Origin of the sequence: Kitasatospora sp. NBC_01560 (genome assembly GCF_045208415.1) — a bacterium.
Taxonomy (GTDB): Bacteria; Actinomycetota; Actinomycetes; order Streptomycetales; family Streptomycetaceae; genus Kitasatospora.
This window is the reverse complement of the sequence record NZ_CP109364.1, coordinates 1-57671: the sequence shown is the minus strand read 5'-3', so window position 1 is coordinate 57671 and position 57671 is coordinate 1. Positions and strand designations below refer to the sequence as shown.

General features: G+C 71.7%; 44 protein-coding genes and 6 pseudogenes. 37 read left to right on the top strand and 13 right to left on the bottom strand.

Annotation, left to right across the window (positions count from 1 at the left end; all coding sequences use genetic code 11):
- The first annotated feature begins 511 nt into the window (after positions 1–511).
- Complete coding sequence (locus tag OH807_RS00250) at positions 512–1030, top strand: hypothetical protein (RefSeq protein WP_406192082.1); 519 nt, start codon at positions 512–514, stop codon at positions 1028–1030.
- A 475-nt stretch (positions 1031–1505) separates the two neighbouring features.
- Here the strand turns inward: OH807_RS00250 and OH807_RS00245 are convergent, their stop codons facing one another.
- Positions 1506–2402 carry a hypothetical protein gene (locus OH807_RS00245; protein WP_406192078.1) on the bottom strand — a complete coding sequence of 299 codons (897 nt, stop codon included), beginning with the start codon at positions 2400–2402 and terminating at the stop codon, positions 1506–1508.
- Between the two features lie 1540 nt (positions 2403–3942).
- On the opposite strand from OH807_RS00245, the gene OH807_RS00240 reads away from it, so the two are divergent.
- The gene (locus tag OH807_RS00240) at positions 3943–4392 is read left to right on the top strand and encodes a hypothetical protein (protein WP_406192075.1); all 450 of its coding nucleotides are present in this window, start codon (positions 3943–3945) and stop codon (positions 4390–4392) included.
- Positions 4393–4889: 497 nt separating this feature from the next.
- On the opposite strand, the gene OH807_RS00235 is transcribed toward OH807_RS00240, so the two are convergent.
- Entirely contained in the window at positions 4890–5039 is a 150-nt protein-coding gene (locus OH807_RS00235) for a hypothetical protein (protein ID WP_406192072.1), read from the bottom strand.
- A gap of 780 nt (positions 5040–5819) precedes the next feature.
- Here OH807_RS00235 and OH807_RS00230 point away from each other — a divergent pair.
- From OH807_RS00230 to OH807_RS00210, 5 genes and pseudogenes are all read left to right on the top strand, one after another.
- The gene (locus tag OH807_RS00230; RefSeq protein ID WP_406192070.1) at positions 5820–6284 is read left to right on the top strand and encodes a hypothetical protein; all 465 of its coding nucleotides are present in this window, start codon (positions 5820–5822) and stop codon (positions 6282–6284) included.
- Between the two features lie 616 nt (positions 6285–6900).
- Positions 6901–8007 (top strand): phage tail sheath family protein, encoded by a 1107-nt coding sequence (locus tag OH807_RS00225; protein ID WP_406192067.1) that lies wholly within the window; start codon positions 6901–6903, stop codon positions 8005–8007.
- A 1693-nt stretch (positions 8008–9700) separates the two neighbouring features.
- Positions 9701–10205, top strand: a pseudogene (locus tag OH807_RS00220) (peptidylprolyl isomerase).
- A 458-nt stretch (positions 10206–10663) separates the two neighbouring features.
- The gene (locus tag OH807_RS00215; protein WP_406192064.1) at positions 10664–10837 is read left to right on the top strand and encodes a hypothetical protein; all 174 of its coding nucleotides are present in this window, start codon (positions 10664–10666) and stop codon (positions 10835–10837) included.
- 11 nt (positions 10838–10848) lie between these two features.
- Positions 10849–11614, top strand: a pseudogene (locus OH807_RS00210) (glycoside hydrolase family 30 protein); the annotation flags it as partial.
- Positions 11615–11991: 377 nt separating this feature from the next.
- Here OH807_RS00210 and OH807_RS00205 read toward each other — a convergent pair.
- Positions 11992–12924 carry an ABC transporter substrate-binding protein gene (locus OH807_RS00205; RefSeq protein WP_406192061.1) on the bottom strand — a complete coding sequence of 311 codons (933 nt, stop codon included), beginning with the start codon at positions 12922–12924 and terminating at the stop codon, positions 11992–11994.
- Positions 12925–13278: 354 nt separating this feature from the next.
- Here OH807_RS00205 and OH807_RS00200 point away from each other — a divergent pair, with 354 nt between their 5' ends.
- Positions 13279–13593 (top strand): NIPSNAP family protein, encoded by a 315-nt coding sequence (locus OH807_RS00200; protein WP_406192058.1) that lies wholly within the window; start codon positions 13279–13281, stop codon positions 13591–13593.
- Positions 13594–13865: 272 nt separating this feature from the next.
- On the opposite strand, the pseudogene OH807_RS00195 reads toward OH807_RS00200, so the two are convergent.
- A pseudogene (locus OH807_RS00195) lies at positions 13866–14052 on the bottom strand (winged helix-turn-helix transcriptional regulator); the annotation flags it as partial.
- A 383-nt stretch (positions 14053–14435) separates the two neighbouring features.
- Between OH807_RS00195 and OH807_RS00190 the strand changes: the two are divergent.
- From OH807_RS00190 to OH807_RS00155, 8 genes and pseudogenes are all read left to right on the top strand, one after another.
- Positions 14436–15803, top strand: coding sequence for a DUF4157 domain-containing protein (locus OH807_RS00190; RefSeq protein WP_406192055.1), 1368 nt, complete (start codon positions 14436–14438; stop codon positions 15801–15803).
- A gap of 130 nt (positions 15804–15933) precedes the next feature.
- Positions 15934–16194 carry a hypothetical protein gene (locus OH807_RS00185; RefSeq protein ID WP_406192052.1) on the top strand — a complete coding sequence of 87 codons (261 nt, stop codon included), beginning with the start codon at positions 15934–15936 and terminating at the stop codon, positions 16192–16194.
- 106 nt (positions 16195–16300) lie between these two features.
- The gene (locus tag OH807_RS00180) at positions 16301–16768 is read left to right on the top strand and encodes a hypothetical protein (protein WP_406192049.1); all 468 of its coding nucleotides are present in this window, start codon (positions 16301–16303) and stop codon (positions 16766–16768) included.
- Positions 16769–16861: 93 nt separating this feature from the next.
- Positions 16862–17977, top strand: a pseudogene (locus tag OH807_RS00175) (type 2 lanthipeptide synthetase LanM); the annotation flags it as partial.
- 101 nt (positions 17978–18078) lie between these two features.
- Positions 18079–18438, top strand: coding sequence for a PadR family transcriptional regulator (locus tag OH807_RS00170; protein WP_406192046.1), 360 nt, complete (start codon positions 18079–18081; stop codon positions 18436–18438).
- A gap of 152 nt (positions 18439–18590) precedes the next feature.
- A complete protein-coding gene (locus OH807_RS00165; RefSeq protein ID WP_406192043.1) occupies positions 18591–19184 on the top strand; it encodes a hypothetical protein in 594 nt (197 codons plus the stop codon).
- A complete protein-coding gene (locus tag OH807_RS00160) occupies positions 19181–19363 on the top strand; it encodes a hypothetical protein (RefSeq protein ID WP_406192040.1) in 183 nt (60 codons plus the stop codon). Before OH807_RS00165 ends, OH807_RS00160 begins: the two co-directional genes overlap by 4 nt.
- A gap of 1289 nt (positions 19364–20652) precedes the next feature.
- Positions 20653–20991, top strand: a complete 339-nt coding sequence (locus OH807_RS00155) for a hypothetical protein (protein ID WP_406192037.1) — start codon at positions 20653–20655, stop codon at positions 20989–20991.
- A 325-nt stretch (positions 20992–21316) separates the two neighbouring features.
- Here OH807_RS00155 and OH807_RS00150 read toward each other — a convergent pair whose 3' ends face one another.
- Entirely contained in the window at positions 21317–21883 is a 567-nt protein-coding gene (locus tag OH807_RS00150) for an SMI1/KNR4 family protein (RefSeq protein ID WP_406192034.1), read from the bottom strand.
- A gap of 303 nt (positions 21884–22186) precedes the next feature.
- Between OH807_RS00150 and OH807_RS00145 the strand changes: the two genes are divergently transcribed.
- From OH807_RS00145 to OH807_RS00135, 3 genes are all read left to right on the top strand, one after another.
- Positions 22187–22879: a DUF6882 domain-containing protein gene (locus tag OH807_RS00145; RefSeq protein WP_406192031.1), complete on the top strand. Its 693-nt coding sequence runs from the start codon at positions 22187–22189 to the stop codon at positions 22877–22879.
- A gap of 761 nt (positions 22880–23640) precedes the next feature.
- Positions 23641–23955, top strand: coding sequence for a hypothetical protein (locus OH807_RS00140; protein WP_406192028.1), 315 nt, complete (start codon positions 23641–23643; stop codon positions 23953–23955).
- 274 nt (positions 23956–24229) lie between these two features.
- The gene (locus OH807_RS00135; protein WP_406192024.1) at positions 24230–24427 is read left to right on the top strand and encodes a pRL2-19; all 198 of its coding nucleotides are present in this window, start codon (positions 24230–24232) and stop codon (positions 24425–24427) included.
- Between the two features lie 548 nt (positions 24428–24975).
- Here the strand turns inward: OH807_RS00135 and OH807_RS00130 are convergent.
- Positions 24976–25428 (bottom strand): hypothetical protein, encoded by a 453-nt coding sequence (locus tag OH807_RS00130; RefSeq protein WP_406192021.1) that lies wholly within the window; start codon positions 25426–25428, stop codon positions 24976–24978.
- Between the two features lie 706 nt (positions 25429–26134).
- Between OH807_RS00130 and OH807_RS00125 the strand changes: the two genes are divergently transcribed.
- The 7 genes and pseudogenes from OH807_RS00125 to OH807_RS00095 all read left to right on the top strand — a co-directional run bounded on the left by OH807_RS00125 (position 26135) and on the right by OH807_RS00095 (position 35725).
- Complete coding sequence (locus OH807_RS00125; protein WP_406192018.1) at positions 26135–26626, top strand: Imm21 family immunity protein; 492 nt, start codon at positions 26135–26137, stop codon at positions 26624–26626.
- A 1099-nt stretch (positions 26627–27725) separates the two neighbouring features.
- Positions 27726–28277: an HNH endonuclease gene (locus tag OH807_RS00120; RefSeq protein ID WP_406192015.1), complete on the top strand. Its 552-nt coding sequence runs from the start codon at positions 27726–27728 to the stop codon at positions 28275–28277.
- Positions 28278–29903: 1626 nt separating this feature from the next.
- Positions 29904–30632, top strand: a pseudogene (locus OH807_RS00115) (IS110 family transposase); the annotation flags it as partial.
- 245 nt (positions 30633–30877) lie between these two features.
- Positions 30878–32119, top strand: coding sequence for an AAA family ATPase (locus OH807_RS00110; RefSeq protein ID WP_406192012.1), 1242 nt, complete (start codon positions 30878–30880; stop codon positions 32117–32119).
- Between the two features lie 215 nt (positions 32120–32334).
- Positions 32335–33888: a Mu transposase C-terminal domain-containing protein gene (locus tag OH807_RS00105; protein ID WP_406210609.1), complete on the top strand. Its 1554-nt coding sequence runs from the start codon at positions 32335–32337 to the stop codon at positions 33886–33888.
- Positions 33885–34640: an AAA family ATPase gene (locus tag OH807_RS00100; RefSeq protein WP_406192009.1), complete on the top strand. Its 756-nt coding sequence runs from the start codon at positions 33885–33887 to the stop codon at positions 34638–34640. The genes OH807_RS00105 and OH807_RS00100 overlap by 4 nt, the downstream gene beginning before the upstream one ends.
- Before the next feature lie 53 nt (positions 34641–34693).
- The gene (locus OH807_RS00095; protein WP_406192006.1) at positions 34694–35725 is read left to right on the top strand and encodes a hypothetical protein; all 1032 of its coding nucleotides are present in this window, start codon (positions 34694–34696) and stop codon (positions 35723–35725) included.
- A 264-nt stretch (positions 35726–35989) separates the two neighbouring features.
- Here the strand turns inward: OH807_RS00095 and OH807_RS00090 are convergent, their stop codons facing one another.
- Positions 35990–36151: a hypothetical protein gene (locus tag OH807_RS00090; RefSeq protein ID WP_406192003.1), complete on the bottom strand. Its 162-nt coding sequence runs from the start codon at positions 36149–36151 to the stop codon at positions 35990–35992.
- Between the two features lie 196 nt (positions 36152–36347).
- On the opposite strand from OH807_RS00090, the gene OH807_RS00085 reads away from it, so the two are divergent.
- From OH807_RS00085 to OH807_RS00065, 5 genes are all read left to right on the top strand, one after another.
- A complete protein-coding gene (locus OH807_RS00085; protein WP_406192000.1) occupies positions 36348–37019 on the top strand; it encodes a hypothetical protein in 672 nt (223 codons plus the stop codon).
- Between the two features lie 7 nt (positions 37020–37026).
- Positions 37027–39330, top strand: coding sequence for a hypothetical protein (locus OH807_RS00080; RefSeq protein WP_406191997.1), 2304 nt, complete (start codon positions 37027–37029; stop codon positions 39328–39330).
- Complete coding sequence (locus tag OH807_RS00075; protein WP_406191994.1) at positions 39327–40034, top strand: helix-turn-helix domain containing protein; 708 nt, start codon at positions 39327–39329, stop codon at positions 40032–40034. The genes OH807_RS00080 and OH807_RS00075 overlap by 4 nt, the downstream gene beginning before the upstream one ends.
- 118 nt (positions 40035–40152) lie before the next feature.
- Entirely contained in the window at positions 40153–42513 is a 2361-nt protein-coding gene (locus tag OH807_RS00070) for a Helicase associated domain protein (protein ID WP_406191992.1), read from the top strand.
- Positions 42514–42725: 212 nt separating this feature from the next.
- Positions 42726–43103 (top strand): hypothetical protein, encoded by a 378-nt coding sequence (locus OH807_RS00065; RefSeq protein ID WP_406191989.1) that lies wholly within the window; start codon positions 42726–42728, stop codon positions 43101–43103.
- Positions 43104–43247: 144 nt separating this feature from the next.
- Here OH807_RS00065 and OH807_RS00060 read toward each other — a convergent pair whose 3' ends face one another.
- Complete coding sequence (locus OH807_RS00060; RefSeq protein WP_406191986.1) at positions 43248–44153, bottom strand: RimK family alpha-L-glutamate ligase; 906 nt, start codon at positions 44151–44153, stop codon at positions 43248–43250.
- A 148-nt stretch (positions 44154–44301) separates the two neighbouring features.
- Between OH807_RS00060 and OH807_RS00055 the strand changes: the two genes are divergently transcribed.
- The 3 genes from OH807_RS00055 to OH807_RS00045 all read left to right on the top strand — a co-directional run bounded on the left by OH807_RS00055 (position 44302) and on the right by OH807_RS00045 (position 48120).
- The gene (locus OH807_RS00055) at positions 44302–45756 is read left to right on the top strand and encodes a gamma-glutamylcyclotransferase family protein (RefSeq protein WP_406191983.1); all 1455 of its coding nucleotides are present in this window, start codon (positions 44302–44304) and stop codon (positions 45754–45756) included.
- Positions 45757–46047: 291 nt separating this feature from the next.
- Positions 46048–46638: a DUF402 domain-containing protein gene (locus OH807_RS00050; protein WP_406191979.1), complete on the top strand. Its 591-nt coding sequence runs from the start codon at positions 46048–46050 to the stop codon at positions 46636–46638.
- Between the two features lie 51 nt (positions 46639–46689).
- Positions 46690–48120 carry a HEPN domain-containing protein gene (locus tag OH807_RS00045; RefSeq protein ID WP_406191976.1) on the top strand — a complete coding sequence of 477 codons (1431 nt, stop codon included), beginning with the start codon at positions 46690–46692 and terminating at the stop codon, positions 48118–48120.
- Positions 48121–48136: 16 nt separating this feature from the next.
- Here OH807_RS00045 and OH807_RS00040 read toward each other — a convergent pair whose 3' ends face one another.
- Positions 48137–48415: a hypothetical protein gene (locus OH807_RS00040; RefSeq protein WP_406211451.1), complete on the bottom strand. Its 279-nt coding sequence runs from the start codon at positions 48413–48415 to the stop codon at positions 48137–48139.
- Between the two features lie 256 nt (positions 48416–48671).
- Positions 48672–48956: pseudogene (locus tag OH807_RS00035) on the bottom strand (replication-relaxation family protein); the annotation flags it as partial.
- Between the two features lie 56 nt (positions 48957–49012).
- On the opposite strand from OH807_RS00035, the gene OH807_RS00030 reads away from it, so the two are divergent.
- Entirely contained in the window at positions 49013–49195 is a 183-nt protein-coding gene (locus OH807_RS00030) for a hypothetical protein (protein WP_406191973.1), read from the top strand.
- A gap of 205 nt (positions 49196–49400) precedes the next feature.
- A complete protein-coding gene (locus OH807_RS00025; RefSeq protein WP_406191970.1) occupies positions 49401–50474 on the top strand; it encodes a hypothetical protein in 1074 nt (357 codons plus the stop codon).
- Between the two features lie 655 nt (positions 50475–51129).
- Here OH807_RS00025 and OH807_RS00020 read toward each other — a convergent pair.
- Positions 51130–52239: a hypothetical protein gene (locus tag OH807_RS00020; RefSeq protein WP_406191966.1), complete on the bottom strand. Its 1110-nt coding sequence runs from the start codon at positions 52237–52239 to the stop codon at positions 51130–51132.
- A gap of 174 nt (positions 52240–52413) precedes the next feature.
- Between OH807_RS00020 and OH807_RS00015 the strand changes: the two genes are divergently transcribed.
- Positions 52414–52557 carry a hypothetical protein gene (locus OH807_RS00015; protein WP_406191963.1) on the top strand — a complete coding sequence of 48 codons (144 nt, stop codon included), beginning with the start codon at positions 52414–52416 and terminating at the stop codon, positions 52555–52557.
- Between the two features lie 238 nt (positions 52558–52795).
- Here the strand turns inward: OH807_RS00015 and OH807_RS00010 are convergent, their stop codons facing one another.
- Both OH807_RS00010 and OH807_RS00005 read right to left on the bottom strand, forming a co-directional pair.
- Complete coding sequence (locus tag OH807_RS00010) at positions 52796–54616, bottom strand: SIR2 family protein (RefSeq protein WP_406191960.1); 1821 nt, start codon at positions 54614–54616, stop codon at positions 52796–52798.
- Between the two features lie 788 nt (positions 54617–55404).
- The gene (locus OH807_RS00005; protein WP_406191957.1) at positions 55405–55932 is read right to left on the bottom strand and encodes a hypothetical protein; all 528 of its coding nucleotides are present in this window, start codon (positions 55930–55932) and stop codon (positions 55405–55407) included.
- Positions 55933–57671 lie beyond the last annotated feature (1739 nt).

Below are 57671 nucleotides of genomic sequence, written 5' to 3'. Positions count from 1 at the left end.
CCCTGACTCCCTGAGATGTCTTCCTTCCTTCTTCTTTGGTCCTTGTAGTTGCAGTTGTGGTGGCAGTTGTCGTTGGTCGGTAGGGTTCGGCGCCTGCGGCGGGCCTTTCTTCTTCGGCGTCCAGCCCGGGCCGGCCGCGTGAGGGCGGGGGCGACGGCGGCCGGGACGGTGGAGTGCGTGGCGTGAAGGCCGCCAGGAGCATCGGGTGTCCCTGCGCCGGGGCCGAGGCGCGGGAGACGGCCCGTGAGGGCCCATCACGCCCCAGCGGCAGCGGCCGGCTGGCAGGTTCGGTCCGGCGCTGTTGCCGTTCCAGGGAGGTTCGAGGTGGACACGTCCGGGTGACCGCTTCATCGTCCGGGGGTCTGAACCGCTGGACGTGTGCGGAGCGTTGTCAGGTACGGGGCCGCTGAACGGGGCTCCTGACCATCGGCGGGGCGGGGGACGGTACCGCGCCGCCACGAACCGCAGGCCCGGGAGCGGTCGGAAACGCTCCGGGGCGAGGAGGAACGCCATGACCATCCGCAGGACGTCCAATCGGCTCGTCGCGCTCGCAACTGCCGCGACCGCCCTGGCCGGCGTGATCGGCCTCAGCACCGCCACCAGCGCGTCGGCCGACGCCGTCGACCAGGAGTGGAAGTGCACGCGCAACCAGCGCGGCTGGGACCACATGGACTGGCGCAACTGCCTGTTCCCCGGCGACTCGCTGGTCTCCGGTAACGGCGATCAGCGGCTCGTCTACCAGAACGACGGCAACCTCGTGCAGTACGACGAGGGCGGCCACGCGGTCTGGAACACCGCGACCGCCAACACCGCGCCGGGCAGGGTCATCATGCAGTCCGACGGCAACCTCGTCGTCTACGACCGCTCCATGCGCGCCCTGTGGGCCTCCGGGACCGCCCTCGGCTGCAACCCGCCTGTCAACTGGCTGCGCCTGCAGAACGACGGGAACCTGGTCATCTATCGTCCCCACAACGACGGTCCGTGGACCGCGGTCTGGTCCCGGCTGAACGGCCGCGTCGGCACCTGCTGACCGGACCCTGGGTGCAGGCCGAGCGGGCCGGGGACACCACGGTCAGCGCAGCCCACTTCTGCATCGAGGGCTGGGAGTACCACGGCTGACACCGCATCCCGGAGCCGTCGGCCAGCCTGCCCGGCCACCTGTTCCGTTGCGCGCGATGTTCAGCAGGGCCGTTTCCAGCGGATCGTTGGATCCGATGATCTGAAAGAAACGCCCTGGCCGCCGGTGTCCCGTGCTGTTGCCCCGGCCGCTTGGCCGACTGCTCCTGGCTGTCCGGCACCGCCGTCCTGCCACCCATCGGTGCGGCCGTCAGTCCGGCCCCGCGCCGTGGCGGCTCTGCCAGATGTTGTCGGGGTAGAACGCGAAGTGCTTGGCGGCCACGAGGAGAACCTCCTCTGCCGATGACGGGGGTGCGGTGAGGTTCAAATGGAGGGCGGCGGGGCCAATCGCGGAGACGCGTGCGTGCCCCGGGAAGGGCCTGGACGGATCAGGGGGCTGGCGAGGGGGCGGCGGTGGTGGTGCCGAGCTTTCCGGTGGTCGGGCCGCAGTCCGGCCCGTCCTTGGCCACCGTCACCGTGTCGACCCGGTTCGTCGGGACGAGAGTCAGGTAAGTCCCGCGCCTTTTGGTCTCGTCATGGGGGTCGACGTAGTAGTTGCCGAGGTAGGCCCAGTCGCTGCCCGCCCCGATGTAGAGGGCGTCCATCTCGTAGCTCGGCGCGCAGACGCGAGCGGGGAGGAAGGGGAGGCTCGCCGCGCCGACCACCGCGCCCGGTACGGCGGCCAGCAGCATCGCGGAAGTGACGACGGCCGTCCAGATGCCGCGATGGGACTGGTAGCGTCGCAGCCGTTGGACTGTGGCGCCGATCATCATTGAGTATGCGACGAAGATCATCGCAGCCAGAGCGATCATCCAGCCTGGAGGCGCGGTGACTCCGTAGGGGTTGCCGCCGCTGTGCACGTACCACGAGAACGCGCCGGGCACCATGAGCACCGAGGCCAGCAGGAGGAACCCGGCGCGGGGATACCGCCAACGGGCTGTGAAACGATAGGTACCGGCCGGAGACTGACGCTCCGTCAGTCTCCGGTCCAGAAGTGTGTGCGGTAGCAGGTACCCCAGCGCGGCGAAGAGCGCAGCTGGCAGGAGGATCTCCGAGACGGCGATCTCCTGCAGCATCTGCCGGGGCATCTGGCCCAGCACCAGCCCCCACCAGAAGCCGTTCGCCACCATCCGGGCGGCGAGCGCGAGTCCGCCAGCGAAGTAGATTACCACGGTCATGAGCGTGAGCCCGGCGGCGGCCCCGCCCAGCACGCCCTGCCAGGTGACGGGGTAGTCCTTGGGGTGTTGCGGATGAGAAGCGGTCGTCTCGCCGTCGGGGGCTGTCACGTGGAGTGGCTTAACCAGGAGAGCCAGAATGTATGCGCACCAACATCCCATCTCACCCGGGTGGGGAAGTGCTCCGATGGGCTTTCAGCCGCCTTGCCCCGACCGGCTGATCAGCACCGCCCGCTGCGCGACCGGACAGCCACAGGAATCGAACGAGGGCGCTTCAATTGAAGCGCCCTCGTTCGATTCCTGTGGCGAGGGTGCCGGGCCGCTTCCGAGTGCCTGTCCCTGCTGGTGATGCTTTGTCTGCCCCGGCCGGCACTCCGTAGGACGCCACGCACGGCCTCGGTGTGGCCAGTGAGGTGACGAAGTGGCAGTCGACAGTCACCGAAGGGTTGAGCGGTACCTGGGCGAGCCGCTCGGTGCGCCCGTCGTCGCCCGTCTGGTCTGGCCCTTCCCAGCCGCCGTTCGGTGTCTGCTCGCCTGGCCGGTGCCGGCCTGCTCTGCCGGTCCGGCCGCCGTTGCCCGGCTCCCCGGGCGCGGTCCCGGGGCCGGCTTGTCCGGCCTGCCTGCGCACCCGCTGGCGCTGTGTCGCTGCCCGCTGCCCGTCCCGGGGCGTCCTCGGTTTGTCTGGGGGTTGCGTGACGGGCTGGTTGTGACGGAACCCGGCCCTGGCTCCGGCCCTGGCCCTGGCCCCGGCTCGGTTCTGGTTCTGGTGTGTGACCTGACCGGGTTTCGAGTGCCCGGATCGCCGTCTGGTAGACCAATCCGGGTGGGTTGCCGGCTCCTGTCCGGCGGTCTGGCGGTACTCCGGGGCGTGCCGGTTTCGGTGACGGTGGGTGGTCGGCTGCCCGGGCCCGGTCGGGGTTCGGCGGGCGGTCCGGGGGTCGGGGCCGTTGCGGGGTGTTCCGGCGAATTGACGGCCCGTCGGAATTTCGTCGGAAATGCCGCCGGTTTCCGTCCTGGTTTCCTCGTCGATTCGCCGGGATTACCGCTGTCCGGGGCCGTTTCGGTGGGTCGTGAATGTTGTGCGGGAGTTCGCCGGGGGAACCGGGCGGGGGAGCAGCGGCACCCGGCCCTCGGGCGCCGCTCCCGGCCGCCAGCCCCGGCCCCCGGTCCCCCGGTCCGCTGCGCCTGGTTGTCGTGCCGCTTCCCGGCCGCCAGCCCCGCCTGCCCGCCTGCCCGCCGGCCCCGCCCGCCGCCTGCCGGTCCTGGCTACTGCCCGCCGCTGGGAGCGGCCGGTGCCCCCGCCGGCCCCGGGTGGCTGTGCCTGGGGGTGGTGGTCGGGGTGGTGGGTGGCCTCTGCTCCTGGACGCTGTCGCCCCTGGGAGGCTCACTGTCGTGCTGCTTCCCAGGGGTCGGGCGTCCCGGCTGCGTCCCTTGGTCGGTGGGGGCCGCCTGTCCCGGTTCCGGGCTGTTCCGGCCGTTGCTTTCGGGAGGCCCGCTGTCGGGGCGGGGTGCTGGGGCCCGTGTTGGTGTGTCGGTGGTGGCAGGCAGGCTGTTGATCATGTTTACGGGATGGTGGGATGTTCGGCCGGACGAGGAGCGTGTGCAGTGGGTGTTGGAGCCCTTCGTGTCTGTGGGGCCGTTGCGTTTCGGGATGACTGCTGACGAGGTGACGGACGCCCTGCTCGGTGTCACCGGGGACAGCGAGCACCGCACGTGGACCGGCGGGCGGGGCAACAATGCGTGGACGCCCTCGGAGGGCCGGTGCCGGGAGTTCGGTGTGCACCTGTACTACCGGGACGGGCGGTTGTCCGGTGTCGCGGTCGACGCGCTGTGCGGGCCGCAGGTCACCGCAGACGGCATGGCGCTCGTCGGTCGGGTGCCTTCCGTGTTGGAACAGTGGATGGTCGAGCATGCCGAGACTCTGCCCGACGAGCTGGCCTACATGAGTGCCGGCGTGCCCTGCTCGGCGTCGCTGGGCGTGGTGGTCAACGTCCAACGGGAGGGCGACCGCCTCCTTACCCGGCCGGTGTTCTATCCCGTTGAGGCGCTTGACGACCTCCCCCACTGGCTGCCGCAGAGGGCTTGGGAGATCCACGACTGAGACCTGGTCGGCCGCCGCGGGGGCGGGTGACGTGCACACAAGGCCTGGATCCCCGTGTTCGGGCAGGCCGTGACGGCCTCCGTGACAGGGGGCCGCGGTGCTCCCGGGGCGGCCGTGTCGGCCCTTGGCCCGCTGTCCTGCGCCGCCGTCCTGCGGTCAGGCCGGAATTCCCTGCACCTCTTGCCTGCCCGCTCCCTACCCGGCCCTGGAGGGAGCAACCCACGGCCGGTGTTCCTGCGTTGGCCGGTCGTGCCGTCGGCGGGCCGTGCGCGGCGGCCGGTGTTGGTCCCGGCCTGCTGTTCCGGGGCCCGCCGACCGTCGGTGCCCGGGTCGATGCCCGGGAGAACCCTGGGCTGTCCTGGGAGACGCTGCGGCGGGATGTCCCAGGAGGTGTGGGGTGGCAGGAAGTGGTGCTGTCGGGGTGTCTGTCCGTGCTGGGCTGGCCAGCAGGGGTTCGCCGCCGTGGAGGACGACGCGGGGTGTTGGAGCTGTGGGATTCAGCGGGTGGTGAGCCAGTGGATGAGGAGGGTGAGGGGCAGGCCGCCGGCGCTCGTGGCGGCGCCGAGGAGGGCGCGGGTGGCGAGTGTGCGGGGACCGGGCCAGGTGGGGCGCTTGCGGTGGGGTCCGCGGTTGTTGGTGGGTGTCATCTCGGGTCTCCAAAGTGACGGGGTTGGGCAGTGCGGGTGCCGGCCTGGGTCGGGTGGTCGCTGGTCGTCCTGAAATTAGGGGACCTGCGGCCCGTTTCATGCGCCGCTCACCCAAACGGGGGATCCCAAGCCCGCTCCGAAAACCGGTATTGAGCTTTTGACCTGCCATTACTTGGGCATGGCAGCTATTCAGAAGCTCCTTGAGCTGGCCTCGGCGAATGCGTGGCTCGTGCTGCGGGCTGCGTTCCTTGGCTGTCCGGGCGAGGGCAGGACGGCTCCCGGCTGTCCGGTGCCTGCCTGTCGAGGACGTCCCCTGCTGGGCCGCTGCCGGGCCGCCAGGCCCCGGTCCCCGTCCCGCTCCTGGTCGGTTCCGGTCCGGGCGTCGCCGCACGCGTCCTTCGCCGTCCGGACCACCGCCGGCCGGGGGGCTGGGGGTGCCGGGCGTGCCTGTTCCCGTTCCCCGGAGGGTCCGGCTGGCTGCGCCCCGGTGAGCTGGGGGTTCTACCGCCCCATGGCACCTCCTTCCTCCAGGGACGGCCCGTCGATTCCCCGTTGCGCCTCCTGTCCCGGTGTTGTCGTCCGGGGGTGGGTGCGCGGCAATCACTTGGTCCTGGCGGTGTGGGGTGGTGTTCGGGTGTTTTCCTGCGCCTGGTGCCGGCGTGTTGCGAGGCTGTGGTGGTGAGGAGTGTGCGGGGTGCCGGCCCGGATCGTGGCTGTGTGCTTCCTGGTCGTCCGGGTTGGATTCGGGATGTTGCCTATCTCGGCGACGAGGTGTTGCGGATGTTGGCCGTGGCCGTGGCGGCGAACGCGTACCGGGACGACGACCGCTACCTGCTGACCGCCGACACCTACCGGACCGCGGCCCTGGTCGTCGAGACTCTGGCCGAGTCCGTTCCCGAGAACGGCGGTGCCGGCCAGGTGGTCCTGTACACGGTGCCGGCCTGGAAGCTGGAGGCCCTGTGGGACGTGCTGCTGGTGCTGCGCCGCACGGTGGCCGGTGACCCGGGCACGGACGTGGTGCGCGAGCTCCTGGAGCTCCTGTGCGCCGGCATGGTCACTCCGGCCCGCAGGGTGGAGCGGATCGCCGCCGACCTGGAGAAAGTGGTGGCGGTGCTGATGCTCCAACTGCCGGCGGTCGCGGTGGTGGCCACTGCCGCGGTCCTGGGTGAAGAGCGGGGCGAGGCCGTCCTCGACGCCTACCGCCGGATCACGGCCGCGTGGACGGAGGCCGGAGTACGGCACTGACCTGCCCCTGTGACCTGGTGGCGGGTGCGACAGCGTGCTGCACCTGGTGTCTGTCACGGGGCTGCGCGGTGCCGGTGTCGGGCAGCTGGTCCTGGTCGCCGTTCCCGGGCCCGCCGCCCGCCCGTCGGCCCTGCCCGCCGCCTGCCCGCCGCCCGCCCGTCGGTCCTGGCAGCTGGTCGTGGGTCCTGGTGCCGCTGCGCCTGGTGGTGGTGGTGGCCTGGGTGGTGGTGCCCGCTCCCGGCCCTCGGGCGGCCGTGCCCGTCGTCCTGGTCGTGGTGGTGCTTGCCGGGGTCGGGCGTGCCGGCCTGCCTGGAGGCGGTTGGCCCGCTGGGGCGCCGTGGGGCCGGTGGTTGGGGTGAGCGGCGTGGAGATGAAGACGGTCATCGAGGGCCTGGCTGAGGAGGCCGAGCGGCAGCGGCGGGGGAAGGTATGGGAGCCCACCGATGCCGACCGTGCTCTGGCCGGCCGGGTCGCGGCCGCCCTGGCCGCCGCCGTGGTTCGGGTGCATTACCTGAAGTGCGGTGTGGCGTTGGTCAGAACACGCGAACCGCTGCGGGTGCTCCGGTCCCACTGGATGATCATCCGCGTCGTACAGACCACAGTGGAGGAGAGTCCCATGGCAGGTTCCGTGAGCTATCCGGGCGTCTACGTCGAAGAGACGTACAGCCTCGGCATGTCCGTCCAGTCCAGGCCGACCGCGGTGACGGCGTTCGTCGGCGACTTCGCCGGCGTGCCCACGGGCGGCGTTCGGGTGAACGACTGGGCGGGCTTCACCAAGCTCGGCGACGCGGACGGCGGTGTGGGCGCCGACAAGGGGCTGGGGCCGGTCCTCAAGAGCTACTTCCAGAACGGCGGCGGGTACTGCTACCTGGTGAGCACGGCCGGGTCCTCCCTCGCCGAGGCCCTGGAGGCGCTGACCGCGCTGGGGGACGTGACGATCGTGGCCGCCCCCGGCCTGTGGGACCAGGGCGCGCAGACGGCCGGGGAGTGGGCCCGCGCGCTCACCGGCTGGGCTGCGGAGAACAAGGCGATGGCCATCCTGCACACCGACCGCGACCACACCGCCGACCAGGCCGCCACGGCGGTCGACGCCTGGAACCTGGACGAGCACGCGCGCGGCTGCGCGGCGGTGTACCTCCCCTGGCTCAAGCCGGGCGCCGACGCCGAGCCGATCGCGCCCAGCGGCGCCGTCGCGGGCGCCTGGACCACCCTCGACAACGCGCGCGGCGTGTGGAACGCCCCCGCCAACATCATCCTGCACGGTATCGACAGCCCCCTCCACCCGACCACCGACGCGGACCAGGGCGCCCACCGCAACCTCAACTTCATCCGCACCTTCCCCGACCGCGGCACCCTGATCTGGGGCGCCCGGACCCTCCTCGACGCCGACGAATGGCGCTACATCCCGATTTGCCGCCTCGCCAACACGGTCGAGCGTGACATCCAGCAGGGGCTGCGCCCCGTGGTGTTCGAGCCCAACTCCCAACCCACCTGGGAGGTGGTGCGCTCCGCCGTCGACAACTACCTGCACAGCCTGTGGCAGCAGGGCGCCCTGATGGGCAGCACGCCGCAGGAGGCGTACTTCGTCCAGGTCGGCCAAGGCGTCACGATGACGCAGGACGACATCGCAGCGGGCCGACTGATCGTCAAGGTCGGACTCGCCGCCTTGCGGCCCGCCGAGTTCATCATCCTGAAGTTCATCCAGGAGATGACCCAGGCCTGACCTCACGCGTGCCCCGGGGCCGCCACGGAAACCACGCCGGCGACCCCGGGGCACGTCCAGCAACGGTCCTGCTCATCCAACGAGCGCCTCGTCAAAGTTCGCTGAGACTGGTCAAACTTCAGTGAGACGGGGCAGCCGCCAGCCCGCCGCCGGCCTCCTGCCGGTCGGTCGGGCTGCCGTGCTGGTGGCGGGTAGCCGGCCACCGGGCGGCCGGGTTCGGCGGGGCCGGTCCGTCGGGTGGTGCTGGCCCCTGGGGGCCGTAGGCCACCACCACCGCCCCACCACCGCCCCACCACCGTCCTGCCAGGGCCCTGCCACCACGGTCCCGGTGCCGCAGCACCCGGGCCCGCCGCCGGCCTCCTTGCCGGGCCCTCGGCCCTTGGCCCCCGGCCGCCCCCGATTTCCGTCCTGGTTTTCCTCGTCGATTCGGCCGGGATTACTCCGGGGTTGGGGCTGCTTCGGCGGGTCGTGTGAATTTCGTGCGGGAGTTCGCCGGGGGAACCGGGCGGGGGAGCGGTGCGAGCCTCGGGTGCTCCGGGGCTGTGCGGGTGGCCGCCGCCCCCGGGCGGCGGCTGTGCCCGGCTCGCGGTCGTGTCCGGAGCCGACCGGGGCGGCGGTGGCCGGGCTGTTCCCCCCCCGGCCGGGAGCGGCCCGTCGATCGCCGGCCCCGGGCGGTTCCGGGGCCGTGCAATCGACCGCCGCTCCCCGCCCGGCCTGGTGCGGCTGCGCCTGGTCGTCGTGCTGTGTCCCGGGGCGGGTGCCTGGGCCTGCAGGGAGTAGCCGGCCCCGCGCCCGCCCGCCGGCCGCGGGCCGTTCTGGCCGCCGCTCCCGGCCCGGTGCGGCTGCGCCTGGTCGTCGTCCTGGCCGTGGCCGGGAGGGGGCTGGGTCGTTGTGCGGGTATGGACGACGACTTGTACGGCCCGCGCCGGATCGCTCCCGACTGGCACGCGCAGGAGCTGTTGGTGGCTCTGGTCCGCGCTGCGGGTGGTGAGCTGGGTTCGACGGCGAGCACATGCTCACCACCTCGACCCGGGCGGTCGACGGGGCGATCAGGGACGTCCTCTACGAGCCGCTGCCGGACGGGACGGTGCGGCTCTCGCTGGCCTGACCGAACCCGGCGCCGGCCGCCGTGCCGGGGCTGTTGACGCCCTGTCGCGGGGGTTGTCGCATTGGGGGTGCTGTCGCGGTGTGTGACGTGCGCGCCAGGTCCGGATCCCCGGTGTGTGGGCGGGCCGCGACAGCCATCGCGACAGGGGCGCGGCGGTGCTCCCCGGGGCCGTTCGGCTGCTCCCCGCCCGGGAGGGGCCGGCCCCACCCTCGCGCCCCGGTTCCTCGACTCCGGCCGGGGTGCTGCCGCAGGGCCCGCCGGGGCGGCGCCGGGTGCTGCTGCGCCGATGCGGTCGCCGTCCGGTCCGCACTGGCCTGGCCTGCCTGGGACGGCGTGGGTGAGGGCTGTCCCAGCTCTGTCCCACCGATGTCTCAGCCCGCCGGTTATGTCCGTTTCGCTAGGACAGTCTCAGGCCGTATCCCCAGGTGCGAGCGTTTTCGGTCCGGGCCTGAGACAGGGCTGGGACACGCCCTCGCGGGCTGACCCGTCTCACCGAAGTTTGACCGGCCTCAGCGAAGTTTGACTCTCGACCTGCTGCAAGAATGACCATTCCGTAGCAGCGCCGATACCCACAGTGAGGTTCGCATGCCCAAGGTCAAGCTGAGCACCAACCACGGCGACATCGTCCTGGAGCTCGACGCCGAGAAGGCTCCGCTGACGGTCGACAACTTCGTCCACTACGTCAAGGCGGGCCACTACAGCAACACGGTCTTCCACCGGGTCATCAAGGGCTTGCATGGTGCAGGGCGGAGGATTCGAGCCCGGCATGAACGAAAAGCGGGACAAGCGTGCCCCCATCCAGAACGAGGCGGACAACGGCCTCAAGAACGACAAGTACACCGTGGCGATGGCCAGGACCATGGAGCCCCACTCGGCGAGCGCCCAGTTCTTCATCAACACCGCCGACAACGACATGCTCAACCACAGCGGCAAGAACACGCAGGGCTGGGGCTACGCCGTCTTCGGCCGCGTGACCGAAGGCGCTGAGGTGGTCGACGCGATCGAGCGCGTCAGCACCCGCTCCAAGGCCGGGCACCAGGACGTCCCGAAGGACGACGTCATCATCGAGCGCGCCGAGGTCATTGGGTAGCCGACGCTCGTACAGCGCCTCGACCGCCCCGCACCGGACGAATCCATTGCCCGGCGCGGGGCGGTCGCCCAGCGCCGGCGAGATCGGCTCCGGGTGTCCCGTCTCATCGAGCACGTCATATAGATGCGACCTGACCTGCGAGGTGTCAGGTCTGCGTGAGACTCGGGTCGCGGGCGGGCAGCCTTGGGATCGGGGATCGGATCTGGAGGGATCGGGTGTCTCATCGATCACGGTGGGTGTGTGGGCTCTGAGCTGTGGTGCGTCAGCTCGGCTGAGACGCCTCCGGCGGGATTCTTACGGAGCATGGCAGTTTCGGCGTGCTGGTCAGCTGGCTGTGTAGGTGACCATCGCGAGCGGTTGGCGGCGCGTTGAGTGTTGGCGAGAAGCGAGAGCGCCTTCGGGAGTGTCGGTGCCGCCCGGAATGATGCCCTTGTTCGAGATCGAGTGAGAGGGCCGTGATGGACGACGTTCTGGACGATTTGATCCACCTTGCCGATCCGCCTGGGACGAGCGGTCATGTCGTCGCGCTGCGGGTGCTGAAGCGACCGGATCCGGGCAGCGAATTCCTGGACTGCGAGTTCACCGTGTCGACGGAGACCGCCACCGGCCGGGCCCCTCACTGCGCGTCGTGAGGGGCCCGGCCGTCACCAAGCAGGCCCGGCAGCTCAACCCGGAGCTGACCGTGATGGCCTCGCCCTGGACGGGGCCTGCCTGGATGAAGGACAACGGCAGCCTCGACGGCGGCTGGCTGAAGGCCCAGTACCACGGCACCTACGCCCAGTACTCGGTCAAGTACCTCCAGGCGTACCAGGCGCAGGGCGTCCCGGTGAACTACGTCACGGTGCAGAACGAGCCGACCTGCTGCGCGGGCTACCCGTCGATGAGCTGGAACGGCTCCGGACTGGCGTACTTCACCAAGAACGCCCTGCTGCCCGCCCTCGCCGGAGCCGGCCTGCCGACCAAGGTCCTCGCGCTGGACTGGAACCGGGACCAGTACGCCTCCTACGCGGCGCCGTCCGTCGACGACGCGGCGATCCGCACCCACCCCAACTTCGGCGGGCTGGCCTGGCACGGCTACGGCGGCGACGTCACCACGCAGAGCGCGGTGCACGACCGGTACCCCGCGACGGATGCCTTCGACACCGAGCACTCGGGCGGCACCTGGATCGCCGACCAGCAGCGCGAGGACATGCGCAACATCATCGACTACACCCGCAACTGGGGTAAGTCGGTGACCAAGTGGAGTCTGGGCGTCGACCAGAACATGGGCCCCCACTACGGCGGCTGCGGCACCTGCACCGGACTGGTCACCGTCCACAAGGGGGGCTTCCGCACCGGGCAGGTCGACTTCACCGTCGAGTACGACACGATGGGCCACCTGACCAAGTTCGTCCGTCCCGGGGCGTGCTTGGTGGTCCGCCTGCCGCGTCCTGCTCCACACATCGCCGGGACCGCCCAGCACGCCGGTCACGCCGACATCGTCCGCGAGGCCCTGGACGGCGCGAAGACCATGGGCTGACGCCCCTGCGCGAGTCCCCGGGCCCTCGTCGAACGAGGGCCCGGGGCCGGCGGCCGGTGCTCGGGTGGCGCGGGCTGTCGGCGTGCACGGTTTCCGTCGCGTAGCGTTCGGCGAAGTACTCGTCGAGGAGTCGGAACGCGTCCGTGTCGCTGATGCGCGTGGCCGGACCGTGTGCCGGCGGGCGACCGCCGGCGCCGTGGGGCCGGGGGCCGCACCGCCCGTCGCCCGGGCCAGCACCTGCGCTCCCGGCCGCGACACCCCCCGGGCTCACAGCCCCCCGTTGACCGCCGCGGCCTGGGCCGCGCCCGCGCTGACGTTCCACTTCGCGAGGATGAGGTCGTACTCGCCGCTGTGCATCAGCTGGTCCAGCCCCTTCACCAGTGCGTCGCGCAGCTCCGTGTCGCTCTTGTTCACCGCGATGCCGTACGGGCTGGACTGCGAGCGGGCGCCCGTGACCTCGAAGCGGTTGCCGTTGTCGGTGGTCCTGGCCGCGTACGCGGCCACCGGGAGGTCGTTGAAGTCGGCGACCGCATTGCCGGCCGCCACCTCGGCGAGGGCCTGGGCGTCGTCGTCGAAGCGGTGGACCTGCAGCGACTTGCCCTGCCGGGCACAGGCGGCGACCTGGCGGCCGACGATCTCGTCCTGGGTGGTGGCGCGCTGCACCGCGACCGTGTGGCCGCAGATGTCGTTCAGTGTCTGGATCCCCTTCGGGTTGCCCTTCTGTACGACGATCGAGGTGCCGGCGATGAAGTAGTCGACGAAGTCCACGCCCGGCGCACCGGTCGGTAGGCCGTCCTTGCCGAGTGCGTTGCGCCGCTCGGGCGTGTCGCTGATCGCCGACATCGCCACGTCGAACCGCCCGGCGTTGAGGTCCGGTATCAGCTTGTCGAACGGCGTGTCGACGATCTCGATCCGCAGGCCGAGGACCTTCCCCAGGGCGTTGGCCAGTTCCGGATCGATCCCGTCCGGCTTGCCGTCCGTACCGTGGAACTCCATCGGCGGGTAGTTCGGGTCGGTGCCGATCCGCAGCACCCCGGCGGCGCGCTGTGCCGTGGGGACGGCCGCCCTGGCCTTGTCGGCGGAGCTCGTCGGACCGTCCGAGCCGCCGCAGGCGGTGAGCAGTAGGGCCGAGGCGGTGGTGAGGGCGGCGGCGGCCGGCAGGGCCCGGCGGTGGGAGGGCATGCAGGAGAGCTGGCGCATGGTGGCGCTCCTCGGTGGGGCGGGGCGGGGCGGCGCGAACGGCATCCACGAACGGGAACGGGGGCGGACGCGACCGGGAACGGGATCGTCCCACCCGGCTCCGACAGCACGGGCTGCGGATGTGTCACGATCCGCTATCGGGTTGGCCCGCGTCCTGATCACCGACGTCATCCGCCACGGCATCCAGTCCGTCCGGGTCACGGAGGTGTCCAGGACGACGCCGAGGGTGCAGCGGGCCAGCTCCTCCTGGGGGTGGTGGCGTCCGGCCCGGGGGATGTCCGGACCGCCGCCTCGTCGCCCGGGCTCCGTCCGGGGCCGTTGCCTCCGGCCGGCGGGGCCGCTTTCATGGGGGGCATGATCACCATTCACCTGAAGTACGAGATCGACCCCGACAAGCTTGCGGACTTCGAGGAGTACGGCCGCCGCTGGGTGGGCCTCGTCAACCGCTTCGGCGGGACGCACCACGGCTACTTCCTGCCGAGCGAGGGCGACAGCGACATCGCCTACGCCCTCTTCTCCTTTCCCGGTTTCGCCGCGTACGAGCAGTACCGCGCGGACAGCATGACCGATCCGGAGTGCCAAGAGGCATTCGAGCTGGCTCGGACCACCCGCTGCATCAAGCGGTACGAGCGCCGCTTCCTGCGGCCGCTGGACGTCGAGTCCTCGTAGTACTCCGTGAAGCCCAGGGGGACTCGTCGTTCGCACGGTGGCCGTTCCCTGGGGCCCGTGACCGGCTCCCAGGGTGCCCGTGACCGGCTCCCAGGGTGCCCGTGACCGGCGGCCGACTCCGTGGCAGGGCGCTGTGCACGAGACGGCGTAACCGGGCCGCCGCCGTGCGGCATGACGAGTCAGCGGTCCGCTGCGAGGCGATCGTCCTTGGCGCGGTCATCAACGGATCGTTGTGACCGGCGCATTCGATCCACACGCTGGGTGGGGAGTGACGCGTCGGCGAGCCGGTTGCTGCGGTCGATCTGCGGCATGTGCGTCTCGGCCCAGACCCGCAGGGCGGAGAGCGGCCCTTCGAGGGACAGGCCGAGCTCGGTGAGCCGGCAGTGGACGGCGGGCGGCACGGTGGGTTCCACGCGGCGCGACCAGGCCGTCGCGGACCAGGCTGTGCGGGTACACCGAGCAGGGCACCCTCGACGGCGTCCTCGGGAACGCCCCCAAGGGCACGTCCGGTGCCCTCCGGCCGTTCCCGGACCCCTCGTTCCCGAGCGCCGGTGACGGCGGCGAGTACAGCTACTACCGCCCGTGCGAGGCCTGCGCCCTCAAGCGGCGCATCCAGCGCGAGGAACAGCAGCTCCAGAGCTTCTACGAATCGGTCTCGACTTTGAGTGGACCCGGCAGGCGGTGGAACTACGGGGGTGGCAATATCAGGTCTGGAGCTGCCGCCGGGCGCGGAGGGAGAAGGCACCGGCTATCCGCCCGGTTACCGGAGGGACTGGCCGTTCAGTGACGCCGCGGTGACGAGAAGGCGCGGAAGATCGACAGCAGCGATGAGGGAGACCGCCGTGTTCACTCACGCGACCGAACCGAGGACCTCAGCCGCAGCCCGGGAGCCGCTGGTCGCCCCGCCCATCGTGCACGAGGTGCTACGCGGCCCCGGTGAACCGCTGGACGCTGTGACCACGGCAACCATGAATGCCCGCTTCGGTCAGGACTTCAGCCAGGTCCGGGTGCACACCGGCCCGCGGGCCGCCCAGTCGGCGGCCGCTGTCATCGCCCGGGCCTACACCGTCGGCTCGCACGTGGTCTTCGACGCCAACGGATATCGCCCCGACACGGTGGACGGCCGGCGGGTGCTGGCACATGAGCTCACCCACGTGGTGCAACAACACGGGGTCGGGGACACTCCCACGTCCGGGCTGGCAGTCGGCGATGTGGATGATCCAGCCGAAACCGAGGCCAGCCACGCCGCCCACGGTCGGGCCGATGCGAGGTTGAGTACGTCCGCAGGGCCCGTGCTGCGTCGTCAGTCCGCTCCACGGCCTACAGCCCAACAGCGAGGGCCGACCCTGCTCGGCGAGCACCCCGGAGCAGGCGGACCGGGATTCACCAGTTCCGCCGCGACGAAGGCGGTGACCGGCTTCGCCACCGGCTCGGCCGAACTCACGTCCGAACATCGGGCCACGCTTGATCGTCTTGCCGCCGACATCAACGCCAAGCCCCTCGCCCTCGGCGGTTACGTTACACTGGTCGGTTTCGCGGACCGTCGAGGCGAAGTCGGCGAGAACCATGCACTCGGCCAACGCAGAGCCGACGCGGTGCGCGACTACCTGCGCCGGATGGTCACCGAGGAGGACACCAAACGGGAGATCCGCTCCCACTCGTTGGGCGCACCGACCGACGGCCCGGTCGTTGACGACCCCATGCTCCGCAAGGTCGAGATCACCATCACCCGTCGGGACTACCGCCTCGGACCGCCCGCGCCCGCACCGACACTCCCCCCGGTGGGCGGCTCGCGATCGGGCGGCGTGCCGGATGTTCTGAAGCCGCTGCCCGTCCCGATGCCACCGGCACCCGACCCGAGGCACCCGCGGCTGCCGGACTGGTTCTGGCACGACTTGCCGGCGCGACCGGCGAACCCGTCGCCGACCGAGCAAATCTCCCGCTGGCTCAACCGGAGCCTGCGCACGGAGGACCTGGTGCACGTCGCCACCGCCGTCGCCGGCGCGCTCGGCCTGGACCGGACCAAGGTGCGGAAGATGCTGGAGGACGCTTTCCAGAGCGGCGGTGAATCCGCGGTCAAGGGACTGCTCAAGGCTATGGTTCAGGCGGCCGCCGGTGAGCTGACCAGGCCGCAGCCAGGGCCAACCCCAGGTCCGCCGGATCCGCTGCCCACCCCGCCCGTTCAGCAGGCGCCGCCGGTTCCGTTCTGATTCTGACGGGTCGGAACCAGAGACAGAGCCGCCGGAGGACTTCCTCGCCCGTACCCCGGTTGACGGGAACGCCGCCCACCGCGAGCTGCTCGCCGCCGACCCGTGCACCGCCACGGTCACAGGGATCGCCATGCGCCGGGGCTTCGCCCACTCCGGTCACTTCGCCGCGCTCTACCGCGACGCTCACAAGACCCACCCGACACCGCCCACCCGACACCGCCGAAACGGTGAAGCAGGCCCCCCGAGCGGTGCCGGCCCGCGCCACGGGGCCGCCGGCCACCTCGCCGACCGCCTCCGGGCCCGCGGCCTCACCCCGATCGGCGCCGACCTCACCGGGCTGCTCCGCGCCGGCGGCAGCGTCAGGTCCCGCACCCCGGAGCTGCGGCACTGACGGCGAGGAGCCCCGGACAGGACCCCCGAGCGGGATCCCGGTAGGGAAGTTCGCGCAGGGTTCCGACTCCTGCGCCGCTGCGGAGCGGGCTGGAAGGCTCTGGGCCGTGATCGTTGACAGTGCGTTCGCAGCGGCGGAAGCGGCTCCCTCACCCGGGTGGTCGCCGAATCCCGGGCCGGGGGAGTCCGCGGACCCGGGGCACTCCGACGCGGCGGGGTTCGTCGCGACCGCGCTCGCCGCCGCGCCGGCCGAGCCCGTCCTGCCGGTCGGGCCGCTGTCCGGGACGGCCGGGTTCGCCGCCGTGCTGGCGCCGTTCGCCGAGCTGGCCGGACGGCGGCTGCTCGCGGCGCTGGACCCGGTGGTCGGGCGGTCGGTCCGACTGCCGGCGGTCGTCGCGGAGTTCACCACGGCCACGGCCGCTGCGCTGGGGGACGTGGCGGCCCGGGTGCTGGTGCTGGAGCTGCAGGTGGATCGGGTGGAGGGACAGCTGGCGGGGGCGACCCCCGAGGCCAGGTTCCGCGAATTCGTCGCCGCGGCCGGGACCAGGGACCGGCTGGTCCGGCTGTTCGCCTAGTACCCGCTGCTGGCCATGCTGGTGGGCCGCGGCTGCGTGAACGCCGTCGCGGCGACGGCCGAACTGCTCGACCGGTAGACCGCCGACCGGCCCGAGTTGGTCGCCCGGTTGCTGGGCGGGCGCGACCCCGGGCCGCTGGTCGCCGTGGACCGGGGCGCGGGCGACGCGCACCGCCGCGGTCGCCGGGTCGCCGTCCTGCGCTTCGCCGACGGCAGCCGGGTCGTCCACAAGCCCCGCTCGCTCGCTGCCGACCGGCACTTCGGCGAACTGGTCGACTGGTTCAACTCCCGCCCCGGCACCCCCGGGCTGCGCACACCGGCCCTGTTGACCCGCCCGCACCACGGCTGGTCGGAGTACGTCGAGGCCCGGCCCTGCGCCACCCCGGCCGAGCTGGACCGGTTCTACCGCCGCCAGGGCGCGCTGCTCGCCCTCGCCCACGTGCTCGACCTCACCGACCTGCACTACGAGAACCTGATCGCCTGCGGCGAACACCCGGTGCCGGTGGACCTGGAGACGCTCTTCCACCCGTCCGCGCCCGAGGACCCCGCCGCCGACGACCCGGCCGGCCGCGCCCTGGCGGCGTCCGTCCAGCGGATCGGCCTGCTGCCCCGGCTGGTGGTCGGGGACGAGGACGCGTTCGACCTCTCCGGCCTCGGCGGCGGCGCCGACCACCGTTCGCCGGTCGCCACGGACGGCTGGGAGGCTGCCGGCACCGACGGGATGCGGCTGGTCCGCCGGACCGGCACGGTCCGCCCCGGCACGGTCCGCCCCGGCGCGAACCGGCCCCGGCTGGCCGGCGCCGACGCCGAACCCGCCGCCCACACCGAGGCGCTGCTGGCCGGCTTCCGGGCCGGTTACCGCGCCGTGCTGACAGGCCGCCGGGAGCTGGCCGCGCTGCTGCGCCGCTTCGCCGACGACGAGGTCCGCGTGGTCACCCGGGCCACCCAGGTCTACGCGACCGTCCTCGCCGCGGCCACCCACCCCGACGTGCTGCGCGCGCCCGAGGACCGGGACGCGAGCGGCGGTGGACGGCATGAGCCTGACCTCCGGCCTCAGCTGCCCCCGTACCCCGCTGCGCCGCTTCCTGGACCGGGAGATGTCCGCCGGTCCCAAGCCGCTGCGGGAGAACTTCCGTGCCCGGTACGTTGCTGGGCCCGTGTTGATGCCGCCCGAAGGGGTGGGGTCCGTCCCGGTCGGGTCTCTGTGTGACGGTCGGGCTCTGGGTGTTGCCGGAGTCGACCTAGGTAGAAAGTTTGACGCTGCGCAATCGATCTAGGTAGATTCATGAGGTGACGATTCATCAGCCACGCATGACTGTGAACACGCAGAAGGTGCTCAAGGTGCTGCTCGGGCGTATGCCGGACGGCGAACGAATTCCTGATGCTCTGACCTGCGGTGTGTACGGCGGGAGGCTCACCAGCCTCACCGGCCTGCCGAGCGGCACGCTCTTCCCTCTGCTGGAGCGCCTGCTGAACGCCGGCTGGGTTGAGCGGTACTGGGAGGCGGACGAGAGCGCCGAGGCCGCGGGTCGTCCGCGGCGCCGCTTCTACAGGCTCACCGCCCGTGGTGCCGAACTCGTGCCCCAGGCCCTGGCCGAGGCCTCCGCGGGGCGGCCCCTCTACGGGCGCCGCCCCGCTGGTGCCCCCGGGCTCGCGGGCGGTGGCCGCTGATGGACACCGCGAACCCGGGCCGCCGCCGAAGGCCGGCGGTCCCACCCGCCGGAACTGCGCAGGACTCCGCCGGACCCGCGGATCAGTCCGCTCGTGGGAGGAGGCGCCCGGTGATTCGCCAGGTCGCTGAGGGCACTTCTACGACCGCCCCGGTGGGACAGCTGGTCGGTTCCCGGGAGACCGGCGGGGTCCGATTCCTGATGGATGATCCTTCCGCGGCGGAGCCCGAGATACAGCAGGTATTGCCGGCACAGGTGTCCGAGGCCGTGGAGGCGTGGATGCTGCAGACGGCGTCCGAGATCCGGGGAGGATGGGGGTCGGCCGCGGAGCCCGAATCCCGGGAGACGGAGACACTCGACTGGGACGAAGCCGAGCCGGGCAAGGAACTGTCCGGGACCGACCCAGAGGTTCACTTTCCCGCCCTCGGGCCCCAGGAGATGGCCACGGTGCACGCCAACGTGGCGCGATTCTTCTCGGAGCCAAACGTCGAAATGACATGCGGGCTTGAACCCGGTGACCGGGCGTCTGCCGCGGTTCCTCGGCGGGCGCGGATCGGGGGACCGCTCCTTGGCCTGGCGTCACGTACGCTGCCGGCCGATGTTCGGGAGGAGTGGCTGGAGGAGCACCACGGCTACCTGCTGGAGACCGAGGGTTGGTGGCGCCGTCTCGGGATGGTCCTCAGTGAACTGCGCGGGATACCGGCGATAGTCCACACAGTGCGGCGAGGACGCAGGGAGAGCGCGTGACGGCCGACCCGGACCGTCGGCCGCCCGGCCCGTCCGACGTGACGTTCAAGGCGCTCGTGCGCAAGTGGTCCGAGCCGACGTCCGCCGGCGGCGCCATTCTGATCATCGTTGTTGCGTCCGTGCTCGTCTGGCTCATCACCGTGGTGCTTCCCAGCCACCTCGTCATCGGCTGGAAATAGGCCGGGAACGCCGGTCCGGCTCGTGTCCTGCCCGCTCGGCCGGCGTGGTGCCGTGGGGGTGGTTCGTTGCCCGGCTGCCGGGTCGTCCTGCCGGGTCCTGCGCCTGCTCGGGTGCCCGGGCGCCGGGCCGTTGCTGTGCCGCTGTTCCGGCTCGCGCCCGTTCGCCGCTGCGCCGCCGTCCGGCCCGCCCGCGGCCCGCCGCTCCGTCGCCCCGTCGCCCGGTCGGGGCCGTCGAGGCCAGCCGGCCGCTCCGCCCGGGGTGGCCGGCCCGTTGCCCGGTCCGCCGCCCTGCCTGCCGGTCCGGCCCACTGCCCGCCGGCCGCCCGCCGCGGGCCCGCCGCGTTGCCCACCCCGTGCCCCCGCGGGCCCGCCGGGGCGGCCCGTTCCGCTGCCCGCCTGGCCGTCCCGTCCGCTGCCGGTTCCGGGGGTGTCCTGGGCTTGTCTGGGGGTTTCGTGACGGGTGGGTTGTGACGGAACCGCGTCGGGCCGCCCGCCCTGCTCCGGTTCCGGTTCCGGTTCCTGCTCCTGCTCGGTCCGGTGTGTGACCTGAGCGTGTTTCGGGCGCTCGGATTGCTCTCTGCTAGACCAATCTGGGTGGGTGGTCGGGCCTTGTCCGGCGGTCTGGCGGTGTTCCGGGGGCGTGCTGGTTTCGGTGACTGTGGGTGGTCGGCTGCCCGGGCCGGTCGGGGTTCGGCGGGCGGTCCGGGGGCCGGGGTCGTTGCGGGGTGTTCCGGTGAATTGACGGCCTGTCGGAATGCCGCCGTAAATGCCGCCGGTTTCCGTTCTGGTTTTCCTCGTTGATTTGCCGGGATTACCTCGGGTGGGGGCTGTTTCGGTGGGTCGTGAAATGTTGTGCGGGGGTTCGCCGGGGGAGCCGGGCGGGGGAGCAGCGGGTTCCGGGTGTTCGGGGCGGTGCCGGGTTGCTGCCCGCCGCCTGCCCGCTGCCCCGCCCGTCGGCCGCCCGCCCGTCGGTCCTGGCAGGGGTGCGCGCTCCGGGCGTTCGGGGTGCTCGGGGCGGTGCGGGTGGTCGCCGTGCCCGGGTGGCGGCTGTGCCCGGCTCGCCGTCTCCCGCTCGGCGTGGTCGGGGGTGGCGGTGGTCGGACTGTTGTCTGCTGCCAGGAGCAGCCGGCCCCCGGCATTGGGACGCGCTCATGCCGGGGAATCGGCACATCCTTTCTGCCGGCCACGTGGTTGGTCCGGACGTGAACGCTTCAACGGATCCGCGCCCCGGGCGGCCGGGGGCTGCAGGTGCCGGCACGGTCGTCGATCGGTGCCGCGCCGCAGGTGGCATGCTCAGGACCACCCTTGGCGAGCTGCGCGAGGAGCTCGGCTACAAGCGGCTCGGCAAATATGTCCTGGAGGAGATGGCCGAGACCCTGACCTTGGACGGGCTGGGCTGGCTCCCGGCCGGGCGGCTGTCACCGAACCAGAGCGGCCAGCCGCGCCAGGGTCAGGAGCTGTGGGTGTTCGTCCGGGACGGCGGCCTGCGCTGCCAGGTCATCAGAGCTGTTCAGGACCCCGACGACTGCGACGTCCCCGCCGTCCTGAACGGCCTGTTCGCTGCTCGCGCCGAGCAGCTCTCGCCCGAGCGCAAACTCGCCCTCATCGGCGAAATCGTGGGCTCCTGACCGATGTGCCGCGGGGGAGCGGTGCGCGTTCCGGGCGTTCAGGGGGTTGTGCGGGTGGCTGCCGTCCCCGGGTGGCGGCTGTGCCCGGCTCGCGGTCGTGTCCGGAGCTGACCGGGGTGGTGGTGGCCGGGCTGTTCCCCACTGCCGGGAGCGGCCCGTCGATCGCCGGCCCCGGGCGGTTCCGGGGCCGTGCGGGCGACCGCCGCTCCCCGCCCGGCCTGGTGCGGCTGCGCCTGGTCGTTGTGCTGTTTCCCGGGGCGGGCGGCCGGGCCCGCCTGGGGAGAGAGACGGCACCCGGGCCCGCCCGGGTATCCGATCGAAGCATTTAAATGATCTTGAGTGCTTCGTCCCACACGTCGCCTCCCTCTGCCCAGGTCCACAGCCATTGGCGCAGCGACGGTGCGGCGTAGCACAAGCCGTCGTGGGGGTCCTCGCCCCAGGTGGGTTCCCAGCCGTCGGCGTCCCAGAGCACGACGGGGTTGTCGATCGCTATCAACGAGACGTGCCACTGCATGCTGCAGCCGCCACCGGTCAGGAAGAGCCATGACGCCGGCGGCCCCCACTCCGGATGTCGGGTGCGCCGGGAGGTTGCGCACGGCCAGTCCGGCCGGTGCCGTTCCGGGATGCGACGTGGTGTCAATGAGGCGAGGCCGCCTTCCGGGCCGAACCCCCCGTCGCCGATCTCGGTGTAGATACGACGGAGCAGGGGCGGCAGCTCGTACCCGAGCTGCCTCTCCACCTGCTCGACCTCGATCCTCGTGATCGGAGGAAACGGTTGGCCCGGGAGCCAACCGCCGGTAACACCCGCGCTTTCCGCGTCCCACGCGAGAGCACGCAGGCGCTCCAGAAGCGCGTCGTCGTCTGCGGAGGTACGACGGGAGGCATCGGTCACGGGGCGGAAATGTAGCCCCGCGCCCACGGCCCTGTCACCACCGTCCGGGTGCGTGATGAGAACCGTTGATATTCCCCACCCTGTGCTCGGGGGTGGGACAGAACTGCTCTGCTCGATTCCCCGTCTACGGGCGGTTGACCTGGGGAGACGTCACATCCCCGGGGTTGTCCGTCAGTCAGACCGTTCCCAGGGCCTGCCTGGTCGGGCCTGTCGCTGGTGGCTGTTGACCTGGGTTGATCTCGGGACTACCTCAGGTCAGGGCCCTGCTCCGGGCCTGCGGCCGACGTCCCCTAGGCTGCCCAGATGATCACTGCTTTCTCCGACGCCTTCCTGGACGCCGCCGAGTACCACGCGGCGTGGGGCGCCCAGCAGCTCGAACTGATCGGCCAGGCCGTCCCGGGCGGCCCGTGGACCGCGGACCTCGACGAGTGCCGCTACGAGTCCGGCGGCCGCACCCTGCGGGTCGGACTGCTGGGCAGCTACGACACGGACGAGCAGACCTGGCTGTGGGGCTGGGCCAACCCTGGGCTGCGCGGCAGCGCGGTGGTCGCGGCCGGTGAGCGGATCGCCGAGTTCGGCCGCCGACACGGCGTCGCCGAGCTGGTGCAGGAGAGTGTGGACCTGGCCGGCTTCGTCGATCCGCGCCATGCCGCGGAGGCGCTGGCCTTCCTCGGCGCGGCGGTGCTCGGTGCACCCGGCTACCTCGGCCAGGAGGCCGGCCCCGGGAGCCGGGTCTACTTCGTGCCGCAGGACCCGCAGCTCCGGCCGGCAGGGTTCGACCCGGTCGCCATGCCGCGCCACCTGCTCACCGGTGCGCAGCTCTTCGCCCGCTCGCCGCGGCGGGTGGTCGAAGGCTGGTTCGCCCTGCACGGGGTCCAGGTACGGGAGGAAGCCGACCGGACTACCGCGCAGCTGCCCGGCGGCGGCACCGCGGTGGTCTCCTTCGACGAACTCGGCCGGATCTCGGGCGTCGACGTCGGACCGGTCTCAGCCTAGATCGCGGCATCGCCGATCACGACCGGCAGCAACGTCGTCGGGCCGCTGCGCGAAGCGACCCGGCGACGCCCAAGGCGCCCTTGACGGGGCGGGCCGAGCCGAGCCGAAAGCTCAACGGACGGGCGCCCCCGCGGCCCCGCCCACTGAACTTCCCCACTTGCTTCAAGTGGCAACAAGCTGGGGAACCGAGAGCAGGGGCGGGGAAATTCGCGGGTTCTCATCAGCCGCAGGCATCCGGGCCCGCCCCGGCCTGGCCGAGAAACCGGGGCCCGGCGCCCCGGCCACCCACCGCCGGGTGCGGCCGCCGGGCCGGCACCCCCTTCGCGGCCGTGGGCCGCCCGCGCTGGGGACCAGGAGGAGCTGGAGGGCCAGGAGGTGGTGGTGCCCGCCCGCCGCCGCGCCGCCGGGCCCCGCGCCACGTCCTGCTCGCCGGCCCCGGCTGTGCCCGGCCCGGTCGGCCCGGGCCCCCGGGCCCCGGTTTCTCGGCCAGGCCGGGGCGGGCCCGTCGAAGCCCACGGGGGTGGGGCCGGGTGCCGCTGCGCCGGTGGAGTCGGCGTCCGCCCTGCCCTGCCCTGCCCTACCCTGCCCCGCCCGGGCCGCCGCTTTCGGCCCGGTGCGGCTGTGCCTGGTCGTCGTCCTGGTCGTTGTGCTGTTTCCCGGGGCGGGCGGCCGGGCCCGCCTGGGGAGAGAGACGGCACCCCGGGCCCGCCCGGATCGTTGGGCAGGTGGCCGCCCAGTTCTGGCCGAGTCAGGAGGACACCTTGATCATTGATGAGGCTGTCCGAGCCGCACTGGAATCGGCCCGGACCCTGGGCGCCCCGCTGCTGGCCATCGCCCGCCCCTGGCCCGTACCCGGCGGAAGCTGGCACATCACCGCACTGGACACCACGACCAGCCGGTACCGCTGGACATTCCCCAGCGGGAGCTCCCACTGGGCTCCCGACTCGATCGAAGCCCGCATCCGCGAGCGCGGCTACACCTCCCTCGCCCAGGCGACCCGCGAAGAGTGGGCCGCGCCCCTTCCCGGCCTCCGCCGCAGCGCCCTGTTCCTGGATCCGGAAGACAGCCTCCGCTAGCAGCGACGGACCTGTCGCGCTCCTCCGAGAAGGGTGCGACAGCCCCACCGAGACGGCCCGCCTTCCGGACCCACCGACACCGCCACCGCCGCTGCGCCCCGGTCCGGCCCGCCCGTGCTGCGCCCCCGGCCCGGCCCGGTGCGACCGCGCCGGGCAGGCCCCGGGCCCCGTACCCGCCTCCCGGGTTGGCGCTGCGCGCCCCGGCTGCGCCTGGTCGTCGTCGGGGCCGTGGCCGGGAGGGGGCTGGGTCGCCTGGCGGGTACGGGGCGACGACGTGTACGGCCCGCGCCGGATCGCTCCCGACTGGCACGCGCAGGAGCTGCTGGTGGCTCTGAGCCGCGCTGCGGGTGGTGAGCTGGTCTTCGACGGCGAGCACATGCCCACCACCTCGACCCGGGCGGTCGACGGGGCGATCAGGGACGTCCTCTACGAGCCGCTGCCGGACGGGACGGTGCGGCTCTCGCCGGCCTGACCGCACCCGGCGCCGGCCGCCGTGCCGGGGCTGTTGACGCCGTGCCGGGGCTGTTGACGCCCTGTCGCGGGGGTTGTCGCGTTGGGGGTGCTGTCGCGGTGTGTGACGTGGGCGCCAGGCCCGGATCCCCCGTGTGTGGGCGGCCTGCGACAGCCATCGCGACAGGGGCGCGGCGGTGCCCCCCGTCCGGCTGCTCCCCGCCCGGGTGGGGCCGGCCCCACCCTCGCGCCCGGTTCCTCGACTCCGGCCGGGGTGCTGCCGCAGGTCCCGCCGGGGCGGCGCCGGGTGCCGCTGCGCCGGTGCGGTCGCCGCCCCACGCCGCCCTGGCCTGGCCTGCCTGGGACGGCGTGGGTGGGGGTTGTCCCAGGTCTGTCCCACCGGTGTCTCAGCACGCCGGGTATGTCCGTTTCGCTAGGACTGTCTCAGGCCGTATCCCCAGGTGGGAGCGTTTTCGGGCCGGGTCTGAGAAAGGGCTGGGACACGCCCTCGCGGCGGTCCGTGACCCGTCTCACCGAAGGTTGACCGCCGGTTTCAGATCTGAGGCCACGTCAGGCGCCGACGGCGCTGACCCAGACTGGGAACGGGATCGGCTCAGCTGGCCCATACGGCTCCTCCGTGTCGGTGATGGCGATCACGCCGGGGTTGTCGTCGGCCAGGAAGGGGACGATGACCGGACCGGGATCCGTGGTGGCTGCGTACGCGCCGCCGAAGGGGAGGTCGTCCGGGGCCACCGTCCCGGTCGAGCAGCGGAGTTGGCCTGCCACCTCGTCGTGCCAGACGTAGAAGGTGGCCGGGCCGGAGTAGCCGGTGGCGCGGATCCGGGCCCGGAGTGCGGCCGCCGTCCGTTCGAAGGCGGCGGCCACCTCAGCGACGGAGAGGGATTGACGGTCCTCCACCTCGGCGTTCAGGTACCAGGTGTTGGTCTCCCACTCCACCGGACGGTCGGCGGGCTCGAGGGCCAGGGGTTCGTCGGCCAGTTCGGCGATCCAGGTCAGCAGCACCGGCGAAGTCTCGCACGGAACTGCCTACCTGGCCGGAGGCCAATCGTCAGCGGGGGACGCCTGACGAACTTCGGTCGGGGCCGTCCGTCCGGCAAGCGGTCAAACTTCGGTGAGACTGGTCAACCTTCGGTGAGACGGGTCAGTCCGCTGCCCGCCGCCAGGAGCAGCCGGCCCGGCGCCCGCCCCCGGTCCCCGGTCCGCTGCGCCTGGCCGTGGTGGCCGGGATGGTGGGTGGTTCGGCGGGGGCGGTGTTGCCGGTCGGTCGGGTGGTACCGGTCCCGGGGGGCCGTAGGCCACCACCGCCTGCCACCGGCCCGCCCGCCACCGCCCCCGGTGCCGCAGGCGCCCGGGCCCGCCGCCGGCCTCCTTGCCGGGCCGTCAGGCCCCGGCGCCCCGGCCACCCCGGTCCGGCCCCTGGCCACCCACCGGGTGCGGCCGCCGGGCCGGCACCCCCTTCGCGGCCGCAGGCCGCCCGCGCGTGGAGGGCCAGGAGGAGCTGGAGGGCCAGGAGGTGGTGGTGCCCGGCTGCGCCCCGCCCCGCCCCGCGTTGCGCCCTGCCCCGCTGCCCGCCCCGCGCCGCTGCCCCGCCCGGCGCTGCCCGCCGTTCCCGGCTCCTGTCACCGTCACCGCGTCCGCCGGCCCCCTGGCCGCCGTTCCCGGCTCCCGGCTCCGGTCCGGCAGCGGGCTGTGTTGGCATCATGACCGGATGACCGCTGCGCTGACCTGGCTCGACCGTACCGACTTCGCGCGCTACGCCCTCCTCCCCGAACACCTGGTGCCCCGGTGGACCGGGGAGGAGGCGTACGACGCGTGCGGCGAGTACGCGACGGCCCTGCGCTTCGAGGGCCACGACGTGGTGATCCTCGGCGGCGAGCCGCTGCCGGTGACCTGGATCGCGTACGCCCTCGTCTTCGCCCGCTGGTCGTCCGCCGACGACGACCGCTCGCTGCTCTCCGGCGTCGATACGGCGCTGGCCTGCGGCGCCTGGGAGGACGTGGTCACGGTCGAGCTCGGCGGCCGATACGTGCTGACCGACGCCGGCTACGACGGCGAGCACATCCGCGGGCTCGACCACGCCGATCCGCCGGAGCTCCTCCGGGTCACGATCCCCGCCGGGCGCTATCTGCTCCAGTCGCTGCTCATCCAGCCCGACCCCGAGTCCGAGTACTACCTGGAACGCCTGCTCCCGCTCGGCTGATCAGCCGCCACCCGGTACCGCGAGCAGGGATGGCCGCCGCTGCCGGGCCCCGGCTCCCGGCCCGGCCCCGGTGCGCTGTGCCTGGCCGTCCTGCCGGGCCCGCCGCCTGCTGCGCCTGCCCGCCGCTGCCGGTCCGGGGTGCTCGGGGCGGTGGTGGCCGGGCTGCTGCCCGCCAGGAGTAGCCGGCCCCGCGCCCGCCCGCCGGCCCCGGCCCCGGTGTGCTGCGCCTGGCCTTGGTGGCCGCGATGGTGGGTGCCCGCTGTTCCCGGACTGCTGCGCCTGGCTCCCGGCGGCCGGGCCCGTTGGTGGACTGTCGTGTGCCCTGTCGCGCTGGGGGGTGCTGTCGCGCCGCTGACGTGCGGGGCAGGGCCCGTTCCCCCGTGTGTGGGCGGGCCGCGACAGTCCCCTGCGACAGGGGGCCGCGGTGCCCCGCGCCCGGCCCCGCCCGGGAGCCGCCGGCCCCGCCCGCCGGCCGCGGCCCCGGTCCGCTGCGCCTGGCCGTGGTGGTCGTGTCCGGTTCGCGGCCGTGTTGCCGCTGCGCCGTGCCGTCGGTGTCGGGCGGCCTCGGCCGCCGGCCCCGTCCGGGCCGCCGGCCATCCGCCCGGGCCGGTCCGCCGGCCCGCTGCTGCGCCGTGTCCGGTGTCGGGCAGCTGTGCCTGGCCGCCGTCCCGGGGCCCGCTCCCGCCCGCCGTCTGCCTGTCTGCCGCCAGGACGTCGCCGCCCCGCGCCCACGGGTCCTGCCACGGCCCTGCCACGGCCCTGCCACCACCGTCCCGGTGCCGCAGGCCCCGGCCCCCGCCACCCCCGGTCCGGCCGTCAGGCCCCGGCCCCCGTCGGCCCCCGGTCCGGCCGTCAGGCCGGCACCCCCTTCGCGGCCGCCCGCGCTGGGCCAGGAGGTGGTGGGGGCCGGCTGCGCCGCGCGCCGCGCCCCGCCGCTGCCCGGCTGCGCCCCGGCGGAGCCCGCTGCGGCAGTGGCCGGTGCCGCAGTGCCGGTGTGGTCGCCGTCCGGTCCGCCCGGCCCCGGCCCTGCCCGCTCGTTGTGGCCGGGCCGGGTTCTGGGGGCTGCCGGACTGCCGCGAGGGGCCGTAGGGTGCGGCGCATGCCTGATGGACGTCCCGCGATCCCTGCTGAACTCAAACGTCGTGTTCTGGTTGAAGCAGGTCACCGCTGCGCTATTCCGACCTGTCGCCAGCATCCGGTAGATATCGAGCACATCGACGATTGGGCTTCTGTGAGGGAGCACCAGTTTGAGAATCTGATAGCCCTTTGTCCAACCTGTCATCGCCGTAAGGGAAGCGGGCCGGATCAGATTGACCGTAAATCTCTGCGTCAGTATAAGGCTAACCTTGCCGTCATAAACGGTAGATACGGTGATCTTGAGCGGCGTCTCATAGCCTTGTGTGCTGAAACTCTCCAGAGGGAGGCCCCCGAACCAGAGCGTAAGATTAACGTCAGGCTCGGTGCGGGCTCTTTTATCCATCTGATGTATCTAATTCAAGACGGATATCTTGTCCAGATAAACCAAGGCGCGCAATTGGCCTTGGGTAACGTGGCATTGTTGGAAAGTTATCAGTTTACAGATCCCGGGATAGAATTCGTCCGGCGATGGGCGGATGCTCAACCCCTTGATGAAATACCTTCGAAAGAATAACCGCGCAGCTGTGTATCCCCATCAAGCGCTCTCGCCGCAGGACTCCCGTCGCCCCGGGGCCCGGCCGCTGCACCTCCTCGGGGCGCTTCATGGGCCGGCTTTGTGCGGGGCCTGCACCAGATGGGGTGTCGGCGGTCTGGGTTGTTGTCGGGAGGAAACGGCGGGCGGGGTGAGAGAGGCCGGCGGGCCGTGCTGCCGGTTCCGGCCCCGGTCCAGCCGCTGACGCTGCTCCCCGTCCTGCGGTTTTCTCCGCGTTGGCGACCCGGACCGGGCCTGGGCTTCGGCCGCTGGCTTGGCCCAGTCTCGGTCCGCGCCCACCCCGTTCCTGGAAGACCTGGTCGTCCGGCAGGCCGCTGCAGGGGGCGCATCAGTCGCTGCCCCGCCCGTCGCTTGACCCGTGCCCCGCTGCGCCGCGCTGCTCTGCTGCTCCGGGCCTGGTGCCAGCCGGCCGCCCCGGCACGCTGCTCCCGGCCCCCGGGGAGAGTACGTCCTGCCTGCCGCTGCTCCCCGGAGCACCAGCTCCAGCAGGCGGCGGCCGGGCACATCCCGGGAGGGCACCCCAGGGTGTGCCGTCGCCCCTGGGGGGCCGCAGGCCGCCCGGCCCGGCCAACCACCGCGCCCGACACCGCCCGGCCCGCCCCGCCGCGCCCCGACAACCACCAGGCCCCGGCCACACCTGCTGTGCCCCCGCCAGGGGGCCCGTAGGCCACCACCACGGACCCGCCCACACCCCGGCCGGTGCCGCAGGCCCGGCCCCGCACCCGCGCCTGCTGCCGGGCCGCCAGGCCCCGGCCCCCGGCCCCCGGCCCCCGGCCACCCACGGTCCGGCCGCCAGGCCGGCACCCCACCGCGGCCGCAGGCCGCCCGCGGAACAGGTGGCTGTTGGAGGGCCGGGTGGTGGTGCCGTGCTGCGCCCTGGTCCCGGGCCGGTATCCCGCCCGGATCGGGCTGGGTGTGGTGTGGTGCTGCGCCCCGGCCCCGCGTTCACCCCCTGCCACCGGCCTGGTGGTGCTGCTCCCCGTGCCGTCTCTCCGGGGCCGGGGGTGAAGTCCCTGACAGCTCTTGCATCTCGACCCCCGAGTCGGTGACACCTAATGGGGACCGAAGCCGGTGGATCGCTACACGTGTCCCGGTCCGACGAGGCCTCACTGTAGACCGCGGCCACCGGCCTCTCTTCGGTGGTGATCAGTCGGCACTCGGTAGAGCTACAAGGCGCGCCCTGGCGGCCCATGGCACGCCTACAGCAAGAGCTGGCCTCCGGGTGCCGGCCGATCACCACCGAAGAGAGCGGTTGTGGGGGCGCCCGGCGTCGGGGCCACTCCTGCAAGACACCTGAGGCCCTGACCTCCAGCAAGAGATCGGCGGGCCCTGGCGTCCGGCGCCTCCACAACCGCAACCGAGCAGGTGATCGAATGCTCGTGGTCCGAGCCCTTCGCAGGGTGCACCTCTCACTTCGCCGGGACGCCTTCGAGCTCCTGCACAGACCGAGGCCCCTGCGGTCAGCTGGGGTCACGAACGACCAATCGGATGACGGGCCCAGAGCCCTTCCATTAGGGAGTCGCGTGCCTCCGCGCAGGCTTTGACCAGCGGATATGCACATCGGACAGAAGAACGTGAGAGGCGCCCATGAAGGTGTTCTGCGGGATCGACTGGGCCAGCGACCACCACGACGTCGCCGTGGTCGACGGTGACGGCAAGCTCCTCGGCCGGGCCCGGATCGGTGATGACGCGGCCGGCGTGCAGCAGCTGCTCGACCTCTTGGCCGAGCACGGTGACGGCCCCGACGGCCGAATACCAGTGGCGATCGAGACTTCCCGCGGCCTGCTGGTGGCCTGCCTGCGGGCGACAGGCAGGCCCGTCTACGCCGTCAATCCGATGGCCGCCGCCCGCTACCGCGAGCGGCACAGTGTCTCGCGCAAGAAGTCCGACCACCTCGACGCGATGGTCTTGGCGAACATCCTGCGCACCGACGCCGACGCCCACCGGTCGCTGCCGGCCGACAGCGAGCTCGTCCAGGCCGTCGCGGTCCTGGCTCGCGCCCAGCAGGACGCGGTCTGGGACCGCAATCAGGCCGGCAACAAGCTCCGCTCCCACCTGCGGGAGTACTTCCCCGGCTACCTCGCCGCCATCGAAGCCCTCAAGGGCGGTATCGCCGAGCCGCTGGCCCGCACTCTGCTGGCCGCCGCTCCGACCCCTGAGCAGGCGGCCCGGCTCACCCGCACCCAGCTGAAGGCCGTCCTCAAGCGGGCCGGCCGCCAGCGCGGCATCGACGCCGAGGTCGAGCGTCTGCACGCCGCTCTGCGGCTTCCGCAGCTGCGCCAGCTCCCGCAGGTCGAGAAGGCGATGGGCCGCCAGGCTGCGATTTCTCGGTTTGGTGTCAGTGGTGGTGATAGTCGGTAGCGCTTCGAGGTCTGTGGCCTAGGTTTTTGCTGGTCGGGCTTGCTTCGGCGTGGGTGGCTGGCTGACAGGCTGACTGTCATGGGGCGAGAGGCCAGCGGTCTGTATCGCTGTCGTGGGGCCTTATCTCATCGTGGGTGGTGCTGTCTGGGGTTCGAGAGATTTGATGCCAGTGCTGGTGGTGCCAGGCTTTGATCGCCGGTATGGGAGAGCAGGGCGTTGGTGGGCGTGCGGCCAGGGGGTTGCCGCGTGAGCTGGTTGTGCGGCGTCTGGTGGAGCGGCAGGCGGCTGGTGAGCTGACGTCACGTCATATGCGGGCGGTGGCCGACACGGTGGGGGTGTCGGTACGCACAGTGTGGCGATGGTTGGCGACCGCGAAAGCGACCGGTGAGGTCGACAGGAAGCTTGCCCGCCAGGGCTACGCAATGCCGGACGAGACATGGTCGCTGCTGGCGGAAGCGGGCGGGAACGTCGCGGAACTGCGGCGCCGCATGCTCGCTGCCGCCGCCGGCTCGGCCACCGCCGTGCCGCCGCTGGGTACGTTGCACCGGGTGGTGCGCCGTGACCGCCTGGCGGGGCGGGTGCTGATCATCGGGCGGGAGCCGGGTCTTGCCGAGCCGCTGCGCCCGGACCCGCTGAGCGAGCTGGGCCTGGGTACGGTGAGCGGTGTGGGTCTGGGTGGCCAGGTGTTTTTGCGTGAGCAGACCCGCCTGGCCAAGGTCCCGGTTCTGGTGCCCGGGGCGCAGGTCGTCGTCACCCCCTCGGTCGCTTCGGTGGTGCAGCGCGTCGCGCACGCTGCGGCGGTGGGCGCGGTGGCGTGCCTGTACGGGGACGCCGGGCACGGCAAGACGGTGGCTTTGCAGTACGCCCTGTCCCAGCTGCCGGAACCGGTCCGGGTCCGTAGGGTCCATGTCGGGGTGCACCCGTCGGTGCCGGAGCTGCGCCGGGTGCTGGCCGACGCGTTGGAGTTGAAGCGGCTGCCGCACGCAACCGGTGCGGCGGACCTGATGCTCCTGGACGCGCTGCGCCGGCCCAGGGTCCTGGTCCTGGACGAGGCGCAGCGTCTGCCTGTTCCGGCGCTGGAGTTCCTGCGGCAGCTGTGGGACCACCCGGACACGGACGTCGCGCTGCTCTTCGCCGGCGCGGGGGCCGAGCGCGCCCTGCGCAGGGTGCCGGCGCTGGCATCACGGGTGCTGACCTGGGAGCTGGTGCCGCGTCTGGCCCAGGCGGAGGTGGGGCCGGTGATGGAGGCGTTCCACCCGCTATGGGGGCAGGTGGCATCTGTGGACATGGCGTGGGTGGACGAGCACATCGGGCACGGCAACTTCCGCGCCTGGGCGAAGGTCACCTCGCATCTGACTGCGGAGGTCTACGGCCAGGCCCGCGCGGTGGTCGACCGCCCGCTGCTTGAGAGAGTCTGCGCCCGCCTCACCGGACCGGTGTGACGGCCCCGCCCTCGCGATGAAACCGGCAGCGACAGCTGCCCGGCACCGGAACGCCGGATGGCCACCGCGCGGTGGTGCCAACGACTCGAGGAAGGCAGGAGAACGTGATCGATCCACCAGAGCCCGTACCCGTCCCCGATGACACCGTCGCTGTTGACCGGCCGGCCGATGCTGTCCTGCCCGAGGCATCCCTGGTCGCGTTGCGCGGTCCGGCACTGCGCCGCCTGCTGGCGCTGCGGGAGGAGGGCGCCCTGACGACGGGGCAGGTTCGGACGGTCGCGCAGTGCCTGGAGGTGACGGAGCGCACGGTGTGGCGGTGGCTGGCCGCCGCCGGACGGGATCCGGCTGCGGCCCGTGAACCCGGCTCCCGTGCCCAGAGCAGTACCCGGTTCACCGTCACGCCGGAGGTCCGCCACCTGCTGGCCCTTTGGAAAGGCAATGTCGCGGCGGTGCACCGCGAGCTCGCCGCCAGGGCCGCCCGACAGCAGCCACCCACCGCACCCCCGTCGCTGCCGACCCTGCACCGGGCGATCCAGCGGGACCTGAGCGCGGGGGAGCGGGCGGGGCTGACGGCGGGGGAGCGCGCGGCCCGCAAGCACGATGTGTTCCTGACCCGGCCTCGCGGGCACCGCAATCAGGTGTGGGAAACGGACCACGTTCAGGCGCCCGTTCTCGTGCTCGTGGACGGACAGGAGCGCAGGCCGTGGATCACCTGGTTCGTCGACTGCGCGACGGACGCGATCGCGGGCGTGGCGGTCACACCGGGCTATCCCTCCCGTGAGTCGGTCCTCGTGGCCCTGCGTTCGGCGGTGCTGCGCACCGGCCCTTACGGGCCGGTGGGTGGCCTGCCGGAGAAGGTGCGGATCGACCGCGGCAAGGATTTCCTCTCCCGTACGGTGACGGCGGCGTTCGGCGCGCTGGCCGTCACCGTCGAGCCCCTGCCCGCCTACACGCCCCACCTGAAGGGCACGGTGGAGGGGCTGAACCGCTCGGTGGAACGGATGTACCTGGCCGCGCTGCCCGGCTACGCCCACCAGCCCCGCCCGGGAGGCAGGCCCCGGCCGGTCGACCAAAGCGCTCTGCTGTCGTTCGAGGAGTTCACCGCGGGCCTGCTCACCTGGGTGGCGTGGTGGAACACCGAACACCGCCCGGCTCCGCTGCGCGGGAAGACCCCCGCCGGTGCGTGGCAGGAGGACCCCACGCCGGTACGGGACATCCCGCCAGCCGATCTGTGGTCCTTCACTCTCGAGGACGATCGGGCCGGGCCCCGCCCGGTCACCACCCGCGGGGTGAAGTTCAAGGGCCGTTTCTACGTCTCCCCGTGGATGACCGGCCGCGCCGGAACCCGGGTGGGCGTGCGCCATATGCCCCACCACCGGCACGAGATCGAACTCTTCGATCCCGCCACCGGCCGCCACCTGGCCACCGCCCACCTCGCCGACGAAGCCACCCGCGAGCAGATCGCGGCGGTGCGCCGCACCCGTGCCGCCCGTGTACGACGGCTCGCCAAGGACCTGGATCACGCCCAGCGCGCCCGCAACGAACGCCACGCCGCCGCCACCGCACCCGAGGCGCCCCGGGCGATCGGCGGGCTGACCGCCACGGAGGCCGGTCTCGAACTGGCCGCCTCCACTCACACCGACCTGACCGACCTCGCCCGGCCCGACCTGATCCCGCCGACCGCCCCACCCGGGCACTGGAACACCCCGCCCGGCCTACTCACCACCACCCGCCCCGCCACGGACCCGACCGGAAAGCAGACCCCATGACCGGACTCCTGCCACCCCAGGCGAGCGACCAGTACCTGAGCCTGCCCGGCGCCCAGGTCGTCACCACCCGCGCCCTGCTCGCTGCCCGCGACAACCTCGCCGACACGATCAACGCCCGCGCGATGATGTGTGTCCACGGCGGCGCCGGCTTCGGCAAGACCCTCGCCGTCAACACCTGCCTGCGCGACCTCGACCCCACCGAGGACATCCGCCGCATCACCTTTCGCGTACGCCCCACCCCCCGCGCCGTGCGCCACGAACTCTTCGCAGCCCTCGACCTGCCCGGCACCCCGCCCCGCGGCCCCAGCGAGTTCGACGCCCTGCTGCGCGAAGCCCTCGCCCTCAAACCCCGCACCCTCGTCGTCGACGAAGCCCAGTGGCTCAGCGGCGAGGCCTTCGAGTACTTCCGCTACCTCTGGGACGACCCCTACACCCGGCTCGCCATCGTCTTCGTCGGCGGCGAAGGCTGCCACCAGGTCCTGCGCCGCGAACCGATGCTCTCCTCGCGCATCTTTATCTGGCAGCACTTCTCCCGCCTCACGCCCGAGGAAGTCGGTTCGGTCATCCCGCTGTTCCACCCGGTGTGGGCCGACACCGACCCGGCCGACATCGCCTTCGCCGACCAGCACGCCACCCACGGCAACTTCCGCGCCTGGGCCCAGCTGACCGCCCACGTGCGCCTCGGTCTGGAGCGCACCGGCCGGCAGCGGGTGGACCGCGAGGTCCTCGGTTGGGCGTTCAGCCGACTGTGAACCACCGCCCTCCTCCCACGCGCGGTGCCGGCGACCTGGAGGAGCCCACGGCCGTGGACGACAACGCCCGTGCCCGCTCCGAGTCGCCTGCCGGACCGCTCGCCATGACGGCGCGCTTCCTGGCCGTCGACCTGCTGCTGAACCCTGTCACGGTTCTGCCGGAGGCGGAGCGGCGCGCCCTGCCGCCGGTGACGGTGGTCCTCGACCGTGGCGACGATGCCCGGTTCACCGCTGCCGCACTGGCCGCCCATCGGCCCCGGGTCGGCCGTATCACCGTCCATCCCACCGTGGGCACGGCCCGCACCGCGGTCCTTCTCCACGACCACCTCACCGCTCTTGGCCGCTCGGTGGTCGGCCTGCGGGCGCAGGGACTGGCCCAGGAGGCGCAGGCGGAGCACGCGGTACGGGCGTGGATGTGGGCGGAGGCTGTCCAGCACGTGATCGTGCTGCGTTCTCACCTGCGCATCAACCTGCACTACCTGCTGGATCTGCACGCCGCCACCGGTGCCGCCCTGACCCTGGTCCGGCACGCACCCGCCTTGGGACGCGACCTGGAAAACCTGTTGAGCAGCCTCGACAACCGGGTCGTCGACACCCTCGACGCCGCCCGCGACGCCTTCAAAGAACCCGGCGCCCGCACGTTGGGCGGCCAGACGCTGCCCCGCACCCAGGGCCGGGTCCTGATCCCGGGGTGGGACGTACCCGTCGCCGGGCTGCCTCCGGCAGTGGTGTTGGATCGGATCCGCCGCCATGCCGCACATCCGGTCCAGGCCGGGGCACTTGTCGCGGCCTGGATCACCGGCGCTTCAGCGCACCGTCTGCGCGGCGCGCAACTGAAGGACCTCACCCCCGGCGGCGACGAACTGGCCCTGCCGACGTCGGTCACGTGCGGCCCGGGACGCATCGGCCGCTCCGCCACGACGGAGGCCTTCCGCGTCCCCGCCCGGCTGCGGCCTCACCTGCTCGCCGCAGCGCAACACCGTCGTCTGGAAGGCGCCGCAGCGGACGCGCGGTTGTTCACCACACTCCGCGCGGACCGTCCGAGCGCCGTGGCCGCCGCGTGCGGGATCGGCATCGGTTTCTGACCCACCGGGGGTGCCCAGGGGAGGACGTACGCCGACGCCGAATCCCGCTGGACGTCGACTCGGAGCGGGGCCAGCACCTGCAGGGAGCGACCACCTTGCCGCGCGGTCTGCGACATCGGCCACGTCGTCTCGGGTATCGCGAACGGGGTCGGTGCCGTCCGCATGCGGCGCGCCCGCGAGGCGGTGGTGCGGCGGGTGGCCCGGTGCTGCTGCGGCGGGTGCCCGGCGCACTGCCCGGAGGCCGGCGCCGCGTAGGGGCCCAGGTCAGGCATTGCTCACCGCCAGCGCGATGCACGCGGTCAGTGCCGCGAGCTGCACGCTGGTGACGCCGGCCGAGCGGGCCTGGCGGCGGATCGCGCCACCGAGCAGCTGGTCGACGACGATCAGCGCGCCCAGCGCGAGCAGCGCCTTCTGGTTCTTCGTCATGTTCTTCACCTCCCCCGCCGGTAGCAGTGCTGGTAACTGATCACTGTCCCGCACGGCACCGACAAGGCCGGATCCGCCTTGCGCACGGCGCGCTCGTCCCCGTCCTGGTGAAGCGGTGGCGAGCCATGCACTCACGGTGATACTCTGGGGAAAACCTTTAATACCGACTTTGAAGTTAAACGGGGAGGTGCGGAAGATGGCGGACGGCGAAGACAGCGAACTCCTGAGCGAAGGGCCGAGCCACACGCGGTTTCTGCTCGGGCGGATCGCCGAGGAGGCGCAGCGCGCCCAAGCACTGGAGGACCCGCTGGAGCAGGCGAAGGCCCTCGCGCTGCTGATCCAGCCGTACGCGGGCTGGGCGCTGCGCGAAGCGGTCTGGGACTGCCGGGGCAAAGACATGAAGTGGTCGGTGATCGCGCCGGAGGTCGGCCTGTCGCAGGCCGTGCTGTCCCGGCAGGTCCGTGCGAACGGACCGGTAGTCACCATCACCCCGTACTACGGGCTGGACAGTCGCAACGCCGACGGGCGGACCCCGCTGCGCCTGGCCGCCTTCAGCCTGGAGAAGCGGGTGATCGCACTGGCGATGACCACCACCGACGAGCGGAGCCAACTGCTGGCCAGGCTCTACATCCCGGTGCTCGCCATGGGCCAGGCGATGGCGGCCAACCAGGCTGAACCGCTGCTGAAGACGGTGAAGGAGGTGCTCCGCCAGGCCGACGGCCTCGCCCCCTCCGTCGCTGGCACCGAGGAGGAGAAGGCCGTACTCGACGCGGTCGGCGAACTGGGGACCGCGTTGGAGCGATACCAGGGCACGATCCGCGTCGCCGAAGAGCTCAAGCAGGCCGCCGAGTCACAGAAGGGGGAGTGACCTGCTGATGGACCGTAAGACGTACACCGCCGAGCTCGCCGGTCTGCGCGAGCTGCGCATCGAGATCACGGCCGCCGAGAAGACGGTCGCGGCCGCGCAGAAGGAGCTGGACAAGCTGACCGACCGGCGTGCGCGCCGGGTTGCCGGCCTGGCGGGGTACGAGGGCGCCCAGGCGCCGGCCATCGCGAAGGCCTCGGGTCTGTCGGTGGGTGACGTCGTGCGGATCGCCCCGTTGCTGGACCCGACCCCGGCCGCCGTTCGCGCCGCCAAGGCCGACGACCAGGCCGCCGCCCCGACTCCGGCGCCCGAGGTGCCGGAGGCCGAGCCTGCCGTTGCGGTCGCCCCGGCGCTGACCCGCCCGGCCCCTGCCGTCGTGCAGTTGGCCCCGGCCGTCCTGGTGACCGAGGCGCCGACCGAGGTCGAGGACCAGGTCGGCGCCGAGCAGCTCGCCGTGCTGCAGACAGGGTCGGCCACATCGGCCCCCGGGGAGACAGAACCCGGCGTACAGGCCGCCTCCGACCGCACCACTACATCGATCCCCGGCGCCATTGGGCAGTATCCGGTCGCGCCGGTCGCTGCCGCGCCGCGTCCGGTGGTCGAGGCCGGTCCGCGTGAGCTGCCCACCCTTCCCGAGGGTCCGGCGGGTGCGCGGTTCGAGGCTGTCACCACGGGCCTGGTCTCCAAGCGCCCCAGCTTCACGCAGCAGGCCCGCTCCACGGTGTTCCTGGACGCGGCGAGCGGTGACCTGGCGGTGCGCGACCGCGTGGTGCGCCTGGACCTCGGCGCCCGCACCCCGGGGGAGATCCTGGACGCCGTCCTGGCCACTGCGCCCGGCACGGAGCGGGTCTACGTCACCGCCGGCGCCCCGTGGCACGACGGCGCCGAGCGGTACTCCACGCTCAAGGACGCGGTCGCCGCGTGGCTGAACACGCCGTCCGAGCGGTGGACCACCGCTGTCGGCTCCGGCCGGGACAAGCTGGCCGGGCACTTCGTGCACCAGCGCCAGCCGGTGGGCCGCTACGCCCCGGTTGCCGCGCCGGACAGCCGCAGCACCGAGATCCGTTCGATGGGGGAGTGGTTCGACCCGGACGGCGCCGACGTCGTGACCTGCCGCCAGGCGTTCACGCTGCTGTGGCAGGCGCTGCGCCGGCACTGGGACGACGCGGTCCTGATGGGCTCACCGTCGCAGACCGGCCGGGACCTGTGGTCGCGCACCGTCCCGACGACCGGCAAGTGGGCCGGCGGTTACCCGGTGCTGTCGGAGGAGCTGCGGGGTCTGCTGCACGCGACCGGTGGCCAGGGCCGCACCGAGCTGATCCTGCCCCCGCGCGTCCCGGAGCAGCTGCCCGCCCTGGTCGAGTACGACCGCACCTTCGCCTACGCGAAGCACCTGTGGAAGTCCCCGGTCGGCATCCCGCGCCGGATCACCGCGGCCGCGTTCGCCGCGATGACCGACCAGGAGCAGGTCAAGGCCTTGATGTCCTGCTCGCACTGGAACGTGCGCGTGACCGTCCCGGCCGGGTGGAACCACGTCGGCCTGCTCCCGGCCCCCGTGACCGGTGACCGCGCCTGGATCTACCCCTCCGAGCCCGGCACCACGTTCACCACGTGGGCGGGCGGCGCCGAGGTCCACCTGGCGCTGTCGAACCACCTCGCACCGTGGAAGGTCGAGATCCTGGGCGGCCTGCTGTTCGAGGACGGCAAGCCGCTGGATGAGTGGGGAAAGCGCCTCAAGGCCGCGTGGGCGGACCTGACCAACCTCTCGAAGATGCACGGCGACGAGCGGCAGCGACAGGCGGCCTACCTCGCCTCCCGCGCGGTCCGGTCGGTGCTGCTGTTCGGCCTGGGCGGCTTTGCGCAGCGCCCGCGCCTGGTGTCCGGCACCACCCCGGTCGGCGAGAGCCTCCCGGCCGGGGTGGAGATCCTGGGCCAGGACGGCGAGGTGGTTACGTGGCAGCGGCAGGCCGGCTTCTCCCGCGACCCCTACGCCCACCCGGAGTGGGCGGCGTACGTGTGGTCGGGGGCGCGGGCGGCGCTGCTGGACATGAAGTACCGGCAGGGCAAGGAGGTCATCGGCTACGCCGGGGCGCTTCACGCGAAGCCGGGCACGGTCGTGTACTTCGGCACGGACGGCATCGCCCTGACCGAGCGCCAGCCCTGGCCCTACCGCGGTGAGCCGGGTGACTACCTCCTCAAGGGCCACCTGACCGGCCCGGTGGAGCACCCGGTCAGCCAGGAGCAGTACCTCAAGCTGCGCGGCCTGGGCCGCGCCGAACTCGCCGCCGAGCAGGCGGCCGGAGGTGACCGGTGAGCCCGGCCGACCCGAACAACCCGAACGAGGCCGCGAGGCTGACCCAGGAGCTGATCGACCAGGGCTACACCAAGCGCCAGGTCGCCAAGATGCTCGGCCGCGACGCCAGCCTGGTCAGCCAGTTCTTCACCAAGGGCAAGGGCAAGGCGTTCGTCGGCGCGCTGCGCCAGGTCGTCCGCGCGGTGCGCGGCGGCGAGCGCGACACCGAGGCGCTGTCCGGGATCGCGGAGGCGAACACCAAGCGCCGCACCACCAAGACGGGCCAGAAGGCCCGGGTGCGGGGCAAGGACGTCGTCGGCAAGCCCGGTGAGTCGATGGCCGGCCGCGCGGGCAAGCAGGCCATCAAGTCCGGCGCTTCCCACCTCGCCCCGGTGGTGCACGAGACCGGCCAGGCTGGCGGCCGTCTCGCCTTCACCGTCCGGATGAAGGCCGACCAGTACGTCTACTCGGCCGGGTCGGAGAAGGACTCCGGCGGCATCCGCCGTGGCTTCATCCCGCGTTCCGACGGCACGGAGGAGCGCACCTACGGCTCCGCCTCCACGGGCGGGTTCGACGCCGCCGAGTGGTCCCAGCGCGTCGCCGACCATCACGGCGACGTCACCGAGGCGATGCGGGCCTGGCTGGTGGAGACCGGACGCGCGGTCGAGGACGCCGACATCGCCTACCTCGAGGTCCGCGGCTGGATCCCCGAGGACCAGCAGTAGTCCGGTCGGCCTCTCCCCATCCATGACCTGGCCCCGGGGAGAGGCCGCCCGCCCCGACCCTCCCACAGCACCGAGCGCCTCGCCGGGCCGTCTCAGCATCCGAAGGAGAAGCACCGCCGTGGAGACCACCACCGCCGCCACCGAGGCCGACGTGCCGGCCGCGTTCCGCGCCGCAGCCGCTCAGCCGGTCCCGGCGCAGCCGTCCGGCGCCGCCGCAGCGAATCCGTTGCCGCTGCACTGGTTCCAGAAGGACGCGGTGGCGGCCGCGGTGCGCGAGGTGAAGGACGGCGGCCGCGCCACGATCGTCGCGGCGACCGGATCCGGCAAGACCCTCATCGCGGCCGGCTGCGCCCGGCGCCTGGCCGCGCGGGGCCGGGTGCTGGTGCTGGTGCCGACGATCGAGCTGCTGGAGCAGACCGCCGAAGCGTGGTCGCTGCGGGGCGGGCGCCGGGGCCTGGCGGTGGCGGCGTGTTCTCGGGAGGAGGCGTTGGAGAGCGCGGAGGCCGGCGGCCGCGTCCACGTCCAGGTGACCACGCAGGCCGTCCGGATCACCGACCTCGTCAACGGCGCCCCCGACGACCAGCCGGTCACCGTGTACGCCACCTACGCCTCGCTGGAGCGCATCGTCCAGGCCCACCAGGGCTGGGGGCTGGCCCAGTGGGACCTCGTGATCATCGACGAGGCCCACCGGACGGCAGGTGCCGAGGGGAAGGCGTGGGCGGCCGTCCACGACGACGCCCAGGTCCCCGCCGCGCGCCGGCTGTACTTCACCGCCACGCCCAGGATCGCGGACGACCGGCGGGCGGAGGACGGCCTAGCCGACCTCGCCGACACCGAAGGCACCGAGAAGCTGCCCGTCCTCTGCTCCATGGACTCGGAGGAGATCTACGGCAAGACCGTGTTCACCTGGACCCTCGGCCAGGGCATCGAGCACGGCTACCTCGCCGACTACCGGGTACTCGTGCCGGTAGTGACGGACGAGGACCTGCGCGAGCTGCTCAACCTCCCCGCCGTCGCCGACCTGCGCTCCCAGCGCAGCAACGAGGAACTGCTGCGCCTCGCGTTGCAGATCGCGGTGCTGCGCGCGGTCGCCGACCTCGGCCTGCGCCGGGTCATCACGTTCCACTCGCGGGTGGCTGGGGCGCGGGAGTTCGCGAGCACTCTGCTGGAGGCCTCGGAGCTGCTGCCCGACGCGGAGCGTCCGGAGCGGATCTGGGCGAAGGCGGTGGCTGGAACCGACCGGCTCAAGGACCGCCGGGCCGCGTTCGCCGAGTTCAAGGCCCACACCGGCGAGGACGGCGAGGAGTGCGGCATCCTCTGCAACAGTCGGCTCCTGACGGAGGGCATCGACGTCGCCGCCGTGGACGCCATCTGCTTCGCGGACCCGAAGTCGAGCGTCATCGACATCGTCCAGGCCGTCGGCCGCGCGCTGCGCCAGTCCTACCGGCAGGGCAAGGTCAGCTGGGTCATCATCCCGGTCTACCTGCCGACGCCAGAGGTCGGCGACGACACCGCGACCACGCACCCGGCCGAGGTCCACGACGCCGGCGAGGCCGTGAAGGCCGAGGCCGACGCCGAGATCGAAGCCAGCTCCTTCCGCACGATCTGGCGAGTCCTGCGCGCCCTGGCCGCGCACGACGCCCGGGTGGTCGGCCGGATCACCGAACTGCGCGCCAGCCGCTCGCAGGGCACCGCGCACACCACCGCGACCACGGCGGCCTCCGAGGGTGAGGCCACCGAGGCCGGGGAGGGAGAGCAGCAGCCGGCCCCGGCCGAGTCGCCGATCGAGTGGCTGCGGATCAACGCGAAGCAGCACGCCGCCCGGATCCTCCAGACCGTCAAGCTGCGCGCGTTCAACCCGCGCGCCGTGGAGTGGCAGAGCATGCACGCCGTCGCGGCGGTCTTCCACCTCCAGCACGGCCACCTCGACCCCACCGACAAGACCAAGCACGCCGAGCTGATCTCCTGGCTCACCCGCCAGCGCCACCTCCACGGCCAGCACCTCCTCGACGCCGCCCGCATCAGCGAGCTGGACGCCCTCGGCATGATCTGGTCGAAGAACGCCAACGCCTGGGAACGCGGCTACGCCTACGCCGCTGCCTTCCACCACCAGCACGGCCACCTGGCGATCCCCGCCACCACAAAGCTCGACGACTACGCGGTGGGCGCGTGGATGCGCCGCCAGCGCAAGGCCGACAACCTCACCGCAGACCAGGTGGCCAAGCTCGACGCGCTGGACGAGCTGTGGCACCTGGAGCCGGACTGGAACCGCTCCTACCGCCGCCTGCTCGCCTACCTCGCCGCCGGCGGCACCCTGGACGGCCCGGCGAACCGCACTGGCGGCGACGCGGACCCGACGTTCCGCCCCGGCACATGGCTGCGAAAGCAGGACAAGGCCCGCGCCCAAGGGAAGCTGACCGAGCAGCAGATCGCGCTCCTGGACGCTCTCCACCGACACGCCGAGACCGTCACCGGCTGACCCGCCCCGCACCCCCGCCGTCCCGGCTCACCGAGGCCGGGACGGCCGCTCGTACCCGCTCCCGACTCCCGGAGGCACCCGCGATGACCGACACCACCCGCCCCGCCCCGGACCCCGCCGCCGCGCCCGGGTGACTGGAGCTGGGCCTGTGCAGCAGCCGGCCCGCGCCCGCCGACCGGGACCTGGGCCGGGCGGTCCTGGACTCGCCGCTGGTGCGCGGTTCGATGTGGCTGCGCTGGTCCGGCCACGACGGCATCCGCACCCTCCACCACGGCGCCGGCCTCGCCCGAGGCTGGACCGGGCGCGACGTCGACGGCCGCGGCCGGTACGACTACGCCTCCGAGATCTTCGCAGGCGACTGCGTGCTGCCGAGCCCGGCCGCCGTCGCCGGCTTCGTCCGGCCGTGGTTCAACGGCGGCGTCGTGTGGCCGACGCCGGGCGCCGACGACACCACGCCCTTGGACGGCCCGTTGCCCGGCCCGGTCGCCGAGGCCCTGGCGGCTGGCGACGTCGCCGCAGAACTCGCGAGTCGGCTCGCCGCCTACTGGCCAGCCGCCCGACCGCCCGTACCGCCGCCCGCCCCGAGGTGATCGCCGTCACGGACAAACCGAGAGGACAAGGCCCCCTGACCTGGGCGAACCGGGCGGGACAACACGCTGGTCAACGGGCGGGACAAGGGATGCCGTCAGACCGCGGACGAGGGGTCGGCGGGCAAGGTCTGTCCGCGCACAGGCCTAGCGGTGGAACTCCTGACGCAGCGCCTCGCGGTATACGCAGTAGGCGATGTGATAGTTCCCGGGCCCGAATCCGGAGAACCGCTCGAAACAGACCGAGCTGTTGACCTCCAAGATCCGGAAACCGCCGTCGACCAACAGGATGTCGACACTGGCAAACATCAGCCCGAGCGTGTCCATGGCGCGGCGGCCCAGAATCGTCAGCTGGCTTTTGAGGGCTGAGTTCCGTACCAGTTCGGGTCGTGCTCCGTGGCGTAGATTGTTTCGCCATTCGGCGACGCAATCGTCCGCAAGCGAACGCAGCTTCCGATAGATGGGAAACGCCGTGCCGTTCAGCATGACGACCCGGTATTCCTCGGCACCTTCCACGAACGGCGCTATCGCGATTGCGCGATAGCGGTCGAACATGTGGGCGAGGATCCGACGGAGGTCGGTCGGCGTGTCGGCGCGGTAGACATCGACGCCGCCGTCGCCGTCGTTCGGCTTGAGGACGAGCGGCAGCTCATGGGCCTGCGCGACCGCTGAGTACAACTCCTCGGCACCGTACGATCCGGCGCGGACGATCCGATGGGGAACGGCCGGGATGCCAGCGTTTTCGAGCACTGCGAAGCAGCCGACCTTGTCTGCCGCCAAATGGGCTGCCACGGCGGAGTTCGGCGGGAAGGCGTAGCCGATGACGTGCCTGACCACGGCATCGCGGCGCAGCCGGACCACCCAGCCGTCGGACAGCCAGGTCAGTTCCAGACCGAGGTCCGCCGCTATGTCTGTAATCTGCCGCGCCGACGTCGGCCGGAACCACGGCGCCGACGGCTCGGGTGGATCGGCGAACCAGGACGCCTCTGATATGACTTCGTGACAGTATGTGCACCGCACCGGCATTCTCGCATTCGGTCGATCGGTGATCACGTGAGTTTACCGGAGCGTCACCCTGGTCGCATCATACTTCCCCGCTATGGTCAGCCCTACGTGCCTTGTCGCGCCGCAGTCAGGGAGATGCTCAGAATTGGGGTTTCGCGCAGACCATCCCCGCTCCTCAACGTCTTTCCGATGGAGCGTGGCCCGCCTTCCCGCCGGGAAGCTCACGCTGTTCGCGATCGCCGCACTTGTCATGTTGGCGGCCTCGATTGCCGCGCTTCAGGATGTGACCACGGTGGCGGCGGACCCGCTGTCAAAGAGGTTCGCGCTAAACGCATTCTTTACGCGCACCAGCGCGATGCTCCGCGCCCTGATCAATACCGGGGCGTATCCCGCCTCTGCTGGCCACAACGACGCGGACGAGGCGATCTCGTTCGTCGTGGGTGTGCTGTCCCTGCTCATTCCTGCCCTCGTCGTCGCTACGTTCGTGATCCGCGTCTTCGCGGTCGACCCCTTCGTATGGCGTAAGACGACCAGCCTCTGCTTCCCCTGGGAGATGGACTACGAGCCCCAGCGCGCAGACTCGGACTCCAACGACATCATCGTGGCGATCCGGTGGTACAAGCGGCTGAGGCGGCTAACGATCAACGATCTGACGGCCAAAGTGTTCCTGCACTATGTGGCGCCGTCGCCAGTGGACGGCACGATAACCGCGCGAAGGGTGCAGCTCGACGTTCTTGACGGCGATGGCAATCGCGCGCAGCAGCGCACGTGGCCGATCGCCCGAACCGGCGCGCCGTTCACCCTATGGGTGCCCCTCGACGCGCCGTTGACGGACGGCGAGATCCGCCACGTCCAGGGCCGCGACATCACCGGACTAAACGGCAGGCTCGTGATCCAGCTTCGAGGCGAGGCCGTCGGGCTGGCGACTGCGATCTCCGGGCAACAGTGGTACCAGCTAGGGGAATCCGAAGGCACGCAAATCGGCCGATTCGCCGGGGTGGAGATCGGCAAGGACGTGGCCAAGGGCTCGCGCGGCTGGAAGCGTTTCGAGGATCCGCTGCGGTGGGCTGTCTTCGTCTACGGGAGTCTGGTCGACACCACGACCCTGGCCGAGTACCTGGGACGCCCCTTGGCCCCGGACTTGGACTATGTGCCTGCGAAGCTGTCCGGATATCGCCGGACCTGGAGCGTGGCGACCGACAACACCGACGATCGGGCCGCGGTCGTCTACCTCACCCCGGACCGCACCGCCGAACCGCCGGTCCAAGTCCTGTTCCTCGACGTCGAAGAAGATGCGTCTGCGGCTGTCGAAGGCGTGCTGGTGATGGTGACCAGCGAGGGCCTCGATCGGCTCCGCAGGCGCGAGCGGAACTATGAAGTCTTCGACGTGACCGCGCGGTGCGCACCTCACAGCACGCTGCTGGGCGGCGCGCCGGATCGCGTAGTCACCTTCCGTGGCAGACCTGCGGCCAAGGAGGCGGCTGCACGTGGGATCGCGACGGGCACGGCCTGCATTAGGGCCGAGTACCTCCAGTCCGTCGAACGCGGCATGGGGCTTCACGGTGACGTTGTAATAAGTGCCTTTGCAGCCGAGCCCCTACCAGCACCGATCCGCGAACTCCTCCGGGAGAAGCGGCCCGTCGCGTCGTAGAAGCCCGCCGGGCTATCGCAGGCCCGGCCCCGCACCTTGCCCCGCGCTGCGCCCTGCCCTGGTGGCGGTTAGTCCGTGCCGTCAGGGCGCCGGCCCCAGCCCGGCCGGGTGCCGGGTGCTGCCGGACGTGGTCCAACGAGCACATCTCCCCGGGCGGGATGGTCGTGAGGACCACCTGGCACGAGCCCGTTTGTCGGACCTGGAGCCGGCCGTGACCACCCCCGCCGGGCTGGGTGCCCGGTTCGAGTCCGGCGCCACGGTCGTGCGCCGCGACATCCACGTGGGCAAGGTGTGGTCCGCCCAGCCCTACCGGCACTCGCCGACACCGGCACCGTTCTCGAGCTCGCCTACTGGCCGGGCATTCGCTCCCTCGCACCCACCACCTTGGCCACGGCGCTGCGCACCGGCGACGACGAGGCGCGCAGCAACGGCCTGACCAACCTCGCCGCCGGCACCTGGACGCTCGGCCCCTGGGCCTGGCGCGACACCGTTCGCCGGTCCCGCTTCGAGACCGGCGAATGGTTCTCTGTGCACCACATTCAGACGCCGACCGGGAAGTCGCTGCGCCTGTACGTGAACTTCGAGCGCCCGGCGGTCCGTACCCGGATTGGGATCGACACCCTGGACCTGCTCGTCGACCTGGTGGTGGAGCCCGACCTTTCCTCGGTGAGGTGGAAGGACGAGGACGAGTATGCTCACGGCCGCCGGCTTGGCTTCATCACCGACCAGGACCACCGCTTGGTCGAGCAGGCCCGCGAGCGCGCCCTCGGCCTCCTTCAGGGCCGTGCCGGCCCGTTCGCCGGCCCGTGGCCCACCTGGACGCCGGACCCCACCTGGCCGACGCCCGAACTGCCTGACGGCGCAGCCCAGGTGGCCGTGTAAGGCCGTAACTCACCATTCCTCAGCACTTCACAGCCGCCCTATCCTTCGAGGATGATGAAGCTGCCGGTCTCCGCTGGGGACTACGCCTGTACCTGGTCCATCAATGGGGCGACCGTCGGCGGTCAGCTGATGCTCGTAGAGAGTGGAAGACCTCAAGGCACTGCCTTCGACGTGCCAGGAGTAGGGACCACCACCAGCGCGGCTGACGGATCGCAGTTCGTGAGGTTCTCGCCGTACGAGGAGAGCGTCGAACGCGTACGTGGCCAACTGCGGAGCGGCCACGACGTCGTCCTGATCGGTGCCTCGCTTGGGCACGTATTCCCTGGCACTGCACAGCTGACTGGAGAAATGGCGCTGTGCGGATTCGGGCTCCCGGCCGGTGACGAGATCCTCTTCGACACGGTCCAGTTCCAGGTAGGAGGTTTGACGGAACTGTCCGGGGTTGCGCCGATACCAAAGATCCAGTGGCCTAGTTCCGACACCCCCGAGCCCACCTTCTCCGCCAGTTGGAACAAGGAAGTCGACCAGGAGTGGTCGACCGACACAGGGGACCGCATCACGCTGAACTACACGGCCTACATGAGCTTCCAGCCGGGCTACCAGCTGGAGGTCTCCGCACAACCGATCGTTGAGGTCAGTGGGGTGCGGAGGAAGGCAGGTGAATGGATCGAGGCGTATGTCAAGCCGCTGGCTGAACTCACTACATTTGCTACAGCCAGGAAGCAGCCCGTCTGCTGGGTGCAGTTCATCTCGCGAAGCGCTGAACCGAACTACACCGCCCAGGCTTTCGCAGCGGAGATCACCCAAGAGCCCTACCGGTCCCTCGCGCCTGAGCCTCGGGTACTGGCTCCTCTCCTCAGGCTCGGTCCGGAAGGAGCGTCGCTACCCGATCTGCTAGACGGATGGAAGGCTCTGCAGGCGAAGTACGACACGTTCTCCGACTACCTGAGCTCGGCGCTTCGTGAGGAGATGACGCTCAAGTCGCGATTCCTCGCGCTTGTGCCGGCCATTGAGAGCTTCCACACGGAGAAGTACGGCGACGGACCACAGAGCCGGAAGGAGTACACCAAGCAGCGCAAGGAGGTGCTGCGTCGCGTGGCGGCTGTGGAGGGGGTTGCTGGTGATGACGTTGAATGGCTGAGGAAGTGGGTCAACGCGCTCGGGAGCTACCAGCTCCAGGAGCGACTCCACCAACTGCTCAACGATCTTCCCGAAGGACTGCAGCAGCGGCTCAGAGCCCTGACTGACCCGCTGCCTGAGTCGCTCGAGGACTGCAGAGCCGACCTCGGTGATGTCTGGAAGATCATGGGAAAGGTGCGGAACAACCTCGCCCATGGCGGTGACCAACCGACCGCGCAGGCTCTCAGGACGCTGACCTTGCTGGCACACACGATGGCCGTCGGACTGGCGCTCCAAGAACTCGGGGTGCCCGGTGAGCCACTTGCTCACGCAATTGACGGCGGCAAGTGGGTGGTCGTGTAGTCGTGCCGCTCGCCGCCTACAGCCCTCCCCGCCTGCACGCACGCCCGCCCTGGGTGCCGAGCGAGTGCCAGACCGGCCCGGACGGTCCGCGCTGCACCAGGTCTTCGATCCGGGCAGCCCCGGCCGGGACGTAGGCCAGCATCTCGGCGGCGACCGGATTCTCCTCGGCGGCCAGCCGCAGGTCCGCCACCGTGCCGCGTACCCCGGCGGCGGCCGTGCCGACCGGGACCACCAGCAGCCGCGGGAACGAGCGCCAGCGCCGTTCCCACGCCCGCCCTCGCCCGCCTGCTCCCACACCCGGGCGCAGGCCGCCAGCTGCGCTGCGCAGTGCTCGGTGCCCGCGCCGGGGCGGTGGAGTTCGACGAACGCCCGCAACCGCTGCCGCTGGCCGTCGGTGGTCGCGGTGTAGGCGAGCTCGGCGGCGGCCGGTATACGTTCCCGTCCGGCTCGTTCGGCCCGGCGGGGTGCTCGGGGGCGGGGAGGAGGTCGAGCGGGCCGCAGGCCTCGCCGCGCTCCCAGGCGTCGGTGACGAAGGCGGCGTGGATCCGGCCGACGTCGAGCAGGTGCTCGCGCCCGTGCCGCACCGCCGACTTCTCCGCCCCCGGCACCGGGGCACTCGGGTGCAGAGCCTCGGGGAAGGTGGCGGTCACGGCGGAGCCGGCCGCAGTGAGGTGCCAGGCCTTCGCCCGGCCGGCCTGCGGCAGGGTCACGAACTCCGCCAGGCCCTCGGCCTGGAGCCTGGCCATGCGCTTCTGGGTCTGCTTGATCCCGGCGGCGCCGCCGTGCAGCTGGTGGAGCTGCTCGGCGGTCGCCAGCGTGAAGCGGTGGAGCGTCACCAGGACGTCGTGGTCGCTCTCCAGATCCCCGTACACGTAGGTGCTCCCCTCATTCCGTGCGCGGGCCGCTCCCGCGCTCGGCCTGTACGGCCACCAACGCCCGCAGCGCCGCCGTCCGGGTCCTGCCCGCCAGCCGGATCGGCCTGGTGGTGCGTCACGGCATGGGCGTCCGGGCGCCGTTGCGCTCCCGTATCCGGGGTGGCGGCATCAGGTCGCAGCCGCAGGCTCGCCGCGCCTGAGGCGCGGGACTGCAGTCGATTCGGTCCCTGCTGATGGGCGGCGCGGCGAGGTGCCGAGCGGGCGGGAGTGGGGCCGCCTGCCTGGCGGCTGGCACAGCAGGACTTGGAATGTGATCTGCATCACATTTGCTGTTTCGTTGCCGTTGGGCACCCCCTGTCGGTCTCAAGGAGTGAAGGAACTCCGAGAGACGAAAGGGCACCCGCGATGACGCACAACAAGCAGACGACGAAGGCGCAGACGAGGCTGGCCGTGCTGGTCACTGTCCGGCACGCGGACACGCCCCCTGCGGAGAAGGCCGGTCCGGCCACCAGGATGTGGCGCTGGCTGCTGGGACGCCCCACGGAGCACCACCGGTCGGTGGCCTCACGGGCCGGCCTTGAGCCGGACAGTGTCGCGACGAGGCTGGTCGCGATCGCGGACAGCTCCGCGCTGCGCGAGCGCTTCGGCGCTGAGCGCATCCCGTTCATCATCGACGCCTCGATGCCGGCCGACGCCGTCGAGTTCACGCGCCACTACCAGAGCCTGACCCGCGCCGACCTGGTCAGATCCCTGCCGGCCCGGCGGCGCCTGACACTGCTGACGAGCCAGCACATCTACGGCAAGCTCGCGCCGCTTGCGAACCAGTGGCCGGTACCGGTGGGAACCTGCCGGGCCTACAAGGAGGCCCATGACGCGATGACCGCCTACGTCATGCACGGGGAAGAGGGCCCCGCGGTTGCCTTCGCGGCGAAGTGGCAGCTGACCATCCGCAGGCGCTCGGCGGTGCTGAACGGCCTCCTGGCGATCAGGTGGGACAACGTCGACCTGTTCGACGACAACCTGGTGATCGCTGCGTTCAACCGGCAGGTCAGGACCGAACGCGACAGCCTGCTTCCCCTGCACACGCGGAAGTTGGAGTACCGCCACATCGACGTGCTGGATGACCCGGACGAGCAGACGAAGGCCCGCAGCGGCCCGGGCACGAGCGGGCGGCGCACGTACACCAGGCGTAATCCCGTCGAGGACCAGGTCCTCTACGCCCAGCCGTTCGGGCATCATCCCTGTCTGGACGCCCTGCTGGTCGGCTTCTCCCCTGAGGAGGCCCGCACCGTTGCGGTGTACGTGTTCAGCAGCGCCAACGCGGACTGGTACGACGCCGCTCTGCTGATGCAGGCCCGGGACCCGAAGGCGTTCGGCGACCGGGTGCGGCGCAAGCTTCTGCGCGCGATGAAGAAGCACAGCTCGTCGGCGGCTCCGGGCGCGTGCCGGCACGCCGCTGCCGACCGGATGGAGGCCTGAGCCATGACGAAGGCTATGACGGACCTCCTGGCCACCGCGGGTCTTCCGATGTGGCTGATAGCAGTGATCCTCTTGGTGTCCATCCTGACGACGCTGGTTCTGGCTCTGGCCAGAGCCCGGGCGAGTGTCGTGCGGGCGCACGGAGCGTCGGAACGCACCGTCGCAGTGCTGGAGAGCCGACTTCGCCACAGGCGGTGGAAGATCGCGCAGCGCGACCGGAGACGGGCGCAGCCCAACAGGCTCACTCGCACCTGACCGCGGAGGCAGACACGAAGGGCCCGGGGCAGCGTCGCGCCCCGGGTCCTTCGGGGTGGCCAGACCGTGAACGGACAGCATCAGCCGAAGACGATGGTCGCATGGCGGGCCCTGACCAGGTCGACCGCGGAAGACCCCTGGCGCCTCGCCTGCATCCGCCTGCCCGGCGGTGCTGTTCCTGGAGCCCGGCGCGGTGGAACGCGAGCGGGTACTCGTACGGCTGCTCCGCAACCAGGGCCAGGTACCACACCCGACCCGCCCGCCCACACCGGCGCAGGAAGGGTCCGTGCCGCGTCGGCCGCCCCCGTTGCGCCCCGGCCCGGCTGCCCGTTCGTCCGCGGCGCCCTGTTGCGCGTGGTTCTGGTGGCTGGCGTCCCTGCTGCGCCCTGGGGTCGGGTTGTCACTGTTGCTGGTTGTGGAACCGCTGTGCCTGTTCGATGACCAGGGCCAGCTCGGCCGGTGTGGGGCGTGGTCCGAGGGTGAGGGGCAGGTACGAGGCGAGCGCGTCAAGCCGGTCGTGCAGTTCCCGCAGGGCCGCCTGGTAGGCCGTGCGCCGCCGGGACTCCTTGATCCACTCCTGAGGGTCCTGCGTGCGCTGGTCGTCGCGGGGTTTTTCGAGGTGGTCGAGGGGGGCCCAGCGTTTCGTGGCCAGCCGGGCCGCGCGGACGACCGCATCCGCCGGCGCCGCCGCCGAGCCCGGTGAGACTGCCGTGGTCGGCTGCCCGGGCTCCCACAGCAGCCCGCGCTGGCTCAGCGCGTTGACCAGGGCACGGTAGCGGGTGTCGAGGCGGCTGCGGATCTCGGCGAGGACCGGGAGGTTCGTCTCCCGGTCGGGGCAGTAGCGACCCAGGTCGATCCAGGGCCGCCCCGGGTCGGGGCCGAACATCCAGTCGCCTATGAACTGCTCCAGCTCCGCCATCACCCCGAGCAGCGCCGTGTGCGCTTCGTGCAGGGCGGGGTCGACGAAGTCGACGACGTCGCGCGGCACCCGCTCGCAGGCCAGCCGGAACGCCTCGAAGACGGTGACGTGGATCGGGAAGTACTCTGGGTCCCGCAGCAGGCCCAGCCAGTTCGCCCGGTGAGGGAGCGCGGCCAGGACGCGGCCGGCCTTGGCGGCGTCGCCCGGCGCCGCCGCTTCTGCGGGTGGGGGAGCCTGCTGGGCTGAGGGCTCGGCCGCGACCGGGGATGCTTCCGGGTGGGAGACCGCCGTACGGCGCGGACGCCGCTGCGCCTCCGCGTCGCGTCGGAGCTGTTCCAGCACGTCGAGGTCCGTCGGGGGGTATCCCGGCTTCTTCCTCGCCTGGGTGTCCATCAGCTCCACCAGGGTGCGGAACGTCCTCGGGTCGGACGGGACAGACGTGCCGTCGAACCAATTACTCAGCGACGCCTGGGTGAACTTCACCGTCCGGCGCTTCCCCCGGTGGATGATGTCGCCGTACGTGAGGCCGGAGGCGGCCCGCAGTTCGCGAAGTACCTCAGCCAGCTGTTCAGCTGCCCCATCCCCGGCCACGGACCCCTCCATCTGTTCGGACCGAACTCCGGCCGAACACTAGCCGATTCCCGCCCTGACCAGGGAAGTTCGCTCGTTCGGCGAGGTCAGCCGGTCGCCGAACAGCACCCCGAACATCTTGAGTCCCCTCAACAGCCCGGTGAGGCGCCGGGCACCAACCGAGGGACCGCACTCGTGAAGCGCTGCTACCTGTACATCGTGAACACCGCCCGCTCGCTGCGCCGGCGCGCTACCGCCGAGGCCGTCATGGGCCTGGTGCTCAGGGCGGTGGTGAACGAAGTCACCGCCGCCCTGCTGGACGTACTGCTGCACCAGTGACGAGCGCGGGCCTGCGCCAGCTCGCCACCGACGCCCGAGCCGTCCGCGACCTCACCGGCCGCCTCCATACGCCGCCGCCCCGGCGTCCGGCGTGCTGGGCCGGCCGTCTCGACCGAGATCGGCCCGAGCGCGATGGCCCCGGCGATCGACTCGCCCGTCAGCACTGGCCGAGCCGGGCTGCATGGGGCTGGTCGGCGGCTGGGGCTCCAGCCTGCTCTGGAGACCCGGTTGTGACCGATCAGAAGCCGCGGTGGTTCTGCTTCTTCCACTGCACGAGGTCGGCATAGGCCTTCGTCGCGCGGTCCGGATCGCCGCCGAAGGCGCCGGCCTGGAGGAGGGGCCAGGCCGGGGTGATCTCCTGCTGGACGGCGCCAGCGAGGCCCTGCTCGTAGCCCCAGTTGCCTCCGAGGAGGAACTCGCCGGCCCAGGGCTCACGCCGTCCTTCGGCGGCGGCGTCGATGGCGATCATTGAGGCGAGGAACTCGAACCTGTTGCACGCCGCCTCGTAGGCTGCATCGTCCGGTTCGACGCGCCGCAGAGGCTCCCGGACCTCCTGCCGCAGCAGGCGGCTCTGCGGGTAGAGGTAGCGCTGCTGAGGCGGTGGCGGGACCAGCTCGGCCAGGTCGCCGGGGATGACCCGGTACGGGTTGAGGTACACCGCGGGGGGCTGCTGCTCGGTCCGGCCCCAGAGGGTGGTCCAGGTGGGCCGGGTCATGGTGGTGGCCAGGAGTTCCTCGCGGCGGGCGAGGACGGCGGCCACGCCGATGGTCCAGGTCGCGAGCAACGACGGGTAGTGCCGCAGTCCCTCCAGCACATCGTTGAACGAGCCGGTGTAGCTGTTTCGGATCCGGGCCAGGCGATCGAGGGACCGTACCCACAGTTCGTCGTGGGTGCCGTCGTCGTGGAAGACGCCGTTGGCCAGCAGGTGCAGGAGGATGTCGCTGTCGGCCCGGTAGCGCTGCACGCTCTCGGCGAAGACCGGCCCGGTCAACGGGTGCCGCTCTCGCGTGGACGCGCTGACGACCGCGAACGCGGTCTGCATGACCAGGTCGTTCAGCTCGATCCGCTTGACCGGGTCGGGCAGTGCCTTCTTGAGCTGCGCGACGGCCATGTCCCGGCTGATCGGCGGGGCCGAGAGCCGGTCCAGCGCCTCCAGTCGGCGCTCCAGGTCGGTGAACAGCTCGTCCGCGCTCATGCCCTGCAGCACGGCGGCGCTGTGCTGTGCCGTGAGGCGCTTGGCCTCGGTGCCGAGGGCGCCGTAGGTGGACCAGAACAGAGGGTAGCGGCGGGAGCGGGTGCCTTCGACGGCCCGGACGAGCGCCTTGTCCCAGTCCGCCGACCAGCCGCACGCGACGAGCCCGTAGTTGTCCAGCACCCAGTTCAGCAGGTCCTGCTGGGCCTCGGGGTAGGTGTCGAGCTCGGTGACGGTGTTGCGCTGCTGGAGGTCGGCGTAGTCGCCGTGCAGCTTGATGATGGTGATCTGGCTGTGGGGGAGGGGTTTGATGGCGTCGATCTGCTCGGGGCGGCTGACGACCTGGGGCGAGAGGCCGACCCCCTCCAGGGCGCGCTCCATTAGCCGGTCGAAGTTCGTGGTGAGGATGACCCGGAAGCTCCCGCGCTTGACCATGCGGGCGATCGCCCGGTGCGCGGCGGTTGGGGCCTTGTCGGTGGCTTCCTCGCCGTCCTCGGGAACGAAGTACGGGTCGAGGATGGCTTGCCGGGCGGAGGGGGTCGGGGCGACCGCTTCGAGCAGAGAGGAGTAGCCGAGCGGGTCGGTGAAGTTCTTGGCCCACCAACCCTCGGGGTCGGCGGCGGCCTGCGCACCAGCCTCCGGGTTGTCCGGATCGTGCGCGGTGGCGACGCGGGCGACCAGGTCCTCGACGATGCCCCAGCCCGTCTTCACACCGGAGGCTATCGAGATACCGGAGCCGAGCAGCAGCGCGTACACGCCGGGGCTGGCGTGCACGTTAAGCGCGAGGGCGAGTTTCGGGTCCACAGAGGTGCCCGGCGGCACGGCTAGCCCGGTTACAGCCGGGGCCGAGGTTGCGTCAGTTCCCATGAGGGTTCTCCTATGACGGCAGGCACGCAGGAACGGTGAGCTCCATGCGAGTAGTGCCAGCATACCGCACTTGTCGTCTAATTGACGATAAGCCATCGGGTGTGACCTGTTGTGCCGCGTAGGCGTGAAATGGCTCCTCTCACCGTGTTGTCTGGACCTTTGGTTGGACCTGTTGGAGTGGGGTCAAGGGCTGGAATGGTGACGTTGCGTGGCGGTCTGGGGTAGTGGTTGGGCGGTATCGGGTGCCCGGTTCGGTTGGCGGGCCTTTCTTGCCCGGGATTCGGGTAAGTATTTCCTGGGGCAGCTTTTTTGCTAATTCTCTCTGTTCGGGGTTCTGGTATTCGCTGCCTTTCCGGCCGGGTAGGCGGGGTGGGGTGGCTGTTCGGTTTCGGGCTGGTCGGTCGCCCTGTCCTGCCGGCCCCGCGTGCCGGGCTGCTTGTGGGTGGTGCGCTCTCGGCAGCGTGAGGAGCTGCTGCTCCTCACGCTGCGTCTCTTCCGGGCGTGGTTGTTCGCGGCCGGAGCCGGGGGCTGCTGCTGGGTGGCCGTCAGACCACCCTGGAGACCACCCTGGAGACCGCCTTGGTGGTCGCGTCTGCTGTCGCGTTGCCTGTCGTGTGGTGTGACGTGGGTGGATACCCCCGGTTTCCCTGTGTGGGGTCGGGGTGCGACAGGTGGGCGTGACCGCGGGCAGGGTGAGGTCGTCGGGGGCGGCCGCCTCCGCGTCGACCAAGTTGGTGTTTCCTACGTCTGGCCGTGGACCGCAATTCGTGCGAGGACACCTCGGTCTGTCAGCTGGCGGCCAGGTTGACGAGGTATCCGGGTTGGACGCCGTTGATGGTGCGGATGGCGGTGCCGGAGGACACCCAGACGCTGGTCGGGGTGTCACTGGTGGGGATCTGGAAGACGCCGTGGACGGGGCCGGTGCTGTTGGGGTTGATGCCGAATGTGGGGCCGGTCTGGCCTTTGCTGTGCCAGTACTGCTCGTAGTCCCGGGCGTGCGTGGCGTCGTCCTGGGTCTGCTGGTAATGGACACCGCCGACGTTGAGGCTGACGGTGTTGTTGGCGTTCCAGGTTGCTGTCTCGGTGCCGACGTTGGTGGCGGTCATGGCGAGGACGCAGTACTTCTTGCCGGCCTCGGGCGCCGGTGTGGAGGTGGTGGAGGCACCGGTGGAGTTGGCGGCGTAGGCCAGGACCTGTGGGTCGAGACCGTTGCACGTGACGCTGTCGACAGTCACCCGTAGCAGGGTGGGCGGGGCGCCGTTGCTGTAGGTGATGGTCAGCGTGAACGGCTCGCCGACGCGAGGCTGCCCCAGCACCCGGGCCCCCGCTGGGGCGCCGGCCGTGCCGCCAGCAGCAGAACTGCTGGGCGCCCGACTCACCGGCGCAGATGACGTGCCGATGCTGGGGCTCGGCGTCGAGGTCGAGCCGGAGCAGGCCGCCGCAGATACCGCCAGCAGTGCTCCCATGGCAGCCGTCATGCGTTTCATGGCCGCACGCACCTCCTGGTGAAGGTTCTCTCTCGATAGTGCGGTACGGCTGTCTCCACTGCATGGCAGCCACCGGCAGGACGTGCAGCCACTGCTTGGCGGCCTCCAGGGCGGGGTTGGTGAAGGACATTCGCGAAGGTGTCTGGCCTCATCTTGGTCGGGCGCCAGGCTGTCCCTGCACTGGCCCCGGTCGGTCGGCCGGCCTTGGCTGCGCCCGCCGCCGCGCTGGCGCGCCGCTGGGCCCGGCACGTTGTCCTGGTCGGCCGCCAGGCCGTCCTGCTGCGCCGTCCCGGTGCCTGCTGCGGTCCTGCTGTGTCGGGATGCTGTCCTGGTGGGTTTGGCTGCGCGCGGTCCGGCTCGGCGGTCCCGTTGCGCCGGACCGTTGCCCGTCCGGGCCGTCTCCCCGCGGCCTCTGGCCTGGTCGGTGTGTTCGGTTTGGTGTTGTGGCCGGGCGGCCGTGATGGAGTACGGTTCGAGGCTTTCTGAGGGGCTCTCGGCGGCATTGTGTGCTGCGCCTGTCCGGGGCCGTAGGCCCTTTTCCGTGGCGCGTGAATGGCTTTTCTCGGCGTCGCGCCGTCAGGGTCTTTCTGTTTCGTCCAGCAAAGCGGCATGAATGTAATTCGGCAATTCCCTCCGGAGCGTCCTGGGAAGGACCTTTGATTGAGTCGCGGACTGCCGCCGCGCGGAGGGTTTTTCCTCTGCCGGTGTTTCTGTCTTGCGCCCGCTTGGAATGGGTAGGATGAGACCGTTGGAAGGCGCTGGGAACACTCTGGCTATTCGATGGTGATTCGGGTTCGCGTCCGGTCGGTTGTCCGGGGTTGAGGTTCCGTCAGGGAGCGGCCCGGGAGGTGCCCGCCCGCGCCTCGGGGGCCCGCTGGAGGGCTCCCGGGAGGGGCGGGGGGAGGCTCAGGCGCGGGGCGGGTGCGCACGGGCTCCGGTGAGGGCCGCAGGCCCGCCTCTGACGGGGTCGCCGGGCCGGTGCAGGAGTGGGCGTCAGCCCAGTGCCCACAAGCCCGGACCGGGCCATCTGGCAGGTTCCGGCCGGGCCGAAGGACACCCTCGACGGGGCCGCCGGGCACCCCTGCCGGGGTGGGGTTGTTGCTGATACCCGAACGGGACGTCACATCGTCAACGCCCGGGGCCGCAGGCCCGGGGCCGGCACCCCGCCCGCAGCCCTCCAGTCACCCCGCCCAGCACCCGCCGGAACACCCCCGGATTTCGGGGGATGGGGCTACTACCGGAAATTCACGTCACATCGTCAACGCCACCCCCGGGCGCAGCCCGGGAAGGCTGCCAGCAAACCGGCCCGGCAGGGCCGGTGAAAGGCCAGCAGAACTGGACGGGAAAGGCGACAGATTGACGGGCCGTAGGCCCGGGTCAGAAACCCCGGAAAGGCGGAGCGCAGCGACGCCCGACCCCCGCCCCCACGGCGCGTGCCGCGCCCCCGAATTCGCCACCGGCGAATTCCCCCAACCAACCATCCATCCGCCCCGGCGCAGCCGGGGCCACACCAACGCACGGTGACGGCGTAGCCGGCACCCCCGCACCTGGCGGTGCGTCAGCACCGC

Bases quoted from the DNA above. Each gene is read 5' to 3' on its own strand.
- OH807_RS00250 (WP_406192082.1), top strand. From the start codon at position 512: ATGACCATCCGCAGGACGTCCAATCGGCTCGTCGCGCTCGCAACTGCC.
- OH807_RS00240 (WP_406192075.1), top strand. From the start codon at position 3,943: ATGACTGCTGACGAGGTGACGGACGCCCTGCTCGGTGTCACCGGGGAC.
- OH807_RS00235 (WP_406192072.1), bottom strand. From the start codon at position 5,039: ATGACACCCACCAACAACCGCGGACCCCACCGCAAGCGCCCCACCTGG.
- OH807_RS00230 (WP_406192070.1), top strand. From the start codon at position 5,820: ATGTTGGCCGTGGCCGTGGCGGCGAACGCGTACCGGGACGACGACCGC.
- OH807_RS00225 (WP_406192067.1), top strand. From the start codon at position 6,901: ATGGCAGGTTCCGTGAGCTATCCGGGCGTCTACGTCGAAGAGACGTAC.
- OH807_RS00215 (WP_406192064.1), top strand. From the start codon at position 10,664: ATGGACGACGTTCTGGACGATTTGATCCACCTTGCCGATCCGCCTGGG.
- OH807_RS00205 (WP_406192061.1), bottom strand. From the start codon at position 12,924: ATGCGCCAGCTCTCCTGCATGCCCTCCCACCGCCGGGCCCTGCCGGCC.
- OH807_RS00200 (WP_406192058.1), top strand. From the start codon at position 13,279: ATGATCACCATTCACCTGAAGTACGAGATCGACCCCGACAAGCTTGCG.
- OH807_RS00185 (WP_406192052.1), top strand. From the start codon at position 15,934: ATGCGCCGGGGCTTCGCCCACTCCGGTCACTTCGCCGCGCTCTACCGC.
- OH807_RS00170 (WP_406192046.1), top strand. From the start codon at position 18,079: ATGACTGTGAACACGCAGAAGGTGCTCAAGGTGCTGCTCGGGCGTATG.
- OH807_RS00155 (WP_406192037.1), top strand. From the start codon at position 20,653: ATGCTCAGGACCACCCTTGGCGAGCTGCGCGAGGAGCTCGGCTACAAG.
- OH807_RS00145 (WP_406192031.1), top strand. From the start codon at position 22,187: ATGATCACTGCTTTCTCCGACGCCTTCCTGGACGCCGCCGAGTACCAC.
- OH807_RS00125 (WP_406192018.1), top strand. From the start codon at position 26,135: ATGACCGCTGCGCTGACCTGGCTCGACCGTACCGACTTCGCGCGCTAC.
- OH807_RS00120 (WP_406192015.1), top strand. From the start codon at position 27,726: ATGCCTGATGGACGTCCCGCGATCCCTGCTGAACTCAAACGTCGTGTT.
- OH807_RS00110 (WP_406192012.1), top strand. From the start codon at position 30,878: ATGGGAGAGCAGGGCGTTGGTGGGCGTGCGGCCAGGGGGTTGCCGCGT.
- OH807_RS00100 (WP_406192009.1), top strand. From the start codon at position 33,885: ATGACCGGACTCCTGCCACCCCAGGCGAGCGACCAGTACCTGAGCCTG.
- OH807_RS00090 (WP_406192003.1), bottom strand. From the start codon at position 36,151: ATGACGAAGAACCAGAAGGCGCTGCTCGCGCTGGGCGCGCTGATCGTC.
- OH807_RS00085 (WP_406192000.1), top strand. From the start codon at position 36,348: ATGGCGGACGGCGAAGACAGCGAACTCCTGAGCGAAGGGCCGAGCCAC.
- OH807_RS00080 (WP_406191997.1), top strand. From the start codon at position 37,027: ATGGACCGTAAGACGTACACCGCCGAGCTCGCCGGTCTGCGCGAGCTG.
- OH807_RS00045 (WP_406191976.1), top strand. From the start codon at position 46,690: ATGATGAAGCTGCCGGTCTCCGCTGGGGACTACGCCTGTACCTGGTCC.
- OH807_RS00025 (WP_406191970.1), top strand. From the start codon at position 49,401: ATGACGCACAACAAGCAGACGACGAAGGCGCAGACGAGGCTGGCCGTG.
- OH807_RS00010 (WP_406191960.1), bottom strand. From the start codon at position 54,616: ATGGGAACTGACGCAACCTCGGCCCCGGCTGTAACCGGGCTAGCCGTG.